The organism is Sulfurimonas hongkongensis, assembly GCF_000445475.1.
In the GTDB taxonomy this organism is placed as follows: Bacteria; Campylobacterota; Campylobacteria; order Campylobacterales; family Sulfurimonadaceae; genus Sulfurimonas; species Sulfurimonas hongkongensis.
The window spans coordinates 1-57,671 of record NZ_AUPZ01000010.1 but is presented as its reverse complement, the minus strand read 5'-3'; the positions used below and the strand labels follow the sequence as shown (position 1 = coordinate 57,671).

The following is a 57,671-nucleotide window of genomic DNA, read 5'->3' as shown; positions in this document are numbered from 1 at the left end:
TATGACGCCCTACACTCTTGGAGTCTCAAGCGGTGCAATTTTAGGTGCTGGAATTGCCATAAAACTCGGTCTTGGAAGCTTGGCTTTTGGCATCGCTTCCATCAGCCTCTTTGGTTTTTTCGGGGCGATGCTGAGTGTACTTTTACTTCTCTACTTAGCAAGGTTTTTAAAGCACTCTCATTTTGAGTCACTTCTGCTTCTAGGAATTGCCCTCTCACTCTTTTACACATCTGCACTAATGATAATTTTTTATCTAGGAAGTGCGTTGCAAAACGATATGCTTCTTCGTTTTAGCATGGGTTCACTCTCCATCATCGGCTGGGTACATCCCGTAACTCTTAGCATCATAGCTATTTTTTTATTTGTATCTATTTTTGCTTACAGACACGAACTACAACTTCTTAGCATCTCTGATGAGGGGGCAAAACTAAGAGGAGTTGATACAAAAAAAGTCACACTTTTACTTCTTCTTATCTCATCTTTTGCTATTGGTGTTCTTGTAAGTGTGAGTGGACCTATCGGCTTTGTAGGGCTTATAGTTCCTCATATAGTTGCAAAACTTTATAAAGAGCCGATAAACAAACGCATCACAAAAACGGCTCTGTTTGGTGGATTTTTCTTAGTTTTTTGCGACACTATAACAAGGGCTATCCCATCTCAAAGTGAACTACCTATTGGTATCATAACAGCACTAATAGGTGGACCATTTTTTATATATCTCATCATTAGTAGAAGTAAGGGTTAGGGTTTAATTTCTATACTTAGTGTTGTTGTGTGGATTATCTCATCACATTTAATGCCATCGCCCTTTTGAGAGTAGGATGCTGTAATCTTTTCAAACCCAGCCTCTTTCATCTCAACACTCGCATATCCATCTCTACCTCTCTTAGCGATAACTCAAAAGAAGCATTAAAAGACTTTATTGCATCATTTTCTGTCCATAATACAAGGCCGCTATATTAGCTACTAGCGTGCTACAAAAGGCCAAAATTGTCAATATTTTTTTATTCATAGTGCTATTATCTCTTGTTTATAGTAAAAAGGCTATAAAACAATTATTTTTAGCTAAAAAGTGATAAACTTCTTATCAAAATAAGACATTTACTCACCATCTGTAAAAAGATGAAACGATCAAAATATAAGCACTTTCTCGATGCTTTTTAGGTATAGAAAAGCTTCTGGGCATTTTAATATTAAATTAAATATTATAATATTTTATAACATGCTATAAAGAATTTTTAAGCACTTTTTCTGCTATAATGATAATACAAACAAATGTTCAGGAAATCATGATGCTAAAAACTGTCAAATCTAAAGTTATAACTTCCATTGTAGCCCTAAGTGTCCTTGGGCTATTTGGTATAACTTACTACTTATCTACAACTCTTCAACAACTCTCGGAAAAAACAGCAAAAGAGTCCCTTGCGATGCTAAGCGAGTCAATACTACAGACTATGACTACTAGTATGATGATGGGTGATCCTAAAATTGTAGAAGATGCTATTGAGGATGCAAGAAACATAGAGGGCATAGAGAGCTTAGTTGTAGCTAAATCGCAAGCGGTTATAGATGTTTATGCCCCAGGTGAAGAGTTTACTAAAGATGCTACTGTTAGAGAAGTTATTAGCAGTAAAAACAACAGAGTTATAGAAACAAATGAAGATGGTCATCACACGATTCGCCTTATAAAACCTGTAATAGCTGAGCAAAAATGTCTCACCTGTCACTACAATATAGAAGAGGGTTATGTCTTAGGTGCAGTTGATTTAGTTGTCTCACTCGATAAAAACGATGCACAAAATGCAGCTACAGAGACTACTCTTTTAGTTGCGCTCATAATTGGTGCTGTTTTATTTACCATTGCTGCGAGTATATTTTTCAAAAGAGAGATTTTTGGACCTCTATCAAACTTAAAAGAGCGCATCTCAGAGCTAGTTGGCGGAGATAAAGACTTAACTAAAAGGCTAAGCCATAGAAATGAAGATGAGTTTGGAGAGACTGCAGATGAGGTGAACAAATTTATAGAGATGGTTCAAAGCACTATTAACGAGATAAAATCTCTTGGTGAAAAAAACACCTCCATTGCATCTGAAATTGAGCAGTCTAGCCATGTGATCCGTGAGAGCACAGCTCAAGAGCGGGCTATTGTAGCTAACACAAACACAAAAAGTCTATCTATAAAAGATCTTCTTATTGAAAACATGCAAGCCTCAGAAGAGACTCAAAAAAATGTTAAAGAGGCACATGATGAACTTGGAACTGCTAGAGAATCTTTATCAGTTCTAGGCAAAGAAGTAAACTCTTTTGTTGAGACAGAGAATGAACTATCTAGCGAACTTGTAGGACTTAGAAGTGATGCTGATCAAGTAAAAGATGTGCTAAATGTTATAAAAGAGATAGCTGAGCAAACAAACCTACTAGCTCTTAATGCTGCTATTGAAGCAGCTCGAGCAGGTGAGCATGGGCGAGGTTTTGCAGTAGTTGCAGATGAGGTAAGAAAACTAGCTGAGAGAACTCAGAAGTCACTAACAGAGATAGATATTAGCGTAGGAACTATCGTTCAATCCATCAATGATGTAAGCGATAAGATGCATGTAAATGCAAAAAGTATAGAGAGTCTTCTTAGTATCTCCAATGATGTTGAGCAGAAGATCTCTACAACTTCTAATGCGATAGATACATCAACTAAGGTTGCAGATAAATCCGCTCGTGACACTATAGTCATCTCAAAAAGTGTTGAAGAGATTATAGAAGAGATTCACAAGATAGATGTCCTCTCAACTGCAAACAATACTAGTATCTCAAGTATAGAAAATGACTTAGAAAGATTAGTAAAAATAGCTCACTCTCTACAATCTACAATAGATCAATTCAAGAGTTAAAAAGAGAGGCTTTTAGCCTCTTCTTTTTCCTCTATATGACTTCCTTGTATAGTTCTTCTTAAAGCACGCCTGACATATATTGTACTTAGAATTTTTAGGTAGTGTGGCTGAGCATATTCTACAGTTTTGTACAAAGTGAGTCTGTTGCAATGACTCTTCTATATATCTATTTAGGATGCCTCTTGTCTTACGGGCTAGCTGGGCATCTAAAAAGTACTCCTCAAAACGATAACTAAGCCACAAATAGAGTGATATCTCTTTTACCATATCCTCAGCTATTAAAAGCTCTTGTGCTGTAGTGGCATATGATCTATTTAGTTGTGGGGGTGTGTAAGTAACTGGGATTTTTTTCTCTAGCGCTAAGATATAGCTCTCAAAAGCTGCGATAATATAAGGAGACTTTAGAGTAAGTGGCGCACAGGAGAGATGATACTTCGTAGCGATATCTAAATTGTAAGCATCTACTATAAAAGCAGCTTCAAGCATATCATCTAAGTTGTAAGCTCGAAAAGGGCCATTAAACTCCATATTTTTTACAAAAAACTTTAAAATCTCACTAAGTGAGTTCTCTTCTAAGATGTGTGAAACTAGTTTTATATGCTCTAGATTTGCCATCACATTAAAAGGTATAGTTATCTCTTTTGCCTTTTTATAAAAGTTTTTACTTACAATATTTAGAGCTTCAATGTTTAGCGCTCCTACAAAACCCTCTTCATTTAACCCATAACGACCAGCTCTTCCAGAGATTTGTTGTATCTCTGAGGCTACAAGATTTCTATCATTTACTCCATCAAACTTTGTTGCTTTTGAAAAAAGTATAGTCTTGATGGGAAGATTCATCCCCATAGCTATAGCATCTGTAGCGATAAGAATTTGTGTCTCTTTAGATCTAAAACGACGAGCTTCTTCTCGTCTTACTTCTGGAGAGAGATTTCCATAGACTACACTTACACTAAAGGTGTTTGAGAACTCTTGCTTTAGTCTTAGCACATCTCTTCTGCTAAAAGCGATGATGGCAGTTGAGCTTTGCACATCTTTTGGATGAGTTGGAGTCTCAAGGAGTGTGAGAGGATTTTTTCTCTCAAACTCAATTATCTCAAGCTCTTCACCTAAGTACTCAGCTAGTGCGATAATGGCAGCCTTAGAGTTTGATGAGCCTGTCATAATGACCTCTTTTGCAGGTGCCCCGATGATGGCATTTGCCCACGCCCAGCCCCGATCACGATCTCCTATCATCTGAACCTCATCTATAACACAAACATCAACATCCACATCAAAATTTAGCATCTCTATCGTTGAGCTTATATGCGTAGCCTCAGGATCTAAAATCTGCTCTTCTCCTGTTATAAGAGAGGCACTAATACCATCAGACTTTAAACCCTCATACCCTTCTAGTGCTAAGAGCCTTAGAGGTGCGAGATAGTACCCAGTATCTGCTACTTCAAGCTTTTTCATAGCAGTATATGTTTTTCCACTATTTGTTGGTCCTATATGAAGCGTTAGTTTTCTTCTCATACCCCTTGCCATAGCAAAAAGATTTTTAAAATCACGGATAGTTTGTGCTAAGAGTGCCTGTCTTTGCATCTTAACTATCTCATCATGAGTAGAACCGATAAATGCTTTGAGTGTTTTTCTTGCTACTTTTGGGTTAAGATTTAGTGAGCCATCAAGTCTCTCTAACAAGTCTTTATAGACTCTTTTGTGTAACTCTTCTTGAGAGAGATGCAGTAGTGAAGCATACTCTCTACACTCTTGGATTAAAGATTTTAGAGAGTTTAAGAAATCTTCTTCTTGATGAGCTGAGGCGTCTTTTATGGTTTGGCTAAAGTCTAGCTCTTTACTCTGCCATATATCTCTTAAAAGCGAATCTAACTCTATGTGAAGCTCAAGTATATAGTTATGTTCAATATCTGAGTATGGAGGTAAAAAACTCTCAGATACTCTAACTAAAAGCTCTTCTTTGTGCAACTCTAAACTTACAAGATTCAACTCTTTTTCTATAACACTTTGAAGTAGACTCTCTTTTAGTGGAGGGTAAGATGTTTTATACTTTGGAGGTGACGCTCTAAGTGCAGTTGTTATATCTTTTTGACTTAGGTAGAGATGCTCTTGTGGTAGGTTTTTTATAAAAAGATTTACCTCTTTTTGCTTTGCCTCTACAATACGCTCTTTATCTTCTTCTATCTCTCTTATAATCTCTTCATCATCACTATTTTGTATATACTCATCGCTATAAGTTTTTGTACTTAGTGTCATGATTTTATGAAAACTTTGAGCGTACAAAATATAGTGAAGTGAAGCGTTAAACTCTAGTGAGTTGTTTGTATCAAAGATGCCATCAAGTGCTTTTTGAAGTCTAGCTCTTTTTATCTCAAAGCGAATATGCTTTAGCTTTGACTCCATCTTCTCAATGGTTATCTTTTTACTTCTTATATCTTTAAAGGCATCTCTTAGGTATGCGGCTTCTTCTAGCGTTGCGTCCAACTCATCTATAAGTGAGTCGATTTTATCTTCTCTCTCTAGGTGTTGCTCTTTTGGTCTAGATGATTTGTAGATTTTGTTATCTCTTGCAAAAAAGTTTAGGATATCTGAGCGAAAACCAGAATCAGCCTCGCTCCAAATCATGCGAATAGCTTTTAGTAGCATCTCTTTTGAGTGGTCTATATCATAGATGCCAAGAGTGTTAAAAAGATCACTCAAAGTCTCGCTACTAACTCTCTCGACCCCTACATCAAAGGGGTCTCCATCAAAAAAATCTTTGATTCTTTGGTTTATTTTACTGTTTTTTTTGTTTTTCTTTGCCATGTGTGATTGTAGCTTTAAATGAGTAAACACAAAAGAGTTACGTTATCTTGAAGCCTCCTCTCATTTGTTTTTGGTATAAGATAAGTTACTTTTTACGAGTTTAGCCAAGATTGATTGTTAAGCAAAGTATTATGTAGTAAAAAGCCGATATAATACATTTATAAAAATATCAAGGTCATAATTTATGGAGATAACACCACTTCTACAATCTATCCTTGGCTTAGTCGCCATCTTAGCAATCTTAATCTTTCTACTATTCTTGCCATCTGATAAAAAGAAAAAGCAAGCAAATATTAGAAACTCAGCTACACCACAAAGGCAAGCTCAAAAAACTGACTTAGCATATCTAAGATCAATAGTCAAAAATAAAAAGTCAACAACTAAAGAGTTAGAACAGGCCCTAGCACTGGTCATAAAGCATCATGGGAACATTCATCCAAAGCTAGGGGCTAGGCCACATCCAGATTTCGATGTTTATATGGATTTTTTATTTACAATATGCAGACATCCAAACTCAAGCAAAGATATAATTATAAACTTTGATAAGAATCTTCGTAGACTCAATCCTGAGTATAAAAAAGAGATAAACGAAGCTATAACAAAAGGACTAAACTCACGAAGAGTCTAGTTCTTGCCTACTCTATAAGTTTTTTCTTCCACAAGCAAATCATCTAAGATTTTCATAACTAATTTAGATGCTTCTTGGGCATTTTGGAAGTATGTTTTAACATTCTCCGCTTCTTGTGTGCAGGTGCCGTTTTTCACACACTCTATAGCTTTGTGTATGTTATCATGTACATCTTTGTGAGGTTCAGCTAGTTTAGCGTAACTCTCTGCTTTTCCAAACTTCTCTTTTCCAATACCCTCTAGATACCATTTGCCAAGTCTGCACTCTTTGTCACTAACAAATTCAGCACTTGTTTTTCCATCAAAGATTGTTTTATAACCATTTGCTTTAAAGAGCAGATGGTCTAGTTTAGTTAAAACTACAAAGATTTCATACGTGATATTTATAGTCTCTTCTTCTATCTTTCTTGATGCTATGGTTAAATCGTCCGTTTTTTGGTGAAATACTATCATCTGGTTGTTCGCACTTTGACTCAACTCTTCCATAGACTTAGAGTGTTCATGAACTTCTTGAGTATTTTGTTTTAGGCTTTGGACTGTTATCTCAACTTCGCTTGTAGCCTTTTGAGTTCTCTCTGCTAGTTTTCTAACTTCATCAGCAACAACTGCAAAACCACGACCATGCTCGCCTGCACGTGCTGCTTCAATGGCAGCATTTAGAGCTAGTAGATTTGTTTGGTCTGAGATGTCTTTTATGAGAGTGATAACTTCTGAAATGTTCTCTACATTTGAGTTGAGCGTACTTACTTGATCAAACGTACTTGCAATATGCTCTAAAAGTGAGTTCATCGTACCTGTCATCTCAACTACATCAGTAGAACACTCACTCATATCTTCTTCATTGCTACAGCTCTCATGCTCTATCTCTTGTAAGCTTGATAGATTATCAGCCAAGTTTGACTGTAACTCTTTTAAATCGTGTTCGCATGAGTTTGTTAGGCCCGTAGTTAGTGCTTTTATAAGGTCATTCATAACTTCACTCTCACTATCTTTACTTATGCCTTTTTGTAATTCTATTACTCTATCATCAGCCTTTTGCAATGCTTCTTTTAAACTCTTTATCTCTAGATCTTTAGCTCTTAAGTCTGCTTCTAACTTTTTTGTATCTTTAAAAAACATTGGCACCTACCTATTTGAGTTTTTTGTTATCTAAGCTATAGTACACTCGGTAACATTACAAAGACATAAAAGAATAATATTTTTTTATAATAGCTTTATCATTTCAGACACCTTTCCTTGAACAATATTTATATCTTTGTCAAGGAGTCTTTTTAACATATCCATTTGCATAACCCCAGATGCGATTAAAGAGATACCCATAGTATCGGTTATAAGCCTAAGCGCGACTAGGGCTTGATTACTTTGAGTTAAAAAGAAATCGCCCTGTGCCTTAATATAGACAGGTCTAAACTCTTGTAAATATTGATAATCTACACTCTCCCCAATAAACTCAAAAACCCCCATATCGATGTTATATTTATCAAACAAGGCTTTATAGTTTTTAACTATAATAGAGTTTTGATGCATAAACTTATCTGGCACCTCAACTATAAGCCTAAAAGGAAGAGCCTTGGCATGTGTAAAAAAGAGTTTATGCATTTTATCAAAAGTGCCCTCTTCTACGAGGTAATCATACGGAAGCCTAAGTGAACATACCAAGTTTTTAAGAGAGATATCTGGAGTTTTAAACATCATATCAAGTACATTATCATATATTTTAGAACTTAGCCCCGCTTGGTTCGCGGGGGCCATAAACTGACCATAATAGTATATTGTCTCTTTATCTATTTTTAGATTTATGCTTAAGATATTGTGTACTATTTTTTTTCTCTTAGCATCTACTACTTTATATGGGGCAAAGCTAATATGCTTGTCTTTAACAGCATCTTTTATAAGTTCCCTCCACGCATCTTTGCCCATAACATCAACTGTAGTTTGTGCTTTTGCTAGATAGATTTTGATATCACTAAACTTTGCTTGTGTTAAAGCGTTGTCAGATTGTGAGAGAAGTTCTCCTATACTATCTTTGTAGTTATACTCATACAAACCTAAAGAGATATAAGTAAGGCTTGCATCTAGCTCAAATCCTTTTGTTATTTTTTGGCATGAGTTGTAGATATTTTTTGCTAGTATTAACCCATCTTTTTCTAAACAATCAGGAAGTAAGATAGAAAACTCCGTACCATTCATTCTAGAAACAATGGAATTTTCATAGTTAGTAGCATGTGCATCGAATATGTTTGCCATTGATAAGAGTAGTTTATCTACCTCTTTGTGCCCTATTTGTTCATTTGCTTCTATCATTCCACTTATAGATATCATCATATTTATGCCACCTTTTGAAGCTGCATCAACCTTGAGATACTCTGGAAGTTTATCTATGAGATATTTTCTGTTTTTAAGACCTGTAACCTTATCTATATACTCTAGCTCTTTTTGATATTTTAGCTCTTGACTAGCTTTAGCAAGCATGGCTTTTACTTTTGAGACCATGTTATTCATGCCCAAAACCACATCTTTAAACTCTACTGTTGATGGTATGCTTTGTTGAATAATAAACTCATTTCTAATAATAGCTTCAGCTTGTTTCTGTACACCTTTTAAAGGCTTTAGAATCGCGACTAACAGAAGGTTTAGCACAATAAGTCCAATGATAAAAATGATACTAGAAGAGATAAGTAAATCTATCAAGATTGTATATAGTTGTTTGTATGCGTATGAGTCATCACTTTGAACACTCAAGATTCCAACTTGATTCCATCCAGACGAAACATTTGCTGATGCAACTGGTGCTTCGATATTTACAAGCTCTAAAAACCAAGATGGCACATCAATGGTATCTCTTTGAAGCTCTCTATCATATATAAGAGCTTCATCAACATCCTTAAGTACTATGCGACGGTAGTTTCCACTATCAAAGTTAGCATTTATCATAGTTGTCATTATAGAGATGTCGCCATTTGCGCTCCCTAATGAAAGGCTGAGTGAAGTTGCACTATTCTTAGCATCTTCATATAGTCTCTCTTGAACTGAATTGTTTGCACTTTTAAAGTTTAGAGTTAAAACTGTTGCTAGAAATATAAGCAAAAATATTGATAGCATAAATGCTATCTGTTTAAATAGTGTCATATTTTTTTCCTTTTCATCTTTAGTTTTAGTTCGTCAAATTTTTTGTGGGATTTTTGGTTTTTAATTTCTTTACCTGTTTCTACTCTATATAGACTCTCTCCATTGAAGTGGTAGATCGGTGTTAAGTCTTTTCTTTGTGAAGCTTTTAGAACTTTAAAATTGTTGTTATCCAAGACAAGTGGTTCACTCCGAGGTGTCTCAAAATAAGTCAAAACCATATGAGCCTCTTTAAATTTGCTTGAACGAACATAGGTAAAAAAAAGTTTTTTAGCGTCTACTTTAAGATACAAAAGAGCGAAATATTTAGAAATAACATAGTCTTCACAATCTCCTCTATCTCGTCCTAAAAATTCCCACGGAGTAGCCCAATAGTCTGGCTTACCATATATTTTCATATCCGGAGAGTACTTTACTTTATTGAAAAATGAGTTTACTTTTTCTAACTTTTTTATATCGCTTTTATTTTTTACGGCATCAAGACTTTTTTGAAGATAGAGAAATCTTTTCTTTGCAAAAAAATTGTACTTTTTAGTGATCTTCTCTAAAAGCGTGGCATCTACATATGGCTCAGCCCAAAGTAATGAGAAATGAACGAATAGTAGTGATATAAAAAAAAAGATTTTAAACTTGCTCATAGATGATTATATCAAAACTTCTTGGGCAAGGTATGAAATATCACAAGAGCTTAGTCTTGCATTTCTTATAGTGTAAAATTTGATTACTTATAAAGTTCAAAAGTGATTTTTTTCTTTTTAATCTGCTTTTGGCAACATAGTTGATATAATCCCAAGCTCTATAAAAAATCTTTTATTTTGATAACAAATCAAGGAAATGTATATTATAACTATGGCTAAAATAAAAAATACACCACTAGTTGAAAAACCTAGAAAAAAACCGCTCCTAAAGAGTGCTGAACCTTTATCAAAAACTACTCACCATCAGATACAAAACAGAAGATATATAGGAAATAAACAAAAACTCTTAGATTGGATCTTCACCATTGTGCAAAAAGAGTGCCCTAATAGTAAGACTTTCACAGATATCTTTGCAGGAACTGCAATCGTCTCATCTGTAGCGATAAAACACTATAAAAATGTTATCATAAACGACTTCTTACACTCAAACAACATCATTTATAGTGCTTTTTTTGACAATAAAGAGTATGATGCAGACAGACTAGACAATATCATAAACGGGTACAACAACCTAAACCCTGATGACTTAGAGGACAACTACTTCTCAGATAATTTTGGGGGTAAATATTTTAGCCATAACTCATCAAAAATCATTGGATTTATTAGAGCAGATATCCAAAAAAACAAAAAAAACTTAACTCCAAAAGAGTACGCCATCTTGCTCGCTTCTTTGATCTACTCCTTAGATAGAATTGCAAATACAGTAGGTCACTACGATGCTTACTTTAAAAAGAGTTCCATTGAAGATAAGTTTCTTATAAAGCTCATAGAACCTTTAGATGTAAAAGCAGAGGTACAAATCTTTAAAGAGGATGCAAATAAGCTGGCAAAGAGAATAACAACTGACATAGTCTATATCGATCCACCATACAACTCTAGACAATATAGTCGTTTTTACCATGTTTTAGAGACCTTAACTAAGTGGGATAAACCAAAACTTCACGGCGTTGCCTTAAAACCAGAGCCTGAAAATATGAGTGAGTATTGTAAAGTTCAAGCCAAACAAAAACTATATGAACTAGTTAGTGATATAGATGCAAAGTACTTTGTAGTATCTTACAACAACACCTATACCTCTAAAAGCAACTCCTCTAAAAATAAAATCACGCTAGAAGAGATACAAGAGGTTTTAAACTCCATTGGAGAGACTAAAGTCTTTGAAAAAGAGCATCAACAATTTAACACTGGAAAAACGGACTTTAGTAACCATAGAGAGTTCTTGTTTGTAACTAAGGCCAAGAGATGACTCTTGATATCATACGCTCTCCGATGTTTTATGTTGGAGACAAATATAGACTCATAAAAGAGATAAAAGAGTACTTTCCTAAAGATATAGAGACTTTTGTGGAGCCATTTGTTGGTGGCGGAACAGTTTTTCTAAACACTAAAGCTAAGAACTACATTTTAAATGATATAGATACTAATGTATATAAACTTCATCTATTTTTACAAAAAAATTCCATCAGAGATGGGTTTATAGAAGAGCTTTTGAGCTACATTAAAAAGTACAATCTCTCAAGATCTTTTTTAGAAGATATTGTTCCACAGGAGCTTAAACAAAAGCACAAAAAAACATACTATGCACACTTTAACAAAGAGGGATATGCGAAACTAAAAAATGATTTTAACAAACTAAAAAAAAAGAGTGATTTGCTTCTGTATTTGTTGTTGATTTATGGATTTAACAGAATGATAAGATTTAACTCAAAGGGCGATTTTAATGTACCTGTAGGAAATGTGGACTTTAACAAAAATGTTCTTTTGGCTCTAAAAAATTACTCCGATTTTTCAAAAGACAAAAATATTGAGTTTCACAATCTAGACTTTAAAATATTTGTACAAAAGCACACTTTTAAAGATAAAGACTTCATATATTTAGACCCTCCATACCTAATCACTTTTAGTGAATACAATAAAATCTGGAGTGAAGAGAAAGAGATGGAGCTTCTTGAGCTTTTAGATGATTTGGATAAAAAAAACATCAAGTTTGCCATCTCAAATATCACGCACTACAAAGGAAGAGTAAACACCATTTTTGTTGAGTGGATGAGCAAATACTTTGTTAAAAAAGTCAAAAGCAACTACATTAGTTATCATGATAACTCCATCAAAAAGATTGAAGAAGTCTTAGTGATGAACTATGAGTAAGACGGCTTTAACTAAAGAGAATAAAAAAAACATACTTTTAGATAGTATTGATATGAGCGATAAAGACATCTCTTTAAAATACAACATATCAGGCAAGGATTTACTTGATATTTATAAAGAACAAAATAAAGGAGTCCTGATGGCAAAAAGAAAACCACAATACAAGCCTCTACTTTTTACTACTACCGTTAGAAACCCAAGCCGAGTTAAAAGCTTACTATATGTTTTAAAAAAGTTTGACAAAGAAGTCTTAACAAATGAACTTGCAAAGACAATAATGGGAGAGCTTGTAAGATATGGACTTTATCGCCCCACTAGAGAAGTCACCCCAACTATAAAATCAAAACAAGAAGGCACAAATAGAGGAGAGTTTGCTAATGAGATCTTAAGCGATAAAGAAGTTTTGCACCTACTAGATGCAAATCCACAAGATCATAAAGAAGCAGATTTTGATAGTGGTTGGGCTTCAAGATTTGCTACAGTTTTTGACTTTACTAAAGAGTTGGGTTTTGTATATTTTAAACAAAACTTACAAATCGAGTTTTCAAAAATAGGTTTAAAATTAGCTAGTGTTTTTGAAGTGGAGATAGTTGATGGCTTTATAATAGTCTCAGAAAATCATCCAGAGTTTGAAAAACAAGCCTTTATCCACTCCTTTGCAAAATACCAAAGAAAAAATCCCTTTGTAAGAGTTTTAAATGACAATATCCCTCTAATCCTACTGCTTGAGACTATACTCAAACTAAACAGCGATGAGAGATTTAACTCCGCGGGTATATCAAAACTGGAATTACCCCTAATAATATTTTGGAAAAACAATAACGCTCAAGAGCTTTATGAGAGAATAGTTAAGCTTAGATTAGAGTACAAATATCAGCCAAGTTGGGAAGTTATTATCGATATTTGTACCGATGAGATCATGCAAGGGGATTTTAAAAAGTTTAAGCCAAGCTCCATCATGAATGAGTATCCTGATGAGTTTATAAGAAAGATGAGACTAACAGGACTAGTCTCTCTAAGAGGTGGTGGACGCTTTATTGATATCAATAAAAACGAGTTAGAGACCATCACATATATATTAAAAAAATACTCCTCATACACTCTCTATACTACAGAAAAAGAGTACTTCAACTATATGGCAGAGATTGATGATAACCTAATCTCATTTGAAAATAAAAAAGTCAGTATAGAGCAAAACAATAAATACTTAGAAAAATGGGTTGCTGATTTTGACTGGCAAACACTAAAGAGTGAGTTGCTGATACTACAAAAAAATAGTCTCTCAAAACATAATATTTTAAAATATTTAACCAACCCTACAAGACTCGAATTTTTAACTGCTATTGCCATAAAACATAAGTTTGCTAAAGTTAAAGTCATCCCAAACTATCCTTGTGATGATGAAGGTATTCCAACATCAACTGCTGGTGGACAAGGAAATCAAGGCGATATTGAGTGTTTTGAAGATAGTAAAGGTGTCTTAGTGGAGGTTACAATGTCTGAGGGAAGGACTCAAACGATGATGGAGATCTGGCCCATCAGCAGGCACTTAGAAGAGTTTGCTAAAAAATCCATAAACCCTATATGCCTCTTTATAGCACCTAGTATTTTTAAAGACTCTCTTAGGCAGATAAAATTTGTAAAACAAGAGGATGATATTTTAATCATCCCAAAAACTATAGACTCTTTTATTGAGTATTTAGAGAGTAGTGACTCCTTGCACCCCAAAGAGTGCAAGGATGATTTTATACTTGGTACTTAAGACCTAAAGATTTCGAGTTTATTATTAAGCTCTTCTGTCATATTGTTTAGATGTTCAGCTGCTGCTGCTATCTCCTCAACATTTCTAGCATTTGTGATGGAGATCTCATTAATAGAAGAGACTTTTTGAGCTATATCTTCAACATTTTTACCAGTTGATTCAAAATCGCGTACAGTTTTATCATTAGCCACAACTGCAAGGTTTACAATAGAGACACTCTCGTTTATTTTTGCCTCAACTTCAGAAGCAGATGTTGCTAGAGCTTGAATATCTTCTGAATTGTCGCTTATTTGTGTACTTGCTTCAAGGATTGACTGCACTATTACATTTATAGTTGCATTGATCTCTACTAATGATTTTTGAGTTCTCTCAGCCAACTTTCTAACTTCATCAGCAACAACTGCAAAACCACGACCATGCTCGCCTGCACGAGCAGCCTCTATAGCGGCATTAAGCGCTAAAAGATTTGTTTGGTCTGCAATATCGCTAATAACTTCTAAAACATTTTTTACTTCATTTGCATCCTGAGAGAGTGTTGTCATCTTGTGTGAGAGCTCAACTTCTGTATGTGCTGTTTCTTGTACTTTTGCGTTCATTGCTTTCATCTCATTGCGCGCAGTATTTAAGTTCTCATTTGCTCTAATTATCTCTTTTTTGCTCTCTTGGGCGTCTACTATAGAAGACTGTATCTCTTCTTCAATCTGCAACGCTCTTTGGTTTGCTTCTTGAGTAACAACAACTGATTTTTCAACATTTCCTCCAACGCCTAGAGCAGTTGTAGAGAGTTCATGTGCTATAGATGCATTTTCATTTGAAGAGCGTTTAGTGTTATCAATGAGATCGTGGAGTTGATGGGTAAACTCATTAAAACTAACCGCTATATCACGAATCTCTGCTGGTGCATCTGTATCAACTTTGATGGTTAAGTTATGCTCATTTGTAATCTTTAACATCGTATCTTTAAACTTACGCAGTGGCTTATTGATTCCTGAGGTTATTATATACCAAGCGACGCCTAAACTAACCATAATAGCAATAATCAAAATTAAGATCATCATAGATTTTGAACCATTTAAGGCATCTATACTCTCTTTTGCCATGTTTTTCGTACCATCAAATCCCGCATTGCTAACTTCATCTACAATCTTAACAGCTTCTAGTGCAGTTTTTGAAATTTTCTTTTTGATTGACTCAACTTCAATATTTATTTTTACAATAGCTTCAAGATTATCTTTATAAGAGATGGTAGCTGCTTCAACTTTTTTATAAGACTCCATATCCTTTGCACCTTTGCGAAGCTTTTGTATAGGTTCTAAAACCCTATCAAAATCTTTAAGTGCTTCTTGTAAGATAGTAATATCGTTCATAGCAGCAGATCTAAAGCTAGCTAAACGAAGTTCTTGACCTCGATCGTACGCATCATTAGCCATTAAAAGTCTCTCTACTTGTACTTGCATATTTTTATCTGTTTTTCTTGCTTGCTCAATCTGCTTTTTTTGATTTTCAAACATTTTTTCTGTCTGCTGAGTAAAAACTTTTGCTTTTTCATCAAGCTCTTTTTGTATATCTTCTTTTTGAGTAAAGAGTCGCTCAACCTCTTGAGCATCAACTTTGTATTCATTTAGTCTTGATTCTATTATTGGAAGGTCTTTTGCCAAAACTGTTAAGCTTGGGTATTTACTAGAAATATTTTTAAGTTCATCTAGTTTTTCAAACATAAGCACCATAGTTTTATCTGCTTCTTTTTTAAATGCTAAATCTTCTGAATATAGAAGTTTAGAGGTATCGATTCTTGCTTTTGCAAAGTTTCTCTCTAAAGATGTAGCAACATCAACTTCTGCGATATACTCATCACTGAGCCTTTCTGAGTTACTAATAGCACTAGACATACTACTAATGGCGATTATTCCCATAATGACCATTGCTAATAGGATAATTGCAAATCCTATACTTATCTGTTTACTTAAACTAATTGTGGACATAATGTTACCCTCGCTGTTTTTATTTATTTTAAAATTATACAAAAGCAATTCTTAATGTTAAGCGAGGTAAGGAAGAAAAATATCTCTATTGGTATGGTTTATCTATTTTGTCTCTTATTAAACCCAGTAGTTCCCTCTTTAGCATCTATTTTATTTTCTTTTTCATAAGGTTTTAAGTAAGCTGGTATCGCTCGCCCTTTTAGTTTCATCATATCTTTTATCATTTTAGATGCTATAAGTTTATCACTTAGTTTTTTCTCATCTTTAAGATATGTAAAGAGCAGCTCACCTTGCCTTTGAAGCGAGATTTTGTATGTAGAATCTGTTTGAGTATATATCCATAGACTAAAGTTATAAAAGTTTTTAAAGACCTCATTAGAGTCCATCCAAAGAAGCTTTACACTCTCATTAAAGTTTGAGCTATTATAAAGTAAGTCCCAAAATCTAGCAAATCTTTTCATGATCTGAATATCAAAAAAAGTAAGCTTATTGTTTTTTAGTATATCGTACGGCGGAGTGTCGCTATAGACCATTCCCTGCTCTATGTCGTGCCTATTTATAAAGGTTCCAGAGAGCTTTTTAAGTATGCCTATCTGTATCTCGCAACTACTCAATGCTACTAGCTCATCAAGATTTGCACCAAAGCTCTCTAAGCTCTCACCAGGAAGTCCGACTATCAAGTCAAGATGGATATGAGCATCTGTCTCATGTTCTAAAAATGAGATATTCTCTTTTATCTTATCTAGTTTGAGCTGTCTTGAGATATTTTTTGCTACTTCAAGGTTAAGTGTTTGTATGCCAATTTCAAGTTGTAGGGCACCTTTGTTAAAGAGCTTGATTTTCTCTTTTATAGATGCAGGAAAATGATCAGGTATAACTTCAAAGTGTGCAAAGTAAGGTTCATCTTTTGCTAAAAAGAAGTCTAAAATCCTATTTGCACTCTTCATATTTAGGTTAAAAGTTCTATCTACAAACTTAAAAGCCCTAGCTCCTCTTTGCCAAAGTTTTTCAAACTCCATCATAACCGCATCTAAATCAAAAGCACGAACACGCTCATCCATTGATGAGAGGCAAAACTCACACTCGAAAGGACAGCCTCTTGAGATCTCTACATATAGATAACGGTTTTTTATATCATCATCTGTGTAGTGCTCATAAGGAAGACAAAGCTCCTTTAGCGATGGTAGAGCCATCTTTATAACTCTTTGTGGTGGTTTATTATCTACTATATCTCTACAAAGCTTATAAAAGGCGATATCTCCCTCGCCTTGAACTATAAAGTCTGCTGCATCAAAGTTGACTCTAAAAGGCTCATGCGTGACCTCTGGTCCGCCTAATACTATCTTTATCTCAGGTGAGACTTTTTTTATGATGTCAATTAGTTCATGTACCTCTTTAGCATTCCAGATATAGACACCTATACCTATGATTTTTGGAGAGTACAAAAGTAGTTTTTCAGCTATTGTTTGTATGGAGTCATTGATACTAAACTCGACTATCTTTGCATCTTTGCGTAACTCTTTTAGGTTTGCATAGAGGTATCTTAGTCCAAATGAGCTGTGAGTATATCTTGAGTTGAGTGTTGTTAGGATTATCATATCAGAAGTTTATCATAAACAAAACAGACTAAGGAAAAAAGGGGAAGCAAACTTAGTCTGTTTAAAAAATTTATAGGAGTTTCTTTGTCTCGATTATGAAAGGGGGAAACACAATTGAGATATGAGATTATATTTATTATAAGTTAACATAAAGTAAATATTTACTCTTTCTCATAAAACTCTTCTATCATATTGTCAAGCTTAGTGTAGAGCTCTTCAGATGCTTCTTCCATAGTCTCAAAGTTTTCTAAAATAGCTTTAGGGTTGTCAAATTTCAGTGTTGTCCCATTTTTAACAAACTCTAAATTTTTAAAGACTGAATCATGGACCTGAGCATGAGGTGCTTCCATCTCTTTAAATGCTTTAGTATGCCCAAATCTCTCCTCTCCTGTTTGTGCATACCATTTACCCATGCGACAATTTTTATGATCTGCAAAAGTTCTTGTTTTGTCTGATTCAAGTACAGTTGAGTAAGCATTTGACTTAAAGATGATGTGATCAACTTTAACTAGAGTTGTAAAGAGACGATTTTGAATCTTAACTGCTAATGCCGATGAGTGTTCAGCTAGAGAATTTAGCTCTGTGAAAGTTCCCTTAAACTCATGTATAACATCGGTTGAGTCTTGTGCAATTTGTGAAATATTATCAGAATTTACTCTCATATCATTTGCATCTTGTTGCAAGGTTGAGATATTTATCTCTATCTCAGTTGTTGCTTTTTGAGTTCTCTCGGCAAGTTTCCTTACCTCATCTGCAACTACGGCAAAACCTCGTCCATGCTCACCTGCACGAGCAGCCTCAATAGCCGCATTTAGGGCTAGCAAATTTGTTTGGTCTGCTATATCTTTTATAAGACGCACAACCTCTGAGATCTCCTTTGAGCGACCCTCAAGACTAACAATACCCTCATGACTTGAGCCGATGAGCTCTAAAAGAGAACTAAGTCTTTGACCGATATCGACAACACTTGTAAGGCTTTTTGATGACTCTTCTGCGGTTTTATGAGCAACTTCAACTATCTCATTCGCATCTACTTGAGAAGTATTTATATCCTCTTGTATAACATTAAGACCAGCACTAATACCACCACCTAGTGTGCTTAGTTTTTGTGCTAACTCTCCTCTTATCTTTGTCTCATAACCCTTTGCTATTGAAGTTATTGCAACATTTAAGCTACTTGAAGTAGAACGAAATATCCCATGCAAGCCTGCTGAATAAGTTTTTCTATAAGTCTTTCCAACAGAAGCATTTTCTATCGTTGTCTTAGTGTCTCTCATAAACGCTTCGAGTTGATCTAGGACATCGTTTAAAGCCCAAGCTCTTTTTGAAATTGAAGAATTATTATCAGGAATGTTTGTTACTCTATCTTCAAGATTACCAAGAGCTGCATTTTTTAAAACTCTTTGAATATCTTCTACGATCACATCATAGGATTCATCAGATTTACTCCAAGGAGCAAAAGCTCCTATCACTAGAGTAGCTATCATAACTCCAGCTAGGATGTACTCAGATATTATCAAAGCGTAAATAGCCACACCAAGGAGTGCGACAAATAGTAATATGGTTCTATTATCCTTGAAGGGAGATGATGTATTCATCGTAACTTACTCCTTTTTCTTTTAAGATATCAGTCAAAACTTCAAACGAAGCATCAACACCACTACTTTTCTCAACTTCTATCATCTTTTTGTATAGTTCAATGATGGACTCAAGTGCTTTTGGATTTGGTTTTCTTCTAACTGAGTAGTAGCCTATGATATTACCTTTTTCATCAATCGATGCAGTAATATTAGCATAGACCCAGTAAGCATTATCATTTTTTGTTCTATTTATAATAAAAGCAAATACCTCTTTTTTTTGAGGTATTGTCTCCCATAAATATTTAAAAATAGCCTTTGGCATATCAGGATGTCTTAAAATATTATGCGGCTTGCCCAGCAGTTCTGATTCACTATATTCAGATATATCTATAAATATTTTATTAGTATAGGTTAAACGACCCTTTAGATCAGTTTTTGAGACAATAAAATCATCTTCTTTTAACTCTTTTATCATAAAAAGTCTCTCCCTTCTGTGTAATTTTGTTGGTTGACTTGTATCAAAAATATTATAGCATATATCTTGGATATAATGTTTAATCTCAATCAAGGAACGTCTCTAAAAAATGCAATTTATACTCTCTCTATTTTACTTTTTATACTTTGCAATTATTGGAGTATATATTATATTTTTACCTAAAGTTCTCTCTATACTAAGCTACAGTCCAAGTGAAATAGGTATTATTTTTGCAGCTGGGCCTCTTGTTAGATTTTTGCTCCCCTTTGCCTTTGTTAAAGGTTTAAAACTAAACAACAAAACATTTAATCTTGCTATCTTTATCATGTTAGTAAGTAGCATCTCTTTTTATTTTTGCATAGATACTTTTTATGGACTCTTGTTCTCAAATATTGGTCTTGGAATGGGGCTTAGTGTTATTTTACCTTTTGTTGAAGTTATCTCCCTAGATACTATGAAAAAAGAGCGCTATGGAAAGATTAGGCTCTTTGGCTCTATTGGTTTTATCTTTGTTGCACTTGTTTTGGTTAAGTACTTGAGTTCCCCACAGATTGCCCTAAATTATTTGCTTGTATTTGCTTCTTTAACTGCTCTTGTGGCTTTTGTCATAGCTAGGAGCACTTCTACAAATACAAAAGAATATGCACAACAAACAAATGACATAAACCTTTTGACTGACTGGAAGTTATGGCTGGGGCTAACGCTTATGCAAGTTAGTTTTGGTCCCTTTTACAACTTTTTTACTATCTATGAAACAGATCATGGCATCTCTTTAGATATGACCATATATCTTTGGAGTTTTGGTGTACTAGCAGAAATAGTTATGCTCTATTATCAAGCTAGATTTTTGCGTAAAAATCTGCTTTTGATCTTAAAAATCACAACTTTTGCAACTGCTCTGAGATGGTTTTTACTATTCTTGTTTCCACAAAATCTTGTGATGCTCTTCTTATCTCAACTACTCCACGCTCTTAGCTTTGCGCTCTTTCACTCCGCGGCCATCAGCTACTTGTTTTATCTCTATAAGCACAAGGCTCTAGCGCAACAGTTCTTCTCTGGCATCACTTATGGTTTAGGTGGGTTTGTGGGTGCTTTGTATGCTGGATATGTTTATGAGCTGTTCCCAAGATACCTCTTTTTAAGTTCAACTTTTATAGCACTTTTGGCATCTTGGTTTATCTATCTATGGAGCAGAAAAACTCTAACTAGCAGTAAAATCTAGTTGTAAAACTAAAATAGATCCCCAATCAAGACAATAGAATCGCTTTTTGCTATGCAAAAATGTTTCTTTAGAATTTAGGATAACGATGAGTCTGGCTCAGGATGACGATGAATCAAGTTCAGGATGACGATGAATCAAGTTCAGGATGATGATGAATCTAGCTCAGGATGATGATGAATCTATCTCAGGATGATGCCTCCCCACCGTCATTCCGTGCTTGACACGGAATCTCTTGTTAGAGCTACAAAAAAGTCAGGAGTAAAAAACCCCACTAATAGTCCATAATCACGTTAACAGTGAAAGTTTTATCTGTGTTTTTTTTGCCCTCTGGCGGAGAGTTTACATAGTCAACTTTGTAGCTTATACCTGCTGAAAAAGTAGAGTTAAATTTGCTAGAGAGTGCACTCTTTGAAGTAACAAAAAATACGCTAGAGTCTTCAATCTCTGATCTATATGAGATATCTTGATCAAATTTTAAGTTTGAAAAGACTTGCCAACCATAAACACCTTTGATTCTGTATGAACCATATCTATCTATCTCTCCATTCTCAACTCTTGCCACTGCAATATTATCAGGGTTTGGATAGGATATGGTAGCACCAGTTGCATCATACTCAGTATCTTCTACGCTATCCTCTGAAAAAAGCACACTCCCCTCAAAGGTAAGTTTATGGTTCTCTTTTTTTATAAAAGTATATTTAAGACCTGGACCTGTATAGAGCTGATAGTTATAACCTGAAAATTTATCTTGTTTAAACCCAAATAAATACGTTGCAGATAGTCTACTTGTTAACAAGTAGCTATACCCTAGCTCAGTTGTATATTTATTTTTAGTCTCAACATTATCATCTGTTGCATACTGAGCATCAATAGAAAACTCTACAAGATGCAATCTGCTCCAACCCTTTTTTACATTCAAATCTAAATTAAATGTATCAGTATTTGTATTTCCTTTAGTTTGCATAAGTCCTAACTCTGCACGGGCTACAAGTTTTGTATATGGAAGCTGTGATTGTAAGCTATTTATCTTATCTATAATTGCTTTTTTTTCTGCCTTTGCCTCGACTATCCTAGCCTTTAACTCTTCTTCACTTATACCCTCTTGTGATGCTATAATGAGCGAACTTGTCACTACTAAACCTAGTACAATTTTCTTCAAATCTTTCCTTTATCTTTGAGTGTGAACATCTAATTGAGGATAAGGTATGGATATACCCTTCTCATCAAATGTAAGTTTTACTGTCTCTAATGAATCATAATACACGCTCCAATAGTCCTCTGTTTTTGTCCATGCACGAAAAATAAGATTTATGCTAGAATCTGCTAGTTCGCTAACTGCTACAAATGGAGCAGGCTCTCTTAAGATTCGCTTATCATCCAGCATAATCTGCATCAAAATCTCTTTTGCAAGCTTCAAATCATCATCATAACCAATGCCAAAAGTATGACTAAGTCGGCGAGTACTTTTTTTTGAGTAGTTGGTTATGTTTGATTTTGTAATAGCTGAGTTTGGTACCGTGATGGTTCTATTATCAGCAGGCGAGATGGTTGTTGAGAAGAGATTTATATCTTCTACCGTTCCACTAGCCCCTCCAGCATCTATAAAGTCCCCAACCTTAAATGGGCGAAAGACTATGATAAGGACTGCCGAACCAATATTTGAGAGTGAGTCTTTAAGTGCTAAACCAACTGCCAAAGATGCGGCACCGAGTATCGCAAGAAAAGAAGTTGTGTCTATCCCTAGAGCATTTAAAGAGCTAAGTACCACAACCACAAGCAGCGAAAAGTACATAATACTATCTGCAAACTCTACTAAGGTATCATCAACTTTTGCTTTTATTAGGAGACTTTTACTTAATGCTGTAAGCTTTTTAATTGCCCATTTTCCAATAAAAAAAATGAGTATAGCGGCAATGACTTTTAAGCCATACTGGCTCAAATAAACAAGCATCATATCAATATATTTTGATATCTCCATCTCACGCCTTTTGTAAAAATTTTGGAATTATAGCAAAATTATAGTGAGCTTGCTCTGTTTTGCCTTTTTTAGAGACAATTATGCAAAATCAAGATAAAGTTAAAGTGATTTTATGATAATAAGATGTACAATAGTACATGAGAGAAAATATTTTTATTTATAAAATTGGATTACTATTTTTAATACTTTCTCCTCTATATGCCGGTGTAGAGGAGAGTGGTTCTTCGCTTACATATTGGCTTATTTTAGGTTTTATAGTTTTAGCGCTTATATTTGTTCTATACAGATACAGCATCATTGAAGAGTACTCAAAAAATCTACAACAAAACATAGACATCATAGACAAGCATGTGCTTATCTCTTATAGCGATAAAAAAGGTAATATTACTTATGTTAGCGAGGCACTATGCAAACTAACAGGTTACACAAAAGAAGAGCTAATAGGAAAAAATCACAGAATTTTTAAACATCCAGACACTCCAAGAGCAGTCTTTAAGAAACTTTGGCAAACTATAACTCAAGGTGAAGTATATAAAGGTGAACTTAAAAACATAAACAAAGCGGGCAAAGCTTACTGGATAGAAGTAACCATCACACCCATCATAAACAAGTATGGAGAGATAGAGGGTTATAGTGCTATTCGTCAAGATATTACAGATAAAAAATATGCTCAAAAGCTCTCTATAACAGATAAACTAACACAAACATATAACAGACTCCATCTAGAAAATATCTTAGCAAAAGAGACACAAAGAGCTAACAGATATGGAGAGATTTACTCGGTTATTATCATAGATATAGACAAATTTAAACTTATCAACGACAACTATGGACACGATGTTGGAGATAAAATCCTTATAAGTGTTGTGGAGATTTTAAACTCAAAAATAAGACAAACAGATGTTTTAGGTCGCTGGGGTGGAGAAGAGTTTCTCATAATATGCCCTAAATCAGACATGGATCAAGCCTATATAGTAGCTCAAAAATTAAGAGTTGCTATACAAGAGCATGAGTTTCCTATAATCAAAAAACTAACCTGTAGTTTCGGGGTTTCTCAGTATAGATCAAAAGATAAAAACTCAGATGCGGTTATAAAAAAGGCAGATGAAGCACTCTATATCTCAAAAGAAAATGGAAGAAATATGGTGAGTGTAAAGTACTAAAGTAGTGTCATATTTTTTCGCCAGTAACCGCGTCCACCTTTTAGTGAGATGCAGTGATGCTTAGGAAACTTAGCTCTGTACTCTTCGAGCCTATCAAGGGTTGCCTTTCCTGTGTCGCAGTAAAAGACAAAAACACTCCCCTCAGGCTCCTCTTTTAAAAGAAATGGATTATAGACTACGGTGTCAACTTTATCTATAGGAGATAAAATAGTATCGATTAGCAAGACCTTTATACCCTGCTCCTCAAGAAGCTTTTTGTTCTCTAAAAACTCTTTTTGTGTCCACTCATCACTAAATATCATTGTCGCTCGCTTTTTTTGAACTAAAGAGGATTATAACGCAACTCAGTAGTGCACCCAAAAAGACAATGCTATATCCAGTTGGCAAATCATAGTAGTAAGAGATAAGAATTGCACTTATGCTAAAAAACCAACCAAAGACAAAACTACCAAGATAGACTCGTTTTAACTTTAGTGATAAAGAGACCAAAGCAGGTGCAATAAGTAAAACAAAAACCACTAAAACACCAGCTAGTGAAACTGAAGAGGTAACTGTAAGAGCCAATAGTGAAAAAAACATCAGCTCTTTTAAAAAGCCACTTGTTTTCGGATAAATCTTCCATAAAACAAGGGCGATAAGAGCATAAATAAGCGTACTCTTTAGAACCTCTGATGGTGGAGTAAATAATATATCACTAGCAAGCAGTGACTTGAAATGCTCCATCCCCTCAGCAGAGTGAGATAAGACCATCATAATCCCACTAGCTCCAAGCACATAGAGAAGTCCTATAAAAGCCTCAAGTTGTAACTTTTTTTGAGAGGCTATGGCTATCAGAAAAGCACTAAGAAGAGCGAAGCTTAGAGTGAGCAGATAAAAATACTCTTCATGAAAATAGCCAAGGCTAACAGAAGAGCCAAGAGCTGCAAACTGAGCGATGGCCAAATCTGTAAAGATGATGCCACGCTTTAAAATGCCCATACCAAACCAAGAGTGCATCATAACAAGCACGATAACTAGAGCTATGGGAACTAGTAAAATATCACTCATTTTATAGCACTTGTTAGGTAGTCAAAGAGTGAGCTTAAGTCTTGTATGCTCTCTAATGCTTCAATATCATGAGGCATTAACACTATCTCAATCCCACTCTTTGATGATATAAACTTAGCAGTTTTTGTTGAGTGATATACATCGTGCAAGATGCAACAAGGCTTCTCTTGTTTTATAAGTTCGATAAGCCCAATAGTGTGTCTTGATGATGGCGGTATCCCCGGCAATGGCTCGATGGTTCCAATGTTTATGAGTCCATAAGCATCGTTAAAATAAGCTAGATTATCATGAAACTGTATAACCTTTTTGCCCTTTTTATCTGCCATCTTAAGCTTCCACTCCTCTATCTTAGCACTCCACATTTTCTCAAACTCTATGTAGTTTTTCTTATAAACACTGCTATGATCTTTGTCTATTGAGATTAAAAACTCCTCTATTGTTTTTGCAAGTGTGAGAATGTTTTTTGGATTTAGATGAAAGTGAGGATTTCCATCAGGATGCACATCTCCACCTGAGCGGTCAACTGTAGCTGGCTTATGCAAAAGTTCTACATGATGAGAGAGATTTAAAAATGTGCTAGCGCCTACCTTTACTTTAGGGTTTGCAGCTCTATCCATTAGAGGAGGTAACCAACCAATCTCTAACTGAGCACCATTCATAATAAGCGCATCTGCGTTTCTCACTTTTGAGATAAGCGAAGGACGAGGAACCACAAAGTGTGGATCCCAGTTCCCTTTTGCCAAAACTATGCTATTTATATGATCACCACCAACAGCTTTTGTTATAGCCCCAATATATGGATAACTAACTGCGATATTTAGATGAGCAAAAAGCGATAATGGTAATAGTAGTAGTAAAAATTTATTCATTCTTGTTCCTTTTGCAGACTATTATTTCTGCCTTGCAGAGCAAGGCTAGCTTCATTGGCCTCAATGGCCTTACCGTATTGGACTCAATGGCCTTACCGTATTGGACTCAATGGCCTTACCGTCATTCCGTGCTTGACACGGAATCTAGTTTATAACTTAATCAGAGGATTAAATTAAAAACTATGCGCTCCGTGAGCACCTATGGAGATGTTTACTTGAAAGATAATAGTATCTATATTTTGCCTAACATTATCTTCATTGAACAGAGCGTTATTATGGTCATACTGTAGCCTAAATCTTGCAAACTCACTTGTTGAGTACTCTAGCATTGCAGAGTACTTGTCCATGTTAGTTGGCATATTTCTATCTTGTCCATTTACTTTAACATCATTTTGATAGATAGTATCATATCTAGCGCCAACCTTCCAGTTTTGATTATACGCATAAACAAGTTGAGAGTATAGTCCTGCTTGCTTTTTAGTCAGATCTGAGGCTTTAAAAGCTCCTCCCGAATTTGCATACAAAATTCCATCCATATCACGCATCATCCACTCACTTTGCCACTTTAGGGAGCTGTAAGAGTCAAAATAGTGCTTGATAACCAAGTCAGCTCCATATATCTTAGAGTCAGCACTAATTGCGTGAGGGCTCTCTTCATCTTCAGTATGGTCTATTCTTGATTCTCCCCAAGCATAAGAGAGTCCTGCTAAGATTGTAGTGTCTTGGATATCAAAAGATGTTTTAGCATAGGTAACAAAGAGTGATGGCGCATCTGCTGCACTTGTTTTTTCTAAAGATGCAGTAGCGTTTATCTTGGTTAAGTCTATCTCCTCATTTCCAAACATCTGCTCATTTTCGCCTTGAAGGATCTCGGCTCCTAGCATCAAGTAAGTAGAGGTTGGAGCTGTCCATTGTAGCTGGACTCCTTTTTCATTGATACCATGCATCCCTAAAAAAGACTCATAAACGAGAGGCATATCTGCAAAATCCCAGTAGTGATGGTGTTGCTCATTTAGATAACCAAAGTTTGAGTTAAACTTTCCACCCTTTACTCTTGTACCATAGCCCAAAGCTGTAGATGTAAAGAAAAGCTCTTCTATCTCTACTCCATTTTCGCTAAAGTGAAAAACTCCATCCATAGTAAAAAATGGATCAACAGAGCTTGAGAGAACAAGCTCTGCATAGTTTAGGTTAAAGCCATTGCTTGCATTGTAAGTTGCGTGATTGTCTGAACCGTGGGAGTGAGAGCCTAAGAGTCCATGAGCAACCCCTGGCACCTCAAGATGTTGGGCCTCATTGTCATCTACGCTTCTATTTACATAAGACATATCCATAATTAAAGAGATATCTGGTATAAACTTTGACTGAGCAAAAGTTCTTTTTTCACTTGGCAGCACATCTGCCGCACCAAAAGCCATAACTGCACAAAGCGTGCTTGATAGTAGTATTTTTTTCATAACTGTCCTAATTAGTATAATTTTTTATAGTTGTAATAATTGTAATTTTTTTGTTTTAGGAGTTAAATGGAGGTGCGCGAGTCTGGTATGAGTGATCTTTTGTATGTGTGAGTTTGACTAAAAGAGTGGAACTAATTTCGCTAAATTTTACAATCTCTATCTCAGTGAAATCATCGATGATATCAGCTGAAACCGAGTGATTGTCAACTATACAAACTTGACATGTAGAGCTATCATGTTCATGACCAATATGTTCTAACTCATGTATAGCAGTAACAGTTGTAGCAATGATAAATAAAAATGATATCAGCAGTCTTAGTTTCATAAATGAAATTATAGCAGATTTTGATACTTACTCTCATCCTTTTAGAAAATTAATGTGAAAATTATAATATTTTGCACTTGGTGTGGAGTCTCATGAAGTGTAAAAAGAGTAAGATAGAAGATATACTTACATTGCCCGTAGAATATAGGTTAAATTAAGTTAATTTGATTTAGGATACAGGTAAATAAAGGAAATAGAATCATGGATAAGAAAAAAGATAAGTTAGAAAAAATTTCTAAGAAAAAAAAGAAATGACGTTGGTATAAGACTGCCTTATGTTCTATACTAAAACTGCTGAACAAAGCTTAAAAGACTTAGATTGTACATCTGATGGATTATCAAGTAGTGAGGCAAAACAACGCATTCAACACTACGGAAAGAACTCCCTACCAGATGCTAAAAAACGAACCCTTCCCATCATTCTTTTAGAGCAGTTTAAAAGTCCGATAATTTATGTACTTTTAATAGCTGCGATAGTCTCTTTTGCAATTAAAGAGTTTACTGATGCAGGATTTATCTTAGCTGTACTTTTAATTAATGCAATAATCGGAGCATACCAAGAGTATACAGCGGGTCAAAAAGCAGATGCTCTTAAAAAAGTTTTAAAGACTTACGTAAGTGTGCTTAGAGACTCTAAACACGTAAAACTACTAAGTGAAGATGTAACAGTTGGTGATATAGTCTTTTTCGAGTCAGGCGTAAAAGTGCCTACAGATGTACGTCTTATAGATGCCATTGATTTATATTTGGATGAATCTCTTTTAACAGGAGAGTCCATAGATGTAAATAAAGATGCTTCTTATATTTCAACAGATACAAATGAGCCTATCGGTGATAGAAAAAATATGCTTTTTGCAGGTTCTATGGTTACAAAAGGTCGTGGAACTGGTGTAGTTACAGCAGTTGCTAATCAGACAGAGGTGGGTAAAATCGCTTCATTTCTAGCTTCTGATGGTACAACAAAACCACCCTTAGTTTTAAGAATGGAAAAGTTTTCATTAAATATAGCCAAAATTATAGGTGTTATAGTATTGTTACTCGTTTTCATGGGGATTTATCAAGAAGTATCACTTAAGGAGATATTTTTTCTTAGTGTAGCTATGGCGGTCTCAACTATTCCTGAAGGTCTTCCAGTAGCTATTACTGTTGCGCTTAGTGTAGCTAGCTCTTCAATGAGTAAGCGTAATGTCATTGTACGAAAACTATCAGCCATAGAGGGGCTTGGTTCTTGTACTTTGATAGCTAGTGATAAGACAGGCACTATGACGCAAAATCGCCTTAGTGTTGAACATTTTGTAGCACCTGATAAAGCTTACAAGGCAAATGAGTTTATAAATGAAGAAGTTCTTTATTGCTCTATTTTATGTAACGAATCAAACTATGAGATTGTAGATGATGAGTTTAGTTTTATGGGTGATCAGGTTGATGTCGCTTTGGCAAGATATGCGTTAAATATAAATAAATCATTAAATGAACTAAAAAACAGAGCCACGCTTATCGATATAATGCCATACGAACCGCAGAATAAATTTTCAGGTGTTGCATATAAAATTGATGCTAAAACAGTACATTTTATAAAAGGTTCACCAGAGATTATACTCTCTAAGTGTGACCTCAGAGATGAAGATAAAAAATCTTTTAATGAGCAGGTAGATTTATGGGCAGCAAAAGGTTTTAGAAATATAGCTTTAGGCTATAAAGTTAGTGATGAAAAGAAAATTTCTAAAAGCGGATATACTTATCTAGGCTTTGCTGCGATTATTGACCCACTCAGAGATGGAGTGGCAGATGCTGTAACTACAGCTCAAAATGCTGGTATAGGTGTGATAATGGTAACTGGCGATCATCCAAATACTGCATTTTATATAGCAAAAGAGCTAAATATAGCCATAGATAATGATGAAGTAATTGATGGCTTAGAAATCTCCCGCTGGCAAGAAAGAGGTGCTCCAAAAGAGGAAATTGCTCAAAAGCGCGTTTTTGCAAGAGTTTCACCTGAACAAAAACAACTCATCGTAAAAACTTTTCAAGAGTTAGGTCACTTCGTAGCTGTTACAGGAGATGGTGTAAATGATGTTCCAGCACTTAAGTTTGCTAACATAGGTATATCTATGGGTAAAAGTGGGACTGATGTTGCAAGAGAGTCAAGTGACTTGATTTTGAGTGATGATTCCTTTGGTTCTATTGTCAACGGTATAGAAGAAGGTAGAGTTGCTTATGATAATATAAGAAAAGTTATTCATCTTCTCATATCTACAGGTTTTGCAGAGATAATTCTTATAGTACTCTCGATAATATTTTTTACACCTATTCCTCTTTTGCCAGTGCAACTTTTATGGCTAAACCTAGTAACAAACGGTATTCAAGATGTAGCTCTTGGACTTGAAAAGGCGGAACCTGGCGTGCTAAAGAGAAAAGCTCGTGATCCAAAAGAACCTATCTTTAACAAAATAATGATTAGCAGAGTTGTAGTTGGTGGTTTATATATGGGTATATCAGCCTTTGCAGTTTTTTATACACTACTTGAGTTTGGTTATGAAGAGGACAATGCAAGAAACTTAACGCTGCTTTTGATGGTTCTTTTTGAGAATGTACACGTATTTAACTCTCGTAGTGAAAATTACTCTATCTTTAAAATAGACCATAGCAAAAACAGATTTTTATGGATATCAGTCATCTTTGCACAAGCTATACATATAGCATCTATGCACAACCCTTTTATGCAGTCTATTTTAAATATTCAACCCGTTAGTCTAAAAATGTGGGGAACTTTATTGTTTGTAGCCATAATTCTTATTGTTGTTATGGAGATAGAGAGAGTCCTAAGAGCTAAGCTTTGAGAACTATTACTCTCTTAGCCTACTCTCCAAATCACTTACAATCTTATGCATCTTGTAAATAGAATCAGGATTTAAGGAGATGGAATCAATACCGTGTTTGACTAAAAACTCTGTTATTTCAGGATAGTCAGATGGAGCTTGACCGCAGATGCCAATGTACTTATTAGCCTTTTTACAAGCCTCTATAGCCATTTGTAACATACGCTTAACTGCCTCATTTCTCTCATCAAATATATGGGCTATCAAGGCACTTTCTCTGTCAACTCCTAGAACTAGTTGTGTTAAATCATTTGAGCCGATGCTATAACCATCAAAGACTTTTAAAAACTCATCTGCTAGTATGACATTTGCCGGTATTTCACACATTGCGTAGATCTCAAGTCCATTTTCGCCTTGAACTAAACCTTTTGAGTTCATAATGCTTATAACTTTTTTTCCTTCCTCGGGAGTTCTTACAAATGGAATCATAATCTTTATGTTTGTTAGTCCCATATCATCTCTTGCACTCTTTATCGCCTTACACTCCCACTCAAAGGCTTCTTTGTAGCTATCATCATAATATCTACTAGCTCCACGAAAGCCTATCATAGGGTTTTCTTCAAAAGCTTCATACTCTAAACCACCAAGCATATTTCTATACTCGTTGCTTTTAAAATCACTTGTTCGGATGATAACTGGTTTTGGGTAAAAAGCAGCGGCAATAGTACTAACACCCTCGCTTAGTTTATCTAGGAAAAACTTCTTTGCATCTGTGTATGGAGACATAAAGGAGCGAATCTTTTTCTCATCTTTTACAGAACCTCCCTTTTGCATATTTACTAAAGCCATTGGATGAGCGTTGATGGAGTGGCTCATTATGAACTCCATACGTGCAAGCCCGACACCGTCATTTGGCATCTTTGCAAAGTTAAAAGCTTCTGCTGGATTGCCTATATTCATATAGAGTTTTGTTTTTGTATCTTTGAGTGAACTCATATCTATAATCTCTGTCTCATAAGAGAGTTCTCCCTCATAGATATAACCCTCATCCCCTTGGATACAACTAACGGTAACACTAACATCGTTTTGTAAAACATCTGTGGCGTTAGTACATCCGACAACCGCAGGTACTCCAATCTCTCTAGCTACAATAGCTGCATGACAGGTACGACTTCCTCTGTTTGTAACAACAGCAGAAGCCTTTTTCATGATAGGTTCCCAATCAGGGTTTGTAGTATCAGCGACTAGCACATCTCCCTCCTTAAAGTGAGCAAATTCAGAGGTATTGTTTATGATGTTGACTTTGCCGATGCCAATCTTCTCTCCGACTGCTCGCCCTTGTGTGAGTATCTTTGCATCTGGAGTGATATTTAGAGAGTACTTTTTTATGCATGCTGGGTCTTGCTCTTTACTTTGAACAGTCTCAGGTCGTGCTTGGACTATGTAGAGTTTGCCGTCGTTTGCGTCTTTTGCCCACTCTATATCCATAGGTCGTTTGTAATGGTCTTCTATAATTAGTGCTTGTTTTGCTAAATCCATAACTTCATCATCTGTTATAGAAAAACTGTTTTGTTCAGCTTGAGAGGTTTCTATGTTTAGCGTTTTAACTCCATACTCACCGTAGAGCATCTTCTCTTTTTTGCTACCTAAAGAGCGTTTTATAATAGTGTTTATACCATTTCTAAGAGTAGGTTTAAAGACAAAAAACTCATCTGCATTTACACGTCCACTAACAACATTTTCGCCCAAACCCCAGATGGAGTTTATAAGGATTAAATCCTCTGAACCTGTTTCTGTGTCTATAGTAAACATGATACCACTTGAAGAGTTATCACTTCGTACCATCTTTTGTACTCCAACTGAGAGAGCAACCTTAAAGTGGTTAAATCCACGACTCTCTCTGTAGCTAATAGCACGATCGGTAAAGAGTGAAGCAAAACACTTATGTACGCTTTGAAGTAGTGCCTCTGGCGAAGAGATATTTAAAAAAGTCTCTTGTTGTCCAGCAAAAGAGGCGTCTGGCAAATCTTCTGCCGTTCCAGAAGAGCGAACAGCTACATCAACTGCATCTGAGTTATACTCTTTTGAGAGAGTAGCATAAGCCTCTGTGAGTTCATCTTCAAGTATTTTAGGCAGTTTTGAGTTTAAAATAAGTCTGCGAACTTCAAGACCGCGTTTTTGTAGGTTTAGAGTGTCTGAGATATCTAAACCGCTAAGAGCTTCTTCTATCTTTTGTTTTATGTTGTTCTCTTCTAAAAGTAACCAGTAGGCCTCACTCGTTGTTGCAAAACCATCAGGAACATTTATCCCTTTTGGTGTTAGCATCTTATACATCTCACCAAGAGAAGCATTTTTACCGCCAACAATCGCGATATCGTTTATAGTAAGTGAATTAAAAAAACGAATATATCTCATGACTTTATCTCCATAAAAAAGGTGTTTGCGTATATATTATAACCGTATTATATACTTTACGCTACTTCTCCTAGACCAAACTCTACTTGGAATGACAAAAGATGCGTCATCCTGAACAATCAGCCTGTCATCCTGAACAATCAGCCTGTCATCCTGAACTCTAAAGAAACATTTTTGCATAGCAAAAAGCGATTCTCTTGTTTTGATTGGAGGATCTCATGAGATTCCAGCGAGATTCCGTGTCAAGCACGGAATGACAATGAGAAACATCATCCTGAACATTTTCCGTCATCCTGAACATTCTCCGTCATCCTGAACATTCTCCATCATCCTGAACATTCTCCGTCATCCTGAACATTCTCCGTCATCCTGAACATTCTCCGTCATCCTGAACATTCTCCGTCATCCTGAACATTCTCCGTCATCCTGAACTTGATTCAGGATCTCTTTTGATGATTGCTCAAAGCACTCAATTTTATACTTTTTCTTTTAGTAAAATAACAGTAGCAAAAAGCGAGATTAAAATCCCTACAAAAACACTAAAACTTATAGATGTGTCGTGCCAAAAGTACGACATTATCGCAACTATAGCTGGACTCAAATAGAGATACGCCATAAGTTTTTTAGAACCAAGCAGTGCTGCACTTTTTTGGTATAAAAAAAGTGTTAAAATGGTAGTAGCAAGTGCTAGGTAAAGTACATAGTAAAAGAGTTCACCCTCTATTTTGTGCCACTCAAGAGGGATATTTAAAATTTGCATCGATAAAAACATTGCTATAGATCCACCTAAGAGTGTACTAAAAACAAAGACCAAAGCCTTGTCACCTTTTCTATGTAGTGCCTTTAAAAATATAGAATAAAGTGCCATGGAGATAGAAGCTAGTAAAAATATCGCATCTCCAGAGTTAAGTGAAAAACTCAAAAACAGAGCTATATCTGCTTTAAAAACAACAATGCTAGTGCCAACCATAGCAACAAGATAAACCAAGAGTTGCTTTTTACTTATCTTCTCTTTAAAGAAGAAGATACATAAAATCGCAGTAATAAAAGGGATCAGAGTATAAAGAGTGCTTATGTTTAAAACAGTGGTTGTCTCAAGCGCTTTAAACATGCCAATAAAGTACAAAGCGTAAAAAACACCTACAACAGTGCCTCTCCAAAAGGTAGAAGCAAGTTTTTGGCGATACTCCTTTTTTATAAAAATCAGAGATAAAACGATGAGCGCTATAAGAAATCTGTACAAAGTGATAGAGATGGAGTCAATGACTCCTGAGAGTTCTGCTGAGACCAAAAAAGAGCTAGCAATTAAAATCGTAGCGATAGAGAGATAGATATGAGCGAGTAAAATAATGAAGCCTTTAAAAAAACAGATTATAGCACATCTATCTATAGCAAATATCGATGAGCTTTAAAGTTAATTTGTAAACACTAGAAGATATAAAAAGATGGTCAAAAGAGATCCTAAACAATCAAATTATTAACACTCCCACAAATTAATTTCTCTGGATATTTTAAAACCAAGTAAGCCTCTATCATATCCTCTCTTCAACTACGCGAAAACTTCAAAAGTTGTGCAGATGATAAAAAATCTACTAACTCTTCTTTTGCAAAGCATTTAGCCAAGAGCAGCATAACTGGAACGTTTTCTCTCTTGCATTTAAAAAAAGTTGATCTTAAGTATTGAAAAAGCTTCATATAGATTTCTTCTTCTTTCATTTTTCACTCCTGTAATACTTATGTCAAATTATAATAGAGTGCTCTGAACAATTATTAAGGTAGATCCTGAATCAAGTTCAGGATGACGGTTTGTTTGTTCAGGATGACGGTTTGTTTGTTCAGGATGGCGGTTTGTTTGTTCAGGATGACGGTTTGTTTGTTCAGAGTGACGGTTTGTTTGTTCAGGATGACGCGTGTCCCGTCATTCCGTGCTTGACACGGAATCTAGTTTATAAATTAATCAGAGGGTTCAATACTTTGTATTGACATTCAAATCAATATTATATAGTACTCAATCTCGTATTCACGACTAAGTATCTAAAAAAGGAACAATCATGCCAAAAGTAAACATCACCAGCAGGTTCATAGCAAAAGTAGAACCGCCCCAAACAAAGACAAAAGAGGTCTATTACGACATAAAATTAAGCGGTTTTAGTTTAGAAGTAAGACAAACAGGTAGAAAAACTTTTTACTTTAGTTACTCCAAAAATGCAAAAAGAACCTCACGTAAGATAGGTTGTGCAGATATACTCTCAGCAAATGAGGCTAGAGAAATTATAGTTTTGCTAAAAAAAGAGCATATACAAGACAACGTAACTTCTATAATGGTAGAGAAGTCAGACTCTCTTACTATAGTAAATTTTTTTCATGACTTTTATCTTCCATACATACAAAAGCACATCAAAAGCTATGCGGCAAATGAGAGCATCTTTAGAAACCATATTTTGCCAACTCTAGGCTCTACAACCATGCAAAATGTCAAAAAAGTAGATCTTATGAAGCTTCATTCAGAGATGCTTAGCAAAAAGAAGCTCCAACCCGCAACCGCAAACAAGCTCCTTGTTTTTCTCTCTCAAGCATATACTCTTGCATATGAGTATGAACTCCTACAAGCTCCCTACAACCCAGTCACAGGGATAAAACACTTCCAAGAGAACAATGAGAGAGAAAGATTTTTAACAAAAGCAGAGACAAAAAGGCTTATATCCGCAGTAAATGTAAGTGAGAATCTACACCTAAAATACATCATCCCCATGCTTCTACTTAGTGGAGCAAGAAGAGGAGAAGTTTTAAAAGCCCAGTGGAGTCACTTTGATGAGACTCAGATGCTATGGACAATCCCAATCACAAAAAATGGTAAAAAGAGAGTACTACCCATAACGCAAGAACTACACTCTCTGCTAAAACAAATTCCCAAAGAGTCCAAATATCTCTTTCCCTCTAAAGTAACCAATAAACCCTACATCACCATCTACAATAGTTGGAATACTGCAAGAAAAAAAGCAGGATTGCCAGAGGTTAGAATGCACGACCTAAGACACACCTACGCCTCTGCACTTGTTAATGCTAAAAGAAGTCTCTATGAAGTACAAGTTCTTTTAGGACACAAAACAGCAAAGATGACGCAAAGATATGCTCATCTCTCAAACGAGTCTCTACACTCTGCCGCTTCTTGTGCAGCAAGACTTTTTTAGAGGTTATACCACCATCTAGGTGGTGACCACTAAAATTTTCTTGATTTTTTATTAAACCATCATAAATCAACTAACAAATTACAGACAAAAACAACTATAAAATCTTAGCATAAAACTACCTACTAAAGCCCATATACAAGTACTCTTCTATAATTTTTATATTTTGTTTTTATATGTTTAAAAGCATAAAAAAGAGTAAATAGTTTTTTTATTTGCTGATGATTTGCAGGTGAGAAGGAGAGTTTAGGGGTGATTATTTTGAAGATTGAGATATTTAGGGTTTGTAAGGTAGGCTTTTTTTTGGGTGAGGGTTGTATGCTTACTAAAAGTGTTGACGATGAAGTAATCAACGGTACTGATAAAAATGACCTATTTGACGCTACTGAGCTTGGTTCACTTCAAGATGATGACATTATTCTTGATTCATCAACAGACGATAGTGATGTACTTAACGCTTCTGTAAATACAAACGCTACAAAAGCAAGAATCCAAAATGTTGAAACACTAAACATTGATGGTAAATATGTGGCTACAGGTTTTGACTTTACAAATGTAAGTAATGCTCAAGTAGCTAACTTTAACACAGACATCGCTGGTGGTACTGCTACTATAATTGGTGCAAACTCATTAAATGTTGCAAAAATTGTTGCAAAAGACAATATTGCTACCCTTGATATCACTTCATTAGCTTCAGGAACAAGAGATACTGTAACTGTTGACGCTGGTTCAGCTAACTTAAACCTCACAGGTCAAGCAGCAGGAGCTGATATTTATGATGCAACTGTAGCAGCTGAGAAAACTGTAACTTTAGCAACTTTAGCAAGTGCTAACGATGCTGTAACTCTAAATGTTGCTGGTGACTTAACTTTAGATGCTGGTGTTGCTGCAGATAATGCTGAGTTAGACATCACTATCAATGCTACAACTGCAGATAGTGAAATTACACTTTCAGATGCAACTAATATCAACGCTGAGAAAATGTTCCTAACAGGCGATAAAGATGTTACTTTAGTTGTTACTGACGGTGTTGCATTGTCTGGTACTTTAGTTGCTACTGTTCGACAATATGACGGTACACTTATCACTTCAACTTCTACAGGTACAACAACTCTTGAAATCGAGACTTTAGCTGCAACAGCTTTCACTGCTGGTAATGACTTCTCAAGAGCAAAAGTAGATACAGTTGAGTTATCAACTAATATCGCAGGTGCTGCTGGAATCACACTGAATGAAAACACAAAACTAGACCTAACTTCAGATTTAGCTGCAGGTAACTTAACAGTAGCTCTTGACCATGGTGATGAAAATAAAACTGCATTCACTCAAGGTACATTAGTATTAAATATCTCTGAAGCTCAAACAGCAAACTCTATCATTGCAGACGCAACAGTAGGTACTATCATCGTTGAAGCTACTCCAGATGAAGCAATTGACCTAGACTTAGATGAAAATGGTTTTGATGAGACTACAATGTCAGTTAATGATGTGACTTTTGATGCAACTACAGATGTTATGGTTGTTCAAGGTAGTGAAGATATCGAATTTACTACAATCACAGTAGCTGCAGCAGATCAAGTAATCGCTGCTACAAACTTAACTGGTGATTTAACAATCGGTGCTATCGCTGGTGCACATGACGACATCACTATCGTTGGTGGTAAAGGTAATGACACTATTACTACAGCTTTAACTCAAATCTATGATGTTCAAGCAGGTGACGGCGATGACACTATCGACATTACTGCTGCAAAAGCTGGAACAGAGGTGACTGCAGGTAACGGTGACGATACTGTAACTTCATCTGTTAACGCTGCTACAATCGACTTAGGTGCTGGTGATGACACTATAACTGTTGCAGGAAACGATACTGTAACTCTAGGTGCTGGCGCGGATGTTATTAAGCTTGATGACAATCTTACAGGCGTTGTAGTAAAAGACTTTGTAATGGGTACAGATATTATTGAACTTACTGCACCTACAGCGGCATTAACTGTTGCGTTTGATGTTACAGATGTAGATGCTCCAACAGCGGGTGCTTATATTTTCGCAGATGCAGCTACAGTCGGTACAGTTGAAGCAAATGAGTATGGCATTACACTTAAAAATGGTGGTTCTGCATTAACTGCTACAGATTTTTCAAGCTCATTGAGATTAAAAGATGTAGCATTACTTGATACTTCTACAAACAAACTAGGTGACTTAGATGACTCAGTTATCATACTAGCTAATGAATCAGCAACTGTCACAACAGGTGCTGGTGAAGACACTGTAAATATTCAAGCTGGTGCTAGCTCATTGGCAACTGTTAAAGACTTCACAGTAGGTTCTGATAAAATTGTTGTAGCTGGTGCTATAACTGATGACTTAAATGTAAATCTTAACAATGTTACTTCAACAGCTGGTCAATACACAATCGGAGATGGTACTCTTGGAGCTTCATTCAAACTTGAAAATGGTGGTAGTGATATAGTAACAGAGAACAAATTAACTGATATTGTTCAACTAGGAGATAGCCAAACAGTAACATTTGATGTAACTGATAACAGCGATGATTCTACAGATATAACTGTAACAGGTGGTTCATTTGATGATTTCGTTCTATTGACGGGTAATGATGCAGTTGATGATAGAGCTATCTTCAACTTTTCAAACAACGGCGGAGTTGATTATGTTGAGCTTGCAACAGGTACAGGTGAAGAGCTTGTTAACTTTAACAACCTAACAGGTATAGACTCTACTGCTGCAAAAGTTGGTCTTGCTGCAAATGCTGCAAAAGTAGCTGATGCAACTGATAAAGGTGTATATGTATTTGCAGATAGTAGTGATGGAACTGGTTCAGCAAAAATTACTACATTCGTAGTAGATACAAAAAATGGCTACACTCAAGATACAATTAATGACGAAGTAGCAGCATTTATAGATGCAGGCCTTGGTGCACAAGACGGCGAAAAATATGTTGTAGTTATCAATGATGAGTCTTCTACTACATATGTTGGAACTGCTTACGGTACAGGTACTGTAGTTTATGAATCATACGCTTACTTAGTAACAGGTGATGCTGATGGTGTTCAAGCTGACAATATCGAACTTATCGGTATGATTAATGATGGTGGAGTAATTACAACTGCAGACATCGCTTAATCCAATTACTTCTCGTTGCACCTCTACTGAGGCGTAATGTAGACAAAAGCCCAAAAGCTTTCAGCCTCGCTTTCTCTTAAGAGTTAGCGGGGCTTTTTTTTACCAAATTTCTTATTTTTGAGACTAAACATCTAAATCGAGATTTTAACCTCGCACAACCAAAACAGACGAAGTTAAAGCATCGTTTCAAAAATTTATTATTTTATTTAAAATTATTATAGTTATCAAACCAAACAGACAGTTCAATAGCTATGTTAATTAAAAGGAAATTTATTTGACAAAACATCATTGTAGAGTATGCGGTAGCTCTTTGCTAGAGCGACTCTATGCGCCAGCAAAGCAGCCCTTAGCGGCACTAAACCTACCAAAAAGCAAAGAAAAAGCTCTTGAGGCACCAACATACGAACTTGACTTTCACATCTGTCTCTCTTGTAGCCATGTCTACAACATAGCCTTTGACTACTATAAGATACCTTATGAAGAAGATTCAAACCTTATGTACAACTCTGGCAATGATTGGCAGTTGCATATCTTAGATGTAGCTAAGCTTGCTTCTAGTTATGGACTCAAAGGCAAATGTATAGTAGATATTGGCTGTGGTGATGGAGGTTTTTTAGAAGCACTAAAGACAATAGAGCCAGATGCTAGATATATCGGGTTTGAGCCAGGTATAGAAGCACAAACAGCAAAAGACAAAGGTCTTGAAATAAAAAAAGACTACTTTTTAGCAGAGCGTGATATGAAGCACTATAAGCCTGATATTATAATTTGTCGCCATGTTATAGAACATCTCTCACATCCAAAAGAGTTTGTAGAGCATATATCTTATCACGCTTCACTTTGTGAAATTACTCCTATTTTTATAGCAGAAGTCCCCAATATTCAAAACGCACTAAATCAGTTTCGAGTGGCAGATTACTTGTATGAACATGTAAGCAATTTTACAGCTCTAAGCTTTAGATCTCTTTTTGAACTTAGTGGATTTGATATACTAGAGTTTAGTGCAATGTACCAAGAGGAAGTAGTCGTAACAGCCGCACAAGTCTCTAAAAACATTGCTATACATAAAAGTGCCAAACACATCTATAATTCACTCCTCTCTCAAAAACAAAATGTACATACAACACTACAAGCACTTGTTGATAATAAAAAAACTATAGCTCTTTGGGGAGCAACTGGAAAGGGTGCTAGTTTTATAAACAGCTTTGAGCTTAGCTGTGATAAGTATCCTATAGTAGTAGACTCTGATGAGAGAAAGTGTGGTCGCTATGTACCAGGAACAGGTCAGCTTATAACTCACTCATCTACCCTTGTAGATAAGCCTTGTGACATCATACTCATAACTACAAACTGGAGAGCAAAAGATATAGCAGCAGAGATACAAAGAAGAGGCATCTCTTACGAAAAGATACTAGTAGTAGAAAATGCAAGAGTAAAAGAAGTTTAAGTATGAGTAAGAAATATGATATCAGAGAGTTGACTTTACAAGAGTGTAGGATTGACAATAGAGAGTGGATGAAACTTTATCTAAATAACAACTATGATGAACTTACAGTAAAAATGATTGAAATCCTCTCTGCCTTAAGTGATAGTAAAAACTGTTTTTTACAAATAGATAAGCAAACATATATATTTATCAACACTTTATGCAAAAATATTGGCTTTTACTTAACGCAAGAGAGCTACACTATAGAAGATGAAGGCTTAATCTCTAGACTCATGTTGGTAAACAGGACTATTGCAAATATTTTTGAAATATCTTCTTTTGGTTCTACTGATTGTTTTGTGAAAATATTAAAAGAAGCACCAAACAGTCTCGTTAAATTGTTAGTGCTTTACAATGCAAAGTGTAGTGTAGAAGTTCTATACAAAGAGCTTTACAAACAAGAGTCTTTAGAAAATATAGTTAGTAACTGGTATGGAGTGTTTATGAATGATAACCATCCCATAACAAGAGAGTTGCAAACTAAAATGAGTAAGCATCTGCTTCATGTACCTAAAAAAATAAACATCACTCTAACTAGTAGTACGGGATATTTTAATTGTACCTATATCGATAATATTTTAGATAGAAACTATAAACGAAGTTTTAACTCTTCAATGCAGAGTCTAATAGGTATAGATATCAAAAACAAACCTAAGAAGAAAAAACCTCAAATTGCAATAGTTTCTTCAAGATGGAAATCAAGCAGTGCCGTGTATAGATCACTTTTTCCATATATTGAGGCACTTTCAAAGCATTTTGAGTTAACACTTCTCGCTTTAGGCGATGACAACGCTAAAGATATTGATGAGTCAATATTTAAAAAAATCATTCTTATTAAAAGAGAAAAACAAACTGGAACTATAAATGTTTCAGAGATATCGGTTAATGATTACTCTTTAGTTCTATATGCAGATATAGGGATGGATACAGAGAGCCGATTCCTCTCAAATGTAAGAATTGCTCCGCTACAAGCTACAATGTATGGACACCCTGTAAGCACCTTTGGTTCTACAATAGACTTCTTTATAGGTGGCGAAGATACAGAGAGAGCCGACTTAGCAGAAGAAAACTATGATGAAAAGCTTGTACTGATAAAAGGCATAGGAGCTATCCCTATAAAAAATAACTACATACCAAGCAGTGTAAATACTTTTGATGAAAAAAAGATAGTATTTTTAGGTAGTTTCTATAAGATAAATAGTCAAATACTAGATGCACTAGAAGCTATAAATACGCAAAGTAATGAAGTTAGCGGAATAAATCCTAAGTTTATGTTTGTACCAGGAAGTGCTATTATAAGAAACCAATCATTTTTAACTACATCAAGATTTTTAAAAACAAAGCTAGGGGAAGAAACTGAAGTTAATAGACCCATGCCTAATAATGACTACATGGATAAACTAAACTCTTCAACCATATGTCTTGACTCATATCCATTTGGTGGATTCAATTCAATAATGGATGCTCTGCATGTTGGAAAACCTGTTGTTACATACGAAGGTACAAAAGCCTACAACCGACTAGCAAGTGCAGTGATGAGAAGACTAGGGTTAGATGAACTTATTGCTTCGTCACAAGAAGAGTACATAGCAATCGCCACAAGACTACTAAGCGATAAAGAGTTTTATAACCAAGTAGTAAACCACATAGCCCAACTAGACTTCGATGCACTACTTCGTATTAGAGAAGACGAACTAGAAGACTTTGTAAAAAAGATAAAAATGATTATAAGTGGTGAGATAAAAAAGTAGGTGAAAGCTTTGGAAGTGGGAGGGTGTCACTCTTTTATAAAAAACTAACAAGTTACAAAAAAATGATATAATTCTGACATGGAGATAAAAGATAAAATGGATATCATAAACAAAAAAGCTGATATTGCAAACAAGAAGCTTATAGCATTTTTAGCAATAGCTGGAGGTACATGGGTTTATGGGATGAGTGAAGCAGTTGATAATCCAATTGTTACAATTTTATCGTCAATAGCTTTCTTTATAGCTGTTTTAGGTATATCTACCAATTTAATAAAACTTGGAGATCTACAAAAAAAATTAAAGGACTTATATAATGAATGATTTACAATTTCTTTTCCCACTTGCACTTTTAATTGCACCTATAGTTGCTTATATAGCATATAAAAAACATTGGAAGATAGCTGATATTTTTTAGGAAAGGGGTGTCAGGCACCATTATGCCATTATGGGAATAAAACTTAGTTTTACCTTAGCTTGCTTGATGCTCTCAAATCCTTATTTTCCTTACTATTACTCTTTTTTTGGTTAACCTAATGCAAGTTATCTTGAAATAAATTTCTTCTTTCTATTATTTTTCCTATTTTGGTATAATCTCTACATGATATTACAGGAGAGAAAAGATAAAGCCGATATAATTGCTAAAGAGGCTGATATAGTATATAAGAAGTTATTTACATTAATGGCTGTAAGTGGTGCTATTGGTGGCTTTGGTTTATCTATATTCGATAGAGCCTTTATTGTTAGCTTATTATTATTTGTGCCTTTCCTTTTTTTATCATTTGGAATTGTGTTGGCATATTTGAAATTGAATAAATTAGAATTACTGATTAAGGATTTAAGAAATGAGTAGCATTGGCATTTTAATATATACTGTTGGATTCATACTAGCAGGATTATTAGCATTTATAGCATATAAGAACCACTGGAAGATAGCAGACTACTTCTAACAGAAAAAGAAAAATAGGGGTGTCAGGAACTTTTTTTTATGTAGGTGTCTGTTTGCTTACAGCTCTTTTTGTAATAAGTCTAAGACCTATCTCTATGATAAAGGCGAGTACAAATCCTATCGTAATAAAATATCCTACATTGGGGATATGCCTGCTTGTGTAACCAAGAGCCAAAACTATAGCCATAGCAATCGTCAGTATAGCAAAAACAACAAACATTTTTGAAGCTTTAGTCTCCTTTATTTTAAGTAAATGTCCGATATGGACTAAGGCATGTATAAACAAAAGAGAAATAGACCCAATAGCTGCTATCTCATTCAAATTGAAAAACAATACAAATACAACAAGTATAAGTGTACTAATGATCAACCCCTCACTGCTGTGCCATACATTTCTTTCATATACTTTCGGCAGTTCACCGTTTTTTGCCATTTGATAAGTCACATTGGTTACGGCATAGAGGTTTGCATTAATAGATGATGCTGTTGAGATAAGTGCAGCAACAGCCATAATAGTAAATCCTGTCTGCCCCAAGGCAGGTTTCGCAGCTTCGGCCAAAGCATAGTCTTGAGCTGTAATGATCTTGGGTAAAGTCAAATTGCCAAACACAGCCAAAGCAACAGCTACATAAAGAATCATGACAAGACCAATAGCAATGAACATTGCTTTTAGTATTGTCTCACCCGGATTGTCCATATCTTCAGCTGTATTTGTAATGACACGGAAACCTTCATAAGCAAAAAAAGTAAGTGCTATGGATGAAAAGACATTCATAACAGGCGGTGAATTTTTTAATGATAGAAGTTCAGGATCGATATAAAAAAAGACAACTATCGTAAATATAACAATAATTGAAAGTTTTATAATAACAATTGCATTTTCACTTCTTACTATTAGTGAACTTCCTGCAAGATTGATGAGCATAAATGCCAGAAGTATTCCTATGCTAAAGACGTTTGACCACATTGTAGCATCAGAATCAATAATCATCATTGAAGCATAAGTACCAAATGTTTTTGCAACCATAGCTATGGCAACCATAGCTGAGAGGTAGAACAAAATAGAGACAGAACCAGAAAAGATTCCCTCTCCGTAACACTGAACCAGATATTCAACTACCCCTCCGCGGCTGGGATAGGCAGTTGCCAGTTTTGCTAAAGAGTAGCCACTCAGCAGTGCAATAATCCCGCCAAATACAAATGAGATATATACAAGGTTCCCAGCTATTGCTCCCGCCTCGCCCAAAAGGACAAAAATACCTGCTCCGACCATAGAACCAATGCCCAATAAAACAGCACTCCAAAGTCCAAAAGCATTAGTATTACTTCCCATTTTAATTCCTTTGATTTAATAAGAAAAAAGTGTAGGCACTCTTTTACAAAAATTCATAGCATTCAAATCACCTGACTAAGCTCTTCAACGCTCTCTTTTATCACCTTAACACTCTCATTGCTTCTTTTTGAAAGTTCATCGATTTTTGTAATATTTTCTATAATCTCTTCAGTAGTTTTAGCGTTTTGGGTATAGCTATCTACCGTTGCCTCTGCTAAAGTGACTCCATTGCCAATGGCGTTGCTAATGCCCTGCATGCGTTTTGATGCATCAGTAGAGAGTTCTGCTAATGATTCTACTGTTTGGCTACTCATGTTCATCTGCTGGCTTGTATCACTTATGGATTGGCTTACTACATTAATAGTCGCATTTATCTCAGTAAGTGATTTTTGTGTTCTCTCGGCTAATTTTCTAACTTCATCAGCCACTACGGCGAATCCGCGTCCATGCTCACCTGCACGAGCTGCTTCAATAGCAGCGTTAAGGGCTAAAAGGTTCGTCTGATCTGCGATGTCCGCAATTACTAAAATAACCTCTTTAACTTGGCTTGCATCTTCTGAAACTCTACTTAGATTATTAGCCAATATATTTTGTGTACTTGAAGCTTCTTGAAGCTGTTCCACTATGCTTGAGATCTCATTTTTAATGCTATTTAAATTTTTGCTAACTTCAATTATATTTTCTTTTGAACTTGAAGCATCGACTAAATCATTACTCAAAACCATCTTCAATTTTTCGCCTATGGATACTACCTTGGCAAGAAGCTCTCTCTCGTTGATCATACTTTCATTTGTGTTTTCATAATCACTATTTATCTTCTTTACAAGATGTTCTATCGTATGTGATTTTTCATTTGTGTCTTGAGCTTGTAGAAATATTGTCTGAAATCTGTTCATATTTGCTGCAGCTTTACTTAGTTCTGAGTTATAGCTGTTTTTTAAAACAATCCTCTCTCCATGTTCAAGATTTTCAAGCTGATCTATAAGAGACTTTGTCATATCAACACCGTTGTATTTCTCATCCAAATCATGCACAAGTATAACAAGTGCTATGACATACTGAATGATCTGTCCGATTATGTTGTCTGTAAACAATGTTCCATTTATTATAAGTAAGATTATTCCTATGTAGTGTACTAAACGCATACGAAAGAAGAGAGAGTTTAACATTATCAATCCTTATGTAACCATATACGCAGATTATACAAGAAGAAACTTAATTTGTTTTTTATATTGTTCATATTTGAATGCTCTGAGCAATTATCAAAAGAGATCCTGAATCAAAACAAGAGAATCGCTTTTTACTATGCAAAAATGTTTCTTTAGAGTTCAGGATGACGGAGAATGTTCAGGATGACGGAGAATGTTCAAGATGATGTTTCTCATCGTCATTCCGTGCTTGACACGGAATCTCATTGAAATGTCAAAAGAGGATCACTTTAGTAGCTGAATTATCACTCCGTAGCGTTGCTCAACCTCTTGGCGATCTTGTGCTTCAAACAAACCTTTATGCGCTCCTTTCGTAATCATCTCCGCATGACGCAAAAGAGCAGCCCTATCTTCTGCGCGATTTGCAGACTCTACAACTACAGCAATCGTCTCTAGCAAGCGAATAGTTACTGCAGCACTTGAGTGAGCATATTGTCTGATTTGGTCAAATGCTGCGTCCGTAATTGCTGAAAAAGTTACAACAGGTGTAATCAACCAAAGTTCACCCTCATCATCATAACGATAGGGTGATGGCATCTTACGCTCGCTCAAACGAGATAGTGCAGAGCCTAGTCTATCTACACATGTCATCGCCGTAAATGGGTCGTTTATCCCCGGAGAAAGAGCTCGTACCGCGATTTCTACCAATTGGTTTATTGTACACTCTATATCTTGGCGTGGGATTCGCTGATTGCCTAGAGTAAATGCGGCAATAAGTTGAACTATAAGTTGGTCATCCACTCGCTCAGCAGGCCAAACCATCACTAGTGGTCGTCCAGCTACAGCGTAGTGTCCTGGTCGTCTCTTTAGCTCCAAGACAACATTTTCTTGCTTTGCCAACGTCAACAAAGCATCATAATCAATAAACTGTAGATATCCATCTTGGGTGGCATCAACAGGATAAGCATCCCGCTCAAACACTTTTAAAAAGCCATTATCATAGGATCCTCTTGGCATCTCAGTACTGTCTTGCTCGGCTTCTTTTTCTTCTAAAAACAAGCTTTCAATGCCCTCAAGTAACTCTTTACTTACCCGCATCACAATTTCGTTAGCCTGAACAGAAATAGAAACATGATGGATAAAATAAATCAGCACTCCTAAGCTTACTACCGCGAGTGTGACACCGAGTGAAACAGAAAAATGTGGGGTGAAAACGATAGTTTCTTCTGTGTGTCGTATATTACGCAAAACGATTAAAGAGTAGATGAAAGTGGCAATAAATGTACCAAGAACCACCTGCGTTGTAGTGTCTCGCATAAAGTTACGAAGCATACGAGGACCAAACTGAGATGAAGCAAGAGAGAGTGCGACTAGTGTCATTGAAAACACTACACCGGTGATAGTAATCATTGAGCCAGCGATAGTTCCAAGCACAGCACTAGAACCCTCCACACTACCGGTAAATCTCCAGTTAAAAGCACTACGCAACCACTCCGTCATTGATATATCAATAGAGAGAGCTACAAATGCCAATACCATAGACCCTATAGCCATAGTAATTGGGATAAACCAAAAACTAGAACGAATACTGTCCCAATATTTAAGAATTTGTATTTTCATTTTTTAAACCCTCAAGGTATTAATTGAACCCTCTGATTAGTCTATAAACTAGATTCCGTGTCAAGCACGGAATGACGGGACACGCGTCATCCCGAACATTCTCCGTCATCCTGAACATTCTCCGTCATCCTGAACTCTAAAGAAACATTTTTGCATAGCAAAAAGCGATTCTCTTGTTTTGATTCAGGATCCAACTCAATAATTATTCATAATACTCAACTGCTTTATAAAAACAAGCAATTATTGAACTTCATAATATCATAATAACCTTCTATTTTTAATTATAAAGTGTTAAAATAGAACATTAGAAGTATGAAGATTTGAAACTTTGTAGTATTGAAATTTAAATATCTCATAAAAAGAGCAGAGAAATGATGCAAGAGAGTGATTTAAAGATAGATTTAGCTCCTATAGTTCTGTTTGTCTATAGTAGAAAAGAGCATACAAAGGAGATGGTAGAGGCTCTGCAAAAAAATGAGTTTGCAAAAGAGAGTGAACTTTTCATCTATAGTGATGCTGCTAAAAATGAAGATGTTACTATAAAAGTAGATGCGGTGCGGGAGTATCTAAAGACTATAGATGGATTTAAAAAAGTATCTATAATTGAGAGGGAAAAAAACTGGGGATTGGCAGAAAATATTATAGATGGTGTAACTAAGATAGTAAATAAGTATGGAAAAATCATAGTTTTAGAAGATGATTTGGTTACAAGCCCATACTTTTTAAAGTTTATGAATGAGGCTTTGAAGTTTTATATGAATGAAAAAAAAGTTTGGCATGTAAGTGGATGGAACTATCCTATCCAAGCTGATGGGTTGGGAGATGTTTTTTTATGGAGAGTTATGAACTGTTGGGGCTGGGCTACATGGGTCAATAGATGGGAGTTTTTTGAAAAAGATATAAAAAAAACAATATCTAAATTTACACAAGATGAGATAACTAGATTTAACCTAGAGGGAATAAAAAACTTTTGGGATCAAGTAGTATCTAACCAAGATGGTAAACTAGATACATGGGCGATATTTTGGTATGCAACTATTTTTAAACAAAATGGGCTATGCTTAAATCCTTCTCAAACTTTTGTGAAAAATATAGGGCATGATGGTAGTGGTGTTAATTGTGATGAAGATTGTTCTTTTACAAGCGCTTTATCTATGAACAATCAAGTTGATTTTAGCACAAAAGTAGAAGAAAATCATACGGCTGTTGAGATGATAAAAGAGTTTTTTATATCTCAGAAAAAACCATTTGCAATAAGAGTTATAAATAAACTATCTAGAATCTTTACTGGAAAAAACATCATAAAATGAAAATCCTAATAGTAAACACATCAGACACACAAGGCGGGGCAGCAAGGGCCGCTTATAGACTCCATACCGCTTTGCTAGCTCAAGATGTAGACACTCAGATGCTTGTACTTAACAAAAGTAGTGATGACTATAGAGTTATAGCCCAGCAGAGAAAAATCACAAAATATTTCAACAGACTAAGACCTCTTATAGATAGTCTTGCTGTGCGATTTTATAAAGAAAGAAGTAAAGCACTCTTTAGCCCATCATGGTTTGGATTTAGCAATATTGTAGATAAGATAAATGAGATAAATCCAGATATTGTCCATCTGCACTGGATATGTGGCGGGATGATAAGAGTGCAAGATTTAGCTCGTATAAAAGCACCTATAGTTTGGTCTCTTCATGACAATTGGGCTTTTACTGGTGGATGTCATATCATGTGGGAGTGTCAAAAGTATAAAGATGAGTGTGGAGCATGTCCTAGACTTCGAAGCAATAAAGAAAATGATTTAAGCAAAAGAGTCTTTAAGAAAAAACAAAAAGCTTTTGGTTTAAAAAAAGATATGACAATAGTGGGTTTGAGTAGATGGCTAAATGACTGCTCAAAAAGCAGTACACTTTTAAAAGAGAAAAAACATGTAGACTTACCAAACCCTATAGACACAAAAACATTTAAGCCCTTTAACAAAGAAAAGGCAAGAGAACTTTGGAATCTACCACAAGATAAAAAGCTAGTACTTTTTGGAGCAAATAGTGCTACAAACGATATAAACAAAGGCTTTAAAGAACTAAAGGATGCTTTAAAAATGTTAAAAGACAGAGATATAGAGTTTGTAATATTTGGAAGTAGCAAACCTAAAAGTGCACCTGATTTTGGATTTAAGACTCATTATTTAGGGCATCTTCATGATGATGTGAGTTTAGTAACTCTATATAGTGCTGTTGATGTGATGGTAGTACCTAGTTTGCAAGAGGCTTTTGGACAAACTGCGAGTGAAGCTATGGCATGCAAAACTCCTGTTGTGGCGTTTGGGCATAGTGGACTTTTAGATATAGTTGATCATAAACAAAATGGCTATCTAGCCAAACCTTTTGAGAGTGAAGACTTGGCTTGCGGCATTGAGTGGGTGTTAAATACCTCAAACTACGATAAACTTTGTACAGATGCAAGAGAAAAAGTGCTAAGAGAGTTTGACAGTGTTGTTGTGGCTGGGAAGTATATTAAGCTTTACAAAGAGATTTTGAGATGAACATTTTAAAGAGACCTTTAGTAAGCATAATCACTGTTGTTTACAATGGCGAAGAGCACTTAGAAGAGACTATCTTGAGCATTATAAACCAGACTTATGAGCATGTAGAGTACATCATCATAGATGGTGGCTCAACTGATGGTACTTTGAAGATTATCAAGAAGTATGAAGATGCTATAGATTATTGGGTTAGCAAAAAAGATAGCGGGATTTATGATGCTATGAACAAGGGGATAGAGCGAGCTAGTGGAGAGTGGATAAACTTTATAAATGCTGGGGATAGGTTGATTTTTTTAGATTTACACTCTTTAAATAGCCTCGATACTACAAATAGCTGCTACTACTATAATGAGGAGCAACAAAAAATAAAAAGAGACCCTTTTACTAAAATCTACTTAACTCATAACACACCTTGTCATCAAAGCATATTTTATAAAAGAGATGAACTCATACCCTTTGATATAAGCTATCCTATAGTTGCAGACTTTGAGCAAATGACTAAAATGTGTACAAGAAACTTACAACCTGTATATTCAGAGCATCTAGTTTATTTTGCAAAAGCTGGGTTTTCATATGAGAGCAATCAGGATAGAAGTTGGGAAAAACTCTTTAGTAGAAATAAGATAATACTAAAAAATATGAATATAGTCTTTTTTATTATCTCACTACTACATAGTGTGAGAATTTTTTTAAAGAGATGAGTGCTTTGGAGAATTATCAAAAGAGATCCTGAATCAAAACAAGAGAATCGCTTTTTGCTATGCAAAAATGTTTCTTTAGAGTTCAGGATGACGGTGGAGGAGTTCAGGATGACGGTGGAGGAGTTCAGGATGACATCCCTCGCCGTCATTCCGTGCTTGACACGGAATCTAGTTTATAAAGCATTCAAATATATATAGAGCTAAAAAGGCAGGCAGTGGAAAAAATAGCAGTACTAATCCCATCATATAAACCAGATAGCTATATAAAAAGATGTTTTGACTCTTTTGAGAAACAGACACTCTCAAAAGATAAGTTTTGCGTATATATCGCACTAAATGGAGAGAGAGAGGGTTATGAAGAGTATGTACTAAAGTTGTTATCAAAGGTAAGTTTTGAGTACAGATACATATATATACAAACCCCTAGTGTTTCAAATGCTAGAAATAGGCTCCTAGAAGTCTCTACTGAGGAGTATATAGTGTTTGTGGATGATGATGACTTAGTAAGTGCAAACTATTTAGAAAATCTACTAAATGTTTCATCAAACAAGACTATGGGCATAAGCAATATTTATAACTTTGAAAAAAACTTAGATGTTTTAAAAGAAAACTACATAGGACGAAGTTTTGTAAAACTAAAAGATAGTGAGGACAACAAGTTTAAGATGAGAAAGTACTTTTCATCACCTTGTGCCAAGATGATACATAGAGATATGATAAAAGATACAAGATTTGATATAAATCTTATAAAAAATGAAGATGCTCTGTTTATGGCAACTATATCAAAAAATATAAAACGAATAAAAAAGACTTCAAAAGATACTTGCTATTATGTCTATGAAAGAGCAGATTCTGCTAGTAGAAAAAAAATCAAACTCTCTACAGAGATTAAAACAATCTTTTATACACTTAGAAGATATATAAAATTATTGTTAGATAAAGAGTATGAAAAGGTGTTTATTTTGACAAGAATTGTAGCTACACTTATGAAGATAGTAAAATGAACTCAAAATTGTCTTTGGTCTCGATAATAACCCCATCATATAACTCAGAGAAATTTATATCTCAAACTATAGACTCAGTTTTAGCGCAAACATATAAGAACTGGGAGATGATAATAGTAGATGATATGTCGCCTGATGGGGCAAACGGAATAATAGAAGAGTATATCAAAAGAGATAGCCGTATAAAACTTATCAAACTAAACAAAAATAGTGGCCCTGCAGTTGCAAGAAATAGAGCTATAGAAGAGGCAGAGGGCAGATATATGGCTTTTTTAGATGCAGATGACTTATGGAAGCCCCAAAAGTTAGAGTATCAGGTAAAGTTTATGCGTGAAAATGATGTGGCTTTTACATATAGTTCTTATGATTTGATAGATGAAGATGAAAATGACTTAGGAAGTTTTATCACAAAGAGGGAGATCTCATATAAAGAGATGTTAAAGACTTGTAGTGTGGGATGTTTGACTGCTATATATGATGTTAAGAAGCTTGGTAAAGTTTATATGCCTTTGATTTTAAAAAGACAAGATTATGCAACTTGGCTTAAGATTTTAAAAGAGGAAAAATCTGCCAAAGGGATACTAGAGCCTCTAGCCACATATAGAATACTAAAAGATTCAGTCTCATCAAATAAACTCAAAGCCGCACAATACCAATGGAAAATCTACAGAGAAATAGAAAAATTAAATATTTTTCAGAGCATCTACTATTTTACTCAGTATATCTATTTTGGTCTTAGAAAATATAAGTAAAAACCATCATCTTAAACTCCTCCACTGTCATCCTGAGCTCTAAAGAAACATTTTTGCATAGCAAAAAGCGATTCTCTTGTTTTGATTCAGGATCTCTTGAAAAACCAATGAGATTCCGTGTCAAGCACGGAATGACGGCGAGGGATGTCATCTTAAACTCCTCCACCGTCATCCTGAACTTGATTCAGGATCTCTTTTGATAATTACTATAGCTGTAAAGTTAAAACCTCGCTTCCGTGGTGGAGTTATGATAAAATATAAATTATTTTAAAATAACATCTAATAAATCTAAAACTAACATAAAATGAGAAAACCATGACACTAACGACAAACCAAAAAACAACTATACTCATACTTTTAGCATTTATCTTTAGCATAGCTGTGCGGCTTATCTGGGTAGGGCAGTTTAGCAATGAAGAGCAGTTTAAGTTCAACGACGAGTTTATGATAAACACCAACGATGGCTATTATTTTGCGGAAGGTGCAAGAGATATCTTAGCTGGTGTGAGTGAAAATTCCAATGACTTATCTCCACTAGAGAGTGCTTTGAGTGTTTTAACGGCTTTTATAGTCAAGATTTTACCATTTTCTTTTGAGACGGTTATCTTTTATATGCCAGCTTTTTTTGCCTCTCTTTTAGTTATCCCCATCATCTTAATAGCAAGAGAGTTTGATAGGCTTGAGGTTGGTTTTATCGCGGCACTTGTGGCAAGTATTGCCTGGAGTTACTACAACCGCACTATGGTTGGCTACTACGATACGGACTCTTTAACCATAGTTTTTCCTACTGTTTTACTTTGGTCGCTTATATGGGCTATAAAAACAAATGAAGATAAGTACTTTCTCATTGCAGCCCTTGACGCGATAGCTTATAGATGGTGGTATCCACAAAGTTATGCTCTTGAAGCAGCTTTTATAGCTCTTATAGCCATCTACGCTGTTTATCAGTATGTAAAAAAACAAAAACCCGAGACAAACCTACTGCTTATCTCTTTTATGCTTTTTGCTATGGTAAATCTTGATGGATATATACGCCTTGGGATAGTACTGGCTTTTTATATAGTGCTTAAGATCAAAAGAGAGTTAGTCTTTAAGTATCTCTACTATATCCTTGCTCTTGCAGTAGTTCTTTTCTTCTTAACAGGTGGTTTTGACCCTATTTTGGCTAAGTTAAAGGGTTATGTCTTTAGAGATGCACTAAAAAGTGATGCTAATGGTTTAGGTCTTCACTTTTTTACAGTTATGCAGACCATAAGAGAGGCTGGGGAGATTCCTTTTGAGATGTTTGCAAACCGCATAAGCGGTCATACTATCACTTTTATAGCAGCTACTATAGGTTATATCTGGTTTGCTTATAGACATCCTGTAATGCTTCTAGCTCTTCCTATGGTAGGTCTTGGTGTTTTAGCTTATGGAATACCCGGACTCTTTAGTGGTGGCGGGCTTAGGTTTACTATCTACGCGGTTCCTATTATGGCTTTGGGTTTGGGGTATATCATCTATGAGGTCTCAAACTGGCTCTCAACTAAGCTCATTAGACAAAAAGATAGACTCAGCTCAAAGTATATTTTTATGACTCTTTTTAGTCTTGGAGCGCTCTATCCAAATATTGCCCATGTGATAGAGTACAGAGTCCCTACAGTCTTTACTCAAGATGAAGTCAAGCTACTAGATAAACTTCACACAATAGCAGAGAGAGAAGACTATGTTGTGGCGTGGTGGGATTATGGTTATCCTTTGCGTTACTATAGTGATGTAAAGACTCTTATAGATGGTGCAAAACACAGTGGAGCTGTAAATTTTGCTGTGAGTTTTGTGCTAAACTCTCCTCAAGATAGAGCAGCAAAGATGGCACGACTCGATGTTGAATATACTGAAAAAAGATTTAGAGTAAATGAAGCCAACAAAGGCTTAGATAAAAATCATACTAACTATGTAAAGTTCTTAAGTAGCAATATAGAGCAGATGACAAAAGATTATGGCTACAAGGATACTAATGACTTTTTAAACTCTCTAGATGAAGATATAAAACTGCCTGCAAAAACAAGAGATGTTTATCTCTACCTACCAAATAGGATGCTGGGCATACTTCCAACTGTAGCACTTTTTTCAAACCTTGACCTTATGAGTGGGAAAAAAAGAGTTACACCATTTTTTTACATCTCAAACCGCGTACAAGACAAAAAAGAGAGTCTTGAACTTGGAAATGGTGTTAGCATTATCAAAAATATGGGACAAATCCAGATAGGCAATCAAAAATTGCTTATGAATAGCTTCATAGTCACTGAGTATGACAACGATGGAGTACTAAGAAAAAATATCCAAGTCATAGATAAAAATAGCCCCATAAGTGTTATATTTATGAAAAATTATAATCAGTTTTTAGTACTAGAGAAAAAAATATTCAACTCAACATATATACAACTTTTTGTACTTGAGAACTATGATAAAACTCTATATGAGCCAGTTATACTAGATCCAATGGCTAAGATTTTCAAGCTAAAAATTTAAGAAAATTAAATTTTCTAATACCAATTGAGTGCTCTGAACAATTAGTTAACTAGATCCTGAATCAAGTTCAGGATGACGGACCTTGGTTCAGGATGACGGGCCTTGGTTCAGGATGACGACCGCCCCGTCATTCCGTGCTTGACACGGAATCTTAAGCAAAGTACCAGTCATCATTTAAAATTGTTCTTTGAGCTGTAAGAACTACTTGGTCGTCGCTAAAGGTAGCACCTATAGGGTCGAAAATATCTAGGTAAAAGGTTTCATCTTCTTCTATAGTGTTGTCTCCTAGAATTTCCACAGGGATTTGTGCGTGATTTTCATCAGGATATAGGATAAGTGTTCCGCTTGTTGGAATGTAGTCTTGATAAGCTGTTGCTGTACCGTCTCTTGTTGTGTAGTTTACACTTAACCACTCATTTGGGTCATCTCGCATACCTATAAACTCTACTAAGAAGTAATTAACAGTTATCTCACCTGCACTACCTTCGGCTATCTCTTTTTCTACTTCCTGCGAAGTTTGCGGAGCATTAGTATAATTTTGGCGTAAACTTTGGTCTATCCACTGTTGATAGTAACTCACTTTCTGCCAAAAACCAACTTCTCCAAAACTGCTATTTGTTTCTAAATCTACATCAGGGTCTACATAATAATTACTCAAACTAGAGACATAGCTAGCGACACCTGCCACTTTTTGATCGATTATTGCGGGTCCACCACTATCTCCAGAAGCTATCATACCTTCACTACTGCCAGTTCCTAAGTCTATCTCATCTATTAAACGACCCAATGCATCATGCTCGTTAGTTCCATCATCAAAATCAGCAACTAAAATAGCATCTTCTAGCGGAGTCCAGTCCATAATGCTCCCTAGTGCATCCTTTAAAGTAGATGCATCTGCTTCAAATCTATTTGTTGTTTGTAGACGTAAAATATCGTAAGGTATTGTTGCATCTTCTCCTGTGGCACCAGTTCCTGTAGTACCATACCCAACGGCTGTAAACTCTTTTGATATTTCGTCATCATTTCTATATAGTTCATATCGATATGCATCATAAGGAGCAGGTTCTGCAAGCCAAACGATAGCTAAATCATTATTGCCATTGTCATCATAGTCTGGCATGAGCTCTACGGACTCGGATGCGATTGTTTGTCTGCCAGAGGGTGTTTGAAAAGCCACATCTGCCGATAAGTTACTAGGCGAAAAGAGATGAGCAGAGGTAAGTATCGCCATCCCTCCATAGAGTAGCGTTCCTGTGCCATAATAACCACCTGAAGAGACTCTCACAGCTCCATTTAGGCTACTGTCATCATCAACAGAGTAGATAGGGTCTTCGTATGAATCTAAGGATACAACCATGATAGCAATCTCTTTATTTTTATATAAGTGAGTCTAGCTGTATTATAGCAAAACAGAAGTACTCAGTATAATAGCACCTCGGAAGTGAGGCTTTAGCCTCGTCTTTTTGCGGGACACATAGTGGAGAATGCCATTGGTTAGCATTCCCAAAAGTCCCACTTCTGGAAGAAAACTATAGTTATTTCATAGTCTCTAAGTTCACTTATTCCATCACTCAAGTGGCTTATAGTCTCCAAAGTCCCCTTTTTTCATACACTCCTATCTAGCTTTATTAGTTTTGCTTATGTAGTTCAACTATGCCATATCTCTCTATGATTTCTTTTATCGTGTAGCGTTAATGAATATTTCACTTCATGTGGGATTGCACTACTTGGCGAACTATAGCTGTATATTCTATCACTACATAAGCTTCCCAGCTTTACTAGCTGCAATCATAAGAGCATAATTTCAATACTCTTATGCGCTAGCTTTTATATTTACACCTAAACTATGAAGTACTTTCATTACTGTTTCAAATCTGGGTTTTAAGGTGGCGGTAGATCTCCAAGTTTTATTAAATTGGTAGTTTTTCTAAAGTACTGCAAATAATCTCATTTGCTTTTAAGTCGGCAGCTGTTAGTGGTGATTTGTCATCTTTGTACTCTATAGTAAAATCTTGATTGTATATCTCCATAATAGCATCACCAGCTTTTAGGGCTATATTCTTTATATCTTCTAAGTCTATTTTACCTAACATTTATATATCCATTCTTTTTTAAATAAGTTATTATTAATTCTACATTTTCACCTATATTTGATTTATCATTTACAATATGTATCTCAGGGTTTATTGGTTTTTCATAGGGCGAGCTAATTCCTGTAAAGTTTGGTATCTCACCATCTCTTGCTTTTTTATACAGACCTTTTGGATCACGACTCTCACAAACTTCTAGTGGTGTATCTACAAAGACCTCTATAAACTCTTCTGCTCCTACTAACTCTCTTACTCTATCTCTATCATCTTTAAATGGCGATATAAAAGCACTAAGAACCATTACTCCTGCATCTACAAATAGTTTTGCTACTTCGCCGATGCGTCTTATGTTCTCTACTCTACTTTTATCATCAAACCCCAAATCAGAATTTATCCCATGACGAATATTATCGCCATCTAAGAGATATGTATGGTAGTTTAGTTTATGGAGTTTTGCTTCCACCGCATTTGCAAGGG

Annotated in this window: 44 protein-coding genes and 2 pseudogenes (1 of these 46 running past the window's edge); 21 read left to right on the top strand and 25 right to left on the bottom strand. The window is 35.5% G+C overall.

Features of this window, described 5'->3' with window-relative positions; translation table 11 throughout:
* On the top strand, nt 1-745 hold the 3' portion of the coding sequence (locus tag M947_RS19805; RefSeq protein WP_021287872.1) for a FecCD family ABC transporter permease. The gene continues 221 nt to the left of window position 1, outside the view; the window shows 745 of its 966 coding nt (coding positions 222-966); its start codon lies off the left edge, out of view; its stop codon occupies nt 743-745.
* A 547-nt stretch (nt 746-1,292) separates the two neighbouring features.
* Nucleotides 1,293-2,882 carry a methyl-accepting chemotaxis protein gene (locus M947_RS19800; protein ID WP_021287870.1) on the top strand — a complete coding sequence of 530 codons (1,590 nt, stop codon included), beginning with the start codon at nt 1,293-1,295 and terminating at the stop codon, nt 2,880-2,882.
* Between the two features lie 12 nt (nt 2,883-2,894).
* Here the strand turns inward: M947_RS19800 and M947_RS19795 are convergent, their stop codons facing one another.
* Nucleotides 2,895-5,687: an SUV3 domain-containing protein gene (locus tag M947_RS19795; RefSeq protein ID WP_031348047.1), complete on the bottom strand. Its 2,793-nt coding sequence runs from the start codon at nt 5,685-5,687 to the stop codon at nt 2,895-2,897.
* Between the two features lie 184 nt (nt 5,688-5,871).
* Here M947_RS19795 and M947_RS19790 point away from each other — a divergent pair, with 184 nt between their 5' ends.
* Nucleotides 5,872-6,315 carry a hypothetical protein gene (locus M947_RS19790; protein WP_021287868.1) on the top strand — a complete coding sequence of 148 codons (444 nt, stop codon included), beginning with the start codon at nt 5,872-5,874 and terminating at the stop codon, nt 6,313-6,315.
* Here the strand turns inward: M947_RS19790 and M947_RS23780 are convergent.
* The 3 genes from M947_RS23780 to M947_RS19775 all read right to left on the bottom strand — a co-directional run bounded on the left by M947_RS23780 (nt 6,312) and on the right by M947_RS19775 (nt 10,078).
* Nucleotides 6,312-7,433, bottom strand: a complete 1,122-nt coding sequence (locus tag M947_RS23780) for a methyl-accepting chemotaxis protein (RefSeq protein ID WP_021287867.1) — start codon at nt 7,431-7,433, stop codon at nt 6,312-6,314. The two genes, M947_RS19790 and M947_RS23780, sit on opposite strands and share 4 nt — an antisense overlap.
* Before the next feature lie 84 nt (nt 7,434-7,517).
* Nucleotides 7,518-9,443, bottom strand: coding sequence for a LapD/MoxY N-terminal periplasmic domain-containing protein (locus tag M947_RS19780; protein WP_021287866.1), 1,926 nt, complete (start codon nt 9,441-9,443; stop codon nt 7,518-7,520).
* Nucleotides 9,440-10,078 carry a transglutaminase-like cysteine peptidase gene (locus tag M947_RS19775; protein ID WP_021287865.1) on the bottom strand — a complete coding sequence of 213 codons (639 nt, stop codon included), beginning with the start codon at nt 10,076-10,078 and terminating at the stop codon, nt 9,440-9,442. The genes M947_RS19780 and M947_RS19775 overlap by 4 nt, the downstream gene beginning before the upstream one ends.
* A 196-nt stretch (nt 10,079-10,274) precedes the next feature.
* Here M947_RS19775 and M947_RS19770 point away from each other — a divergent pair, with 196 nt between their 5' ends.
* The 3 genes from M947_RS19770 to M947_RS19760 are packed head-to-tail and all read left to right on the top strand — an operon-like array spanning nt 10,275 to nt 14,048.
* On the top strand, nt 10,275-11,384 hold the full coding sequence (locus M947_RS19770) for a DNA adenine methylase (protein ID WP_021287864.1): 1,110 nt from the start codon (nt 10,275-10,277) through the stop codon (nt 11,382-11,384).
* Entirely contained in the window at nt 11,381-12,286 is a 906-nt protein-coding gene (locus tag M947_RS19765) for a Dam family site-specific DNA-(adenine-N6)-methyltransferase (RefSeq protein WP_021287863.1), read from the top strand. The genes M947_RS19770 and M947_RS19765 overlap by 4 nt, the downstream gene beginning before the upstream one ends.
* On the top strand, nt 12,279-14,048 hold the full coding sequence (locus M947_RS19760) for an AlwI family type II restriction endonuclease (protein ID WP_021287862.1): 1,770 nt from the start codon (nt 12,279-12,281) through the stop codon (nt 14,046-14,048). The genes M947_RS19765 and M947_RS19760 overlap by 8 nt, the downstream gene beginning before the upstream one ends.
* Here M947_RS19760 and M947_RS23265 read toward each other — a convergent pair.
* From M947_RS23265 to M947_RS19745, 5 genes and pseudogenes are all read right to left on the bottom strand, one after another.
* Nucleotides 14,045-16,030 carry a methyl-accepting chemotaxis protein gene (locus tag M947_RS23265; RefSeq protein ID WP_021287861.1) on the bottom strand — a complete coding sequence of 662 codons (1,986 nt, stop codon included), beginning with the start codon at nt 16,028-16,030 and terminating at the stop codon, nt 14,045-14,047. The genes M947_RS19760 and M947_RS23265 overlap by 4 nt on opposite strands.
* A 98-nt stretch (nt 16,031-16,128) precedes the next feature.
* A complete protein-coding gene (locus M947_RS19755) occupies nt 16,129-17,628 on the bottom strand; it encodes a B12-binding domain-containing radical SAM protein (RefSeq protein WP_021287860.1) in 1,500 nt (499 codons plus the stop codon).
* Nucleotides 17,629-17,789: 161 nt separating this feature from the next.
* On the bottom strand, nt 17,790-18,119 hold the full coding sequence (locus M947_RS23870) for a CZB domain-containing protein (protein ID WP_425425642.1): 330 nt from the start codon (nt 18,117-18,119) through the stop codon (nt 17,790-17,792).
* Nucleotides 18,120-18,245: 126 nt separating this feature from the next.
* Nucleotides 18,246-18,905 (bottom strand): annotated as a pseudogene (locus M947_RS23865) (methyl-accepting chemotaxis protein); the annotation flags it as partial.
* A 292-nt stretch (nt 18,906-19,197) separates the two neighbouring features.
* Nucleotides 19,198-19,683: a PAS domain-containing protein gene (locus M947_RS19745; protein ID WP_021287858.1), complete on the bottom strand. Its 486-nt coding sequence runs from the start codon at nt 19,681-19,683 to the stop codon at nt 19,198-19,200.
* 109 nt (nt 19,684-19,792) lie between these two features.
* Here M947_RS19745 and M947_RS19740 point away from each other — a divergent pair, with 109 nt between their 5' ends.
* The gene (locus M947_RS19740) at nt 19,793-20,905 is read left to right on the top strand and encodes an MFS transporter (protein WP_021287857.1); all 1,113 of its coding nucleotides are present in this window, start codon (nt 19,793-19,795) and stop codon (nt 20,903-20,905) included.
* Nucleotides 20,906-21,176: 271 nt separating this feature from the next.
* On the opposite strand, the gene M947_RS19735 is transcribed toward M947_RS19740, so the two are convergent.
* Nucleotides 21,177-22,064: a DUF481 domain-containing protein gene (locus tag M947_RS19735; RefSeq protein ID WP_021287856.1), complete on the bottom strand. Its 888-nt coding sequence runs from the start codon at nt 22,062-22,064 to the stop codon at nt 21,177-21,179.
* A 9-nt stretch (nt 22,065-22,073) separates the two neighbouring features.
* Nucleotides 22,074-22,883, bottom strand: coding sequence for a mechanosensitive ion channel family protein (locus M947_RS19730; RefSeq protein ID WP_021287855.1), 810 nt, complete (start codon nt 22,881-22,883; stop codon nt 22,074-22,076).
* 137 nt (nt 22,884-23,020) lie between these two features.
* Here M947_RS19730 and M947_RS19725 point away from each other — a divergent pair, with 137 nt between their 5' ends.
* Nucleotides 23,021-24,046: a sensor domain-containing diguanylate cyclase gene (locus tag M947_RS19725; protein ID WP_021287854.1), complete on the top strand. Its 1,026-nt coding sequence runs from the start codon at nt 23,021-23,023 to the stop codon at nt 24,044-24,046.
* On the opposite strand, the gene M947_RS19720 is transcribed toward M947_RS19725, so the two are convergent.
* The 5 genes from M947_RS19720 to M947_RS19700 form a co-directional block, all read right to left on the bottom strand.
* Nucleotides 24,043-24,348: a hypothetical protein gene (locus M947_RS19720; protein ID WP_021287853.1), complete on the bottom strand. Its 306-nt coding sequence runs from the start codon at nt 24,346-24,348 to the stop codon at nt 24,043-24,045. The two genes, M947_RS19725 and M947_RS19720, sit on opposite strands and share 4 nt — an antisense overlap.
* Nucleotides 24,338-25,093: a metal ABC transporter permease gene (locus M947_RS19715; RefSeq protein WP_021287852.1), complete on the bottom strand. Its 756-nt coding sequence runs from the start codon at nt 25,091-25,093 to the stop codon at nt 24,338-24,340. The genes M947_RS19720 and M947_RS19715 overlap by 11 nt, the downstream gene beginning before the upstream one ends.
* Nucleotides 25,090-25,962, bottom strand: coding sequence for a metal ABC transporter substrate-binding protein (locus M947_RS19710; protein ID WP_021287851.1), 873 nt, complete (start codon nt 25,960-25,962; stop codon nt 25,090-25,092). The genes M947_RS19715 and M947_RS19710 overlap by 4 nt, the downstream gene beginning before the upstream one ends.
* A gap of 173 nt (nt 25,963-26,135) precedes the next feature.
* The gene (locus tag M947_RS19705; protein WP_021287850.1) at nt 26,136-27,419 is read right to left on the bottom strand and encodes a hypothetical protein; all 1,284 of its coding nucleotides are present in this window, start codon (nt 27,417-27,419) and stop codon (nt 26,136-26,138) included.
* 55 nt (nt 27,420-27,474) lie between these two features.
* Nucleotides 27,475-27,744, bottom strand: coding sequence for a hypothetical protein (locus tag M947_RS19700; RefSeq protein WP_021287849.1), 270 nt, complete (start codon nt 27,742-27,744; stop codon nt 27,475-27,477).
* Between the two features lie 275 nt (nt 27,745-28,019).
* Here M947_RS19700 and M947_RS19695 point away from each other — a divergent pair, with 275 nt between their 5' ends.
* The gene (locus tag M947_RS19695; RefSeq protein WP_021287848.1) at nt 28,020-30,584 is read left to right on the top strand and encodes a cation-translocating P-type ATPase; all 2,565 of its coding nucleotides are present in this window, start codon (nt 28,020-28,022) and stop codon (nt 30,582-30,584) included.
* Between the two features lie 6 nt (nt 30,585-30,590).
* Here the strand turns inward: M947_RS19695 and ppsA are convergent, their stop codons facing one another.
* From ppsA to M947_RS23525, 3 genes are all read right to left on the bottom strand, one after another.
* A complete protein-coding gene (ppsA, locus tag M947_RS19690; protein ID WP_021287847.1) occupies nt 30,591-32,978 on the bottom strand; it encodes a phosphoenolpyruvate synthase in 2,388 nt (795 codons plus the stop codon).
* Nucleotides 32,979-33,453: 475 nt separating this feature from the next.
* Nucleotides 33,454-34,311 (bottom strand): DMT family transporter, encoded by an 858-nt coding sequence (locus M947_RS19685; RefSeq protein ID WP_281166952.1) that lies wholly within the window; start codon nt 34,309-34,311, stop codon nt 33,454-33,456.
* A gap of 212 nt (nt 34,312-34,523) precedes the next feature.
* A complete protein-coding gene (locus M947_RS23525; RefSeq protein WP_021287845.1) occupies nt 34,524-34,694 on the bottom strand; it encodes a hypothetical protein in 171 nt (56 codons plus the stop codon).
* A gap of 335 nt (nt 34,695-35,029) precedes the next feature.
* On the opposite strand from M947_RS23525, the gene M947_RS19680 reads away from it, so the two are divergent.
* The 6 genes from M947_RS19680 to M947_RS19655 all read left to right on the top strand — a co-directional run bounded on the left by M947_RS19680 (nt 35,030) and on the right by M947_RS19655 (nt 43,397).
* Nucleotides 35,030-36,169: a site-specific integrase gene (locus M947_RS19680; protein ID WP_021287843.1), complete on the top strand. Its 1,140-nt coding sequence runs from the start codon at nt 35,030-35,032 to the stop codon at nt 36,167-36,169.
* A gap of 258 nt (nt 36,170-36,427) precedes the next feature.
* Nucleotides 36,428-39,310: a beta strand repeat-containing protein gene (locus M947_RS19675; protein WP_156022380.1), complete on the top strand. Its 2,883-nt coding sequence runs from the start codon at nt 36,428-36,430 to the stop codon at nt 39,308-39,310.
* 274 nt (nt 39,311-39,584) lie between these two features.
* Entirely contained in the window at nt 39,585-40,757 is a 1,173-nt protein-coding gene (locus tag M947_RS19670; RefSeq protein ID WP_021287841.1) for a class I SAM-dependent methyltransferase, read from the top strand.
* Between the two features lie 2 nt (nt 40,758-40,759).
* Nucleotides 40,760-42,547 (top strand): O-linked N-acetylglucosamine transferase family protein, encoded by a 1,788-nt coding sequence (locus M947_RS19665; protein ID WP_021287840.1) that lies wholly within the window; start codon nt 40,760-40,762, stop codon nt 42,545-42,547.
* Nucleotides 42,548-42,625: 78 nt separating this feature from the next.
* Entirely contained in the window at nt 42,626-42,868 is a 243-nt protein-coding gene (locus M947_RS19660) for a hypothetical protein (RefSeq protein ID WP_021287839.1), read from the top strand.
* 277 nt (nt 42,869-43,145) lie between these two features.
* Entirely contained in the window at nt 43,146-43,397 is a 252-nt protein-coding gene (locus tag M947_RS19655; protein ID WP_021287837.1) for a hypothetical protein, read from the top strand.
* A gap of 133 nt (nt 43,398-43,530) precedes the next feature.
* Here M947_RS19655 and M947_RS19650 read toward each other — a convergent pair whose 3' ends face one another.
* The 3 genes and pseudogenes from M947_RS19650 to M947_RS19640 all read right to left on the bottom strand — a co-directional run bounded on the left by M947_RS19650 (nt 43,531) and on the right by M947_RS19640 (nt 47,594).
* The gene (locus M947_RS19650; RefSeq protein ID WP_021287836.1) at nt 43,531-44,826 is read right to left on the bottom strand and encodes an APC family permease; all 1,296 of its coding nucleotides are present in this window, start codon (nt 44,824-44,826) and stop codon (nt 43,531-43,533) included.
* A 62-nt stretch (nt 44,827-44,888) separates the two neighbouring features.
* Nucleotides 44,889-45,386 (bottom strand): annotated as a pseudogene (locus M947_RS23860) (methyl-accepting chemotaxis protein); the annotation flags it as partial.
* 873 nt (nt 45,387-46,259) lie between these two features.
* Nucleotides 46,260-47,594 carry a DUF2254 domain-containing protein gene (locus M947_RS19640; RefSeq protein WP_021287834.1) on the bottom strand — a complete coding sequence of 445 codons (1,335 nt, stop codon included), beginning with the start codon at nt 47,592-47,594 and terminating at the stop codon, nt 46,260-46,262.
* A 371-nt stretch (nt 47,595-47,965) separates the two neighbouring features.
* Between M947_RS19640 and M947_RS19635 the strand changes: the two genes are divergently transcribed.
* The 6 genes from M947_RS19635 to M947_RS19615 all read left to right on the top strand — a co-directional run bounded on the left by M947_RS19635 (nt 47,966) and on the right by M947_RS19615 (nt 55,104).
* Nucleotides 47,966-48,904, top strand: coding sequence for a glycosyltransferase family protein (locus M947_RS19635; protein ID WP_021287833.1), 939 nt, complete (start codon nt 47,966-47,968; stop codon nt 48,902-48,904).
* Nucleotides 48,901-50,136, top strand: coding sequence for a glycosyltransferase family 4 protein (locus M947_RS19630; RefSeq protein WP_021287832.1), 1,236 nt, complete (start codon nt 48,901-48,903; stop codon nt 50,134-50,136). Before M947_RS19635 ends, M947_RS19630 begins: the two co-directional genes overlap by 4 nt.
* Nucleotides 50,133-50,837 (top strand): glycosyltransferase family 2 protein, encoded by a 705-nt coding sequence (locus tag M947_RS0112015; RefSeq protein WP_021287831.1) that lies wholly within the window; start codon nt 50,133-50,135, stop codon nt 50,835-50,837. Before M947_RS19630 ends, M947_RS0112015 begins: the two co-directional genes overlap by 4 nt.
* Before the next feature lie 215 nt (nt 50,838-51,052).
* On the top strand, nt 51,053-51,841 hold the full coding sequence (locus M947_RS19625; RefSeq protein WP_021287829.1) for a glycosyltransferase family A protein: 789 nt from the start codon (nt 51,053-51,055) through the stop codon (nt 51,839-51,841).
* Nucleotides 51,838-52,593 (top strand): glycosyltransferase family 2 protein, encoded by a 756-nt coding sequence (locus tag M947_RS19620; protein WP_021287828.1) that lies wholly within the window; start codon nt 51,838-51,840, stop codon nt 52,591-52,593. Before M947_RS19625 ends, M947_RS19620 begins: the two co-directional genes overlap by 4 nt.
* A gap of 315 nt (nt 52,594-52,908) precedes the next feature.
* Complete coding sequence (locus M947_RS19615; protein WP_021287826.1) at nt 52,909-55,104, top strand: STT3 domain-containing protein; 2,196 nt, start codon at nt 52,909-52,911, stop codon at nt 55,102-55,104.
* A gap of 151 nt (nt 55,105-55,255) precedes the next feature.
* Here M947_RS19615 and M947_RS19610 read toward each other — a convergent pair whose 3' ends face one another.
* From M947_RS19610 to cysC, 3 genes are all read right to left on the bottom strand, one after another.
* Nucleotides 55,256-56,461: a Calx-beta domain-containing protein gene (locus tag M947_RS19610; protein WP_021287825.1), complete on the bottom strand. Its 1,206-nt coding sequence runs from the start codon at nt 56,459-56,461 to the stop codon at nt 55,256-55,258.
* A 553-nt stretch (nt 56,462-57,014) separates the two neighbouring features.
* On the bottom strand, nt 57,015-57,197 hold the full coding sequence (locus tag M947_RS19605; protein ID WP_021287824.1) for an FIG domain-containing protein: 183 nt from the start codon (nt 57,195-57,197) through the stop codon (nt 57,015-57,017).
* Nucleotides 57,187-57,671: adenylyl-sulfate kinase (gene cysC, locus M947_RS19600; protein WP_021287823.1), on the bottom strand; the 485-nt coding region annotated here is incomplete at its 5' end. The genes M947_RS19605 and cysC, both read right to left, overlap by 11 nt.

What these genes read in the sequence shown, in the direction of transcription:
- M947_RS23265 (WP_021287861.1), bottom strand. Translation starts at nt 16,030, where the DNA reads ATGTCCACAATTAGTTTAAGTAAACAGATAAGTATAGGATTTGCAATT.
- M947_RS19790 (WP_021287868.1), top strand. Translation starts at nt 5,872, where the DNA reads ATGGAGATAACACCACTTCTACAATCTATCCTTGGCTTAGTCGCCATC.
- M947_RS19725 (WP_021287854.1), top strand. Translation starts at nt 23,021, where the DNA reads ATGAGAGAAAATATTTTTATTTATAAAATTGGATTACTATTTTTAATA.
- M947_RS23525 (WP_021287845.1), bottom strand. Translation starts at nt 34,694, where the DNA reads ATGAAAGAAGAAGAAATCTATATGAAGCTTTTTCAATACTTAAGATCA.
- M947_RS19680 (WP_021287843.1), top strand. Translation starts at nt 35,030, where the DNA reads ATGCCAAAAGTAAACATCACCAGCAGGTTCATAGCAAAAGTAGAACCG.
- M947_RS19720 (WP_021287853.1), bottom strand. Translation starts at nt 24,348, where the DNA reads ATGATATTTAGTGATGAGTGGACACAAAAAGAGTTTTTAGAGAACAAA.
- M947_RS19710 (WP_021287851.1), bottom strand. Translation starts at nt 25,962, where the DNA reads ATGAATAAATTTTTACTACTACTATTACCATTATCGCTTTTTGCTCAT.
- M947_RS19650 (WP_021287836.1), bottom strand. Translation starts at nt 44,826, where the DNA reads ATGGGAAGTAATACTAATGCTTTTGGACTTTGGAGTGCTGTTTTATTG.
- M947_RS19745 (WP_021287858.1), bottom strand. Translation starts at nt 19,683, where the DNA reads ATGATAAAAGAGTTAAAAGAAGATGATTTTATTGTCTCAAAAACTGAT.
- M947_RS19610 (WP_021287825.1), bottom strand. Translation starts at nt 56,461, where the DNA reads ATGGTTGTATCCTTAGATTCATACGAAGACCCTATCTACTCTGTTGAT.
- M947_RS19780 (WP_021287866.1), bottom strand. Translation starts at nt 9,443, where the DNA reads ATGACACTATTTAAACAGATAGCATTTATGCTATCAATATTTTTGCTT.
- M947_RS19765 (WP_021287863.1), top strand. Translation starts at nt 11,381, where the DNA reads ATGACTCTTGATATCATACGCTCTCCGATGTTTTATGTTGGAGACAAA.
- M947_RS19705 (WP_021287850.1), bottom strand. Translation starts at nt 27,419, where the DNA reads ATGAAAAAAATACTACTATCAAGCACGCTTTGTGCAGTTATGGCTTTT.
- M947_RS19715 (WP_021287852.1), bottom strand. Translation starts at nt 25,093, where the DNA reads ATGAGTGATATTTTACTAGTTCCCATAGCTCTAGTTATCGTGCTTGTT.
- M947_RS19770 (WP_021287864.1), top strand. Translation starts at nt 10,275, where the DNA reads ATGTATATTATAACTATGGCTAAAATAAAAAATACACCACTAGTTGAA.
- M947_RS19605 (WP_021287824.1), bottom strand. Translation starts at nt 57,197, where the DNA reads ATGTTAGGTAAAATAGACTTAGAAGATATAAAGAATATAGCCCTAAAA.
- M947_RS19760 (WP_021287862.1), top strand. Translation starts at nt 12,279, where the DNA reads ATGAGTAAGACGGCTTTAACTAAAGAGAATAAAAAAAACATACTTTTA.
- M947_RS19620 (WP_021287828.1), top strand. Translation starts at nt 51,838, where the DNA reads ATGAACTCAAAATTGTCTTTGGTCTCGATAATAACCCCATCATATAAC.
- M947_RS19800 (WP_021287870.1), top strand. Translation starts at nt 1,293, where the DNA reads ATGCTAAAAACTGTCAAATCTAAAGTTATAACTTCCATTGTAGCCCTA.
- M947_RS19700 (WP_021287849.1), bottom strand. Translation starts at nt 27,744, where the DNA reads ATGAAACTAAGACTGCTGATATCATTTTTATTTATCATTGCTACAACT.
- M947_RS19755 (WP_021287860.1), bottom strand. Translation starts at nt 17,628, where the DNA reads ATGATAATCCTAACAACACTCAACTCAAGATATACTCACAGCTCATTT.
- M947_RS19695 (WP_021287848.1), top strand. Translation starts at nt 28,020, where the DNA reads ATGTTCTATACTAAAACTGCTGAACAAAGCTTAAAAGACTTAGATTGT.
- M947_RS19640 (WP_021287834.1), bottom strand. Translation starts at nt 47,594, where the DNA reads ATGAAAATACAAATTCTTAAATATTGGGACAGTATTCGTTCTAGTTTT.
- M947_RS19630 (WP_021287832.1), top strand. Translation starts at nt 48,901, where the DNA reads ATGAAAATCCTAATAGTAAACACATCAGACACACAAGGCGGGGCAGCA.
- ppsA (WP_021287847.1), bottom strand. Translation starts at nt 32,978, where the DNA reads ATGAGATATATTCGTTTTTTTAATTCACTTACTATAAACGATATCGCG.
- M947_RS23780 (WP_021287867.1), bottom strand. Translation starts at nt 7,433, where the DNA reads ATGTTTTTTAAAGATACAAAAAAGTTAGAAGCAGACTTAAGAGCTAAA.
- M947_RS19660 (WP_021287839.1), top strand. Translation starts at nt 42,626, where the DNA reads ATGGAGATAAAAGATAAAATGGATATCATAAACAAAAAAGCTGATATT.
- M947_RS19775 (WP_021287865.1), bottom strand. Translation starts at nt 10,078, where the DNA reads ATGAGCAAGTTTAAAATCTTTTTTTTTATATCACTACTATTCGTTCAT.
- M947_RS19655 (WP_021287837.1), top strand. Translation starts at nt 43,146, where the DNA reads ATGATATTACAGGAGAGAAAAGATAAAGCCGATATAATTGCTAAAGAG.
- M947_RS19635 (WP_021287833.1), top strand. Translation starts at nt 47,966, where the DNA reads ATGATGCAAGAGAGTGATTTAAAGATAGATTTAGCTCCTATAGTTCTG.
- M947_RS19730 (WP_021287855.1), bottom strand. Translation starts at nt 22,883, where the DNA reads ATGGAGATATCAAAATATATTGATATGATGCTTGTTTATTTGAGCCAG.
- M947_RS19665 (WP_021287840.1), top strand. Translation starts at nt 40,760, where the DNA reads ATGAGTAAGAAATATGATATCAGAGAGTTGACTTTACAAGAGTGTAGG.
- M947_RS19615 (WP_021287826.1), top strand. Translation starts at nt 52,909, where the DNA reads ATGACACTAACGACAAACCAAAAAACAACTATACTCATACTTTTAGCA.
- M947_RS0112015 (WP_021287831.1), top strand. Translation starts at nt 50,133, where the DNA reads ATGAACATTTTAAAGAGACCTTTAGTAAGCATAATCACTGTTGTTTAC.
- M947_RS19795 (WP_031348047.1), bottom strand. Translation starts at nt 5,687, where the DNA reads ATGGCAAAGAAAAACAAAAAAAACAGTAAAATAAACCAAAGAATCAAA.
- M947_RS19740 (WP_021287857.1), top strand. Translation starts at nt 19,793, where the DNA reads ATGCAATTTATACTCTCTCTATTTTACTTTTTATACTTTGCAATTATT.